This window comes from Rahnella sp. CFA14(1/10) (assembly GCF_004195095.1).
Classification (GTDB): domain Bacteria; phylum Pseudomonadota; class Gammaproteobacteria; order Enterobacterales; family Enterobacteriaceae; genus Rahnella; species Rahnella perminowiae.
Map to the genome: position 1 here is coordinate 169,337 of NZ_SEWS01000009.1, position 57,671 is coordinate 227,007.

General features: G+C 49.8%; 51 protein-coding genes and 1 other annotated feature (1 of these 52 cut by a window edge). Of the genes, 19 read left to right on the forward strand and 32 right to left on the reverse strand.

The genetic code is table 11. The features are described 5' to 3' along the window. Positions 1–312 precede the first annotated feature (312 nt). The 7 genes from cheW to EVX52_RS18675 form a co-directional block, all read right to left on the reverse strand. A complete protein-coding gene (gene cheW, locus EVX52_RS18645; RefSeq protein WP_129952698.1) occupies positions 313–810 on the reverse strand; it encodes a chemotaxis protein CheW in 498 nt (165 codons plus the stop codon). Between the two features lie 83 nt (positions 811–893). After that, the gene (gene cheA, locus EVX52_RS18650) at positions 894–2,927 is read right to left on the reverse strand and encodes a chemotaxis protein CheA (protein WP_129952697.1); all 2,034 of its coding nucleotides are present in this window, start codon (positions 2,925–2,927) and stop codon (positions 894–896) included. Positions 2,928–2,957: 30 nt separating this feature from the next. Further along, positions 2,958–4,061, reverse strand: coding sequence for a flagellar motor protein MotB (gene motB / locus EVX52_RS18655; protein ID WP_129952696.1), 1,104 nt, complete (start codon positions 4,059–4,061; stop codon positions 2,958–2,960). Continuing rightward, positions 4,058–4,948, reverse strand: a complete 891-nt coding sequence (gene motA / locus EVX52_RS18660) for a flagellar motor stator protein MotA (RefSeq protein WP_047609299.1) — start codon at positions 4,946–4,948, stop codon at positions 4,058–4,060. The genes motB and motA overlap by 4 nt, the downstream gene beginning before the upstream one ends. A 175-nt stretch (positions 4,949–5,123) precedes the next feature. Then, positions 5,124–5,732 (reverse strand): flagellar transcriptional regulator FlhC, encoded by a 609-nt coding sequence (flhC, locus tag EVX52_RS18665; RefSeq protein ID WP_101078668.1) that lies wholly within the window; start codon positions 5,730–5,732, stop codon positions 5,124–5,126. A 2-nt stretch (positions 5,733–5,734) separates the two neighbouring features. Beyond that, the gene (gene flhD / locus EVX52_RS18670; protein ID WP_129952695.1) at positions 5,735–6,079 is read right to left on the reverse strand and encodes a flagellar transcriptional regulator FlhD; all 345 of its coding nucleotides are present in this window, start codon (positions 6,077–6,079) and stop codon (positions 5,735–5,737) included. 1,263 nt (positions 6,080–7,342) lie between these two features. Next, positions 7,343–8,167, reverse strand: coding sequence for an SDR family oxidoreductase (locus EVX52_RS18675; RefSeq protein WP_129991876.1), 825 nt, complete (start codon positions 8,165–8,167; stop codon positions 7,343–7,345). Between the two features lie 329 nt (positions 8,168–8,496). Then, positions 8,497–8,618 (forward strand) — a sequence feature (His leader region). A gap of 73 nt (positions 8,619–8,691) precedes the next feature. Here EVX52_RS18675 and hisG point away from each other — a divergent pair. The 8 genes from hisG to hisIE are packed head-to-tail and all read left to right on the forward strand — an operon-like array spanning position 8,692 to position 15,845. After that, positions 8,692–9,591 carry an ATP phosphoribosyltransferase gene (gene hisG, locus EVX52_RS18680; RefSeq protein WP_129952693.1) on the forward strand — a complete coding sequence of 300 codons (900 nt, stop codon included), beginning with the start codon at positions 8,692–8,694 and terminating at the stop codon, positions 9,589–9,591. 3 nt (positions 9,592–9,594) lie between these two features. Beyond that, a complete protein-coding gene (gene hisD / locus EVX52_RS18685; RefSeq protein ID WP_129952692.1) occupies positions 9,595–10,917 on the forward strand; it encodes a histidinol dehydrogenase in 1,323 nt (440 codons plus the stop codon). Next, a complete protein-coding gene (hisC, locus tag EVX52_RS18690; RefSeq protein WP_129991877.1) occupies positions 10,907–12,040 on the forward strand; it encodes a histidinol-phosphate transaminase in 1,134 nt (377 codons plus the stop codon). The genes hisD and hisC overlap by 11 nt, the downstream gene beginning before the upstream one ends. 14 nt (positions 12,041–12,054) lie before the next feature. After that, positions 12,055–13,119, forward strand: coding sequence for a bifunctional histidinol-phosphatase/imidazoleglycerol-phosphate dehydratase HisB (gene hisB / locus EVX52_RS18695; protein WP_370278358.1), 1,065 nt, complete (start codon positions 12,055–12,057; stop codon positions 13,117–13,119). Then, positions 13,119–13,709, forward strand: a complete 591-nt coding sequence (gene hisH / locus EVX52_RS18700; protein ID WP_129952689.1) for an imidazole glycerol phosphate synthase subunit HisH — start codon at positions 13,119–13,121, stop codon at positions 13,707–13,709. Before hisB ends, hisH begins: the two co-directional genes overlap by 1 nt. 5 nt (positions 13,710–13,714) lie before the next feature. Further along, positions 13,715–14,452, forward strand: a complete 738-nt coding sequence (hisA, locus tag EVX52_RS18705; RefSeq protein ID WP_129952688.1) for a 1-(5-phosphoribosyl)-5-[(5-phosphoribosylamino)methylideneamino]imidazole-4-carboxamide isomerase — start codon at positions 13,715–13,717, stop codon at positions 14,450–14,452. Beyond that, positions 14,434–15,207, forward strand: a complete 774-nt coding sequence (hisF, locus tag EVX52_RS18710; RefSeq protein ID WP_015696901.1) for an imidazole glycerol phosphate synthase subunit HisF — start codon at positions 14,434–14,436, stop codon at positions 15,205–15,207. Before hisA ends, hisF begins: the two co-directional genes overlap by 19 nt. Before the next feature lie 23 nt (positions 15,208–15,230). Beyond that, complete coding sequence (gene hisIE, locus EVX52_RS18715) at positions 15,231–15,845, forward strand: bifunctional phosphoribosyl-AMP cyclohydrolase/phosphoribosyl-ATP diphosphatase HisIE (RefSeq protein ID WP_037038944.1); 615 nt, start codon at positions 15,231–15,233, stop codon at positions 15,843–15,845. A 117-nt stretch (positions 15,846–15,962) separates the two neighbouring features. Here the strand turns inward: hisIE and gndA are convergent, their stop codons facing one another. From gndA to galU, 12 genes are all read right to left on the reverse strand, one after another. Next, on the reverse strand, positions 15,963–17,372 hold the full coding sequence (gene gndA / locus EVX52_RS18720) for an NADP-dependent phosphogluconate dehydrogenase (RefSeq protein WP_129952686.1): 1,410 nt from the start codon (positions 17,370–17,372) through the stop codon (positions 15,963–15,965). 263 nt (positions 17,373–17,635) lie between these two features. Next, positions 17,636–18,880 carry a polysaccharide pyruvyl transferase family protein gene (locus EVX52_RS18725; protein WP_129952685.1) on the reverse strand — a complete coding sequence of 415 codons (1,245 nt, stop codon included), beginning with the start codon at positions 18,878–18,880 and terminating at the stop codon, positions 17,636–17,638. A gap of 19 nt (positions 18,881–18,899) precedes the next feature. Continuing rightward, a complete protein-coding gene (locus EVX52_RS18730; protein WP_129952684.1) occupies positions 18,900–20,042 on the reverse strand; it encodes a glycosyltransferase family 4 protein in 1,143 nt (380 codons plus the stop codon). A gap of 13 nt (positions 20,043–20,055) precedes the next feature. Beyond that, positions 20,056–20,949 (reverse strand): glycosyltransferase, encoded by an 894-nt coding sequence (locus tag EVX52_RS18735; RefSeq protein WP_129952683.1) that lies wholly within the window; start codon positions 20,947–20,949, stop codon positions 20,056–20,058. Beyond that, positions 20,946–22,100 (reverse strand): UDP-galactopyranose mutase, encoded by a 1,155-nt coding sequence (gene glf, locus EVX52_RS18740; protein WP_129952682.1) that lies wholly within the window; start codon positions 22,098–22,100, stop codon positions 20,946–20,948. The genes EVX52_RS18735 and glf overlap by 4 nt, the downstream gene beginning before the upstream one ends. A gap of 13 nt (positions 22,101–22,113) precedes the next feature. Then, a complete protein-coding gene (locus EVX52_RS18745) occupies positions 22,114–24,006 on the reverse strand; it encodes a DUF4422 domain-containing protein (protein WP_129952681.1) in 1,893 nt (630 codons plus the stop codon). Between the two features lie 34 nt (positions 24,007–24,040). After that, positions 24,041–24,781: an ABC transporter ATP-binding protein gene (locus EVX52_RS18750; RefSeq protein ID WP_129952680.1), complete on the reverse strand. Its 741-nt coding sequence runs from the start codon at positions 24,779–24,781 to the stop codon at positions 24,041–24,043. Further along, complete coding sequence (locus EVX52_RS18755; RefSeq protein ID WP_129952679.1) at positions 24,781–25,548, reverse strand: ABC transporter permease; 768 nt, start codon at positions 25,546–25,548, stop codon at positions 24,781–24,783. Before EVX52_RS18755 ends, EVX52_RS18750 begins: the two co-directional genes overlap by 1 nt. A gap of 105 nt (positions 25,549–25,653) precedes the next feature. Beyond that, positions 25,654–26,580, reverse strand: a complete 927-nt coding sequence (locus tag EVX52_RS18760; RefSeq protein WP_129952678.1) for an NAD-dependent epimerase/dehydratase family protein — start codon at positions 26,578–26,580, stop codon at positions 25,654–25,656. Positions 26,581–26,985: 405 nt separating this feature from the next. Then, a complete protein-coding gene (gene rfbA / locus EVX52_RS18765; protein ID WP_129952677.1) occupies positions 26,986–27,855 on the reverse strand; it encodes a glucose-1-phosphate thymidylyltransferase RfbA in 870 nt (289 codons plus the stop codon). 20 nt (positions 27,856–27,875) lie between these two features. Further along, a complete protein-coding gene (gene rfbB / locus EVX52_RS18770) occupies positions 27,876–28,943 on the reverse strand; it encodes a dTDP-glucose 4,6-dehydratase (RefSeq protein WP_129952795.1) in 1,068 nt (355 codons plus the stop codon). A gap of 472 nt (positions 28,944–29,415) precedes the next feature. Continuing rightward, on the reverse strand, positions 29,416–30,303 hold the full coding sequence (gene galU, locus EVX52_RS18775) for a UTP--glucose-1-phosphate uridylyltransferase GalU (RefSeq protein ID WP_129952676.1): 888 nt from the start codon (positions 30,301–30,303) through the stop codon (positions 29,416–29,418). 461 nt (positions 30,304–30,764) lie between these two features. On the opposite strand from galU, the gene EVX52_RS18780 reads away from it, so the two are divergent. Then, the gene (locus EVX52_RS18780) at positions 30,765–32,354 is read left to right on the forward strand and encodes a TerC family protein (RefSeq protein WP_129952675.1); all 1,590 of its coding nucleotides are present in this window, start codon (positions 30,765–30,767) and stop codon (positions 32,352–32,354) included. 78 nt (positions 32,355–32,432) lie between these two features. Here EVX52_RS18780 and asmA read toward each other — a convergent pair whose 3' ends face one another. The 4 genes from asmA to apbC form a co-directional block, all read right to left on the reverse strand. Continuing rightward, entirely contained in the window at positions 32,433–34,283 is a 1,851-nt protein-coding gene (gene asmA, locus EVX52_RS18785; RefSeq protein ID WP_129991879.1) for an outer membrane assembly protein AsmA, read from the reverse strand. Positions 34,284–34,326: 43 nt separating this feature from the next. After that, a complete protein-coding gene (gene dcd / locus EVX52_RS18790; protein WP_120133513.1) occupies positions 34,327–34,908 on the reverse strand; it encodes a dCTP deaminase in 582 nt (193 codons plus the stop codon). 37 nt (positions 34,909–34,945) lie between these two features. Further along, a complete protein-coding gene (gene udk, locus EVX52_RS18795) occupies positions 34,946–35,587 on the reverse strand; it encodes a uridine kinase (RefSeq protein WP_013575064.1) in 642 nt (213 codons plus the stop codon). Between the two features lie 146 nt (positions 35,588–35,733). Continuing rightward, positions 35,734–36,846: an iron-sulfur cluster carrier protein ApbC gene (gene apbC / locus EVX52_RS18800; protein ID WP_129952673.1), complete on the reverse strand. Its 1,113-nt coding sequence runs from the start codon at positions 36,844–36,846 to the stop codon at positions 35,734–35,736. A gap of 109 nt (positions 36,847–36,955) precedes the next feature. Here apbC and metG point away from each other — a divergent pair, with 109 nt between their 5' ends. Then, positions 36,956–39,028, forward strand: a complete 2,073-nt coding sequence (gene metG / locus EVX52_RS18805; protein WP_255466766.1) for a methionine--tRNA ligase — start codon at positions 36,956–36,958, stop codon at positions 39,026–39,028. A gap of 42 nt (positions 39,029–39,070) precedes the next feature. Here metG and EVX52_RS18810 read toward each other — a convergent pair whose 3' ends face one another. After that, positions 39,071–39,343, reverse strand: coding sequence for a DUF1127 domain-containing protein (locus EVX52_RS18810; RefSeq protein WP_129952671.1), 273 nt, complete (start codon positions 39,341–39,343; stop codon positions 39,071–39,073). Between the two features lie 168 nt (positions 39,344–39,511). Between EVX52_RS18810 and EVX52_RS18815 the strand changes: the two genes are divergently transcribed. Next, positions 39,512–40,930 (forward strand): PLP-dependent aminotransferase family protein, encoded by a 1,419-nt coding sequence (locus tag EVX52_RS18815; protein ID WP_129952670.1) that lies wholly within the window; start codon positions 39,512–39,514, stop codon positions 40,928–40,930. A gap of 24 nt (positions 40,931–40,954) precedes the next feature. Continuing rightward, positions 40,955–41,845 carry a LysR substrate-binding domain-containing protein gene (locus EVX52_RS18820; RefSeq protein ID WP_129991880.1) on the forward strand — a complete coding sequence of 297 codons (891 nt, stop codon included), beginning with the start codon at positions 40,955–40,957 and terminating at the stop codon, positions 41,843–41,845. 60 nt (positions 41,846–41,905) lie between these two features. Here the strand turns inward: EVX52_RS18820 and EVX52_RS18825 are convergent, their stop codons facing one another. Beyond that, on the reverse strand, positions 41,906–42,181 hold the full coding sequence (locus EVX52_RS18825) for a hypothetical protein (protein WP_015696885.1): 276 nt from the start codon (positions 42,179–42,181) through the stop codon (positions 41,906–41,908). A gap of 217 nt (positions 42,182–42,398) precedes the next feature. Between EVX52_RS18825 and EVX52_RS18830 the strand changes: the two genes are divergently transcribed. From EVX52_RS18830 to EVX52_RS18850, 5 genes are read left to right on the forward strand one after another with little or no spacing between them, the layout of a single operon-like run. Further along, positions 42,399–43,982, forward strand: coding sequence for an ABC transporter substrate-binding protein (locus EVX52_RS18830; protein ID WP_129952668.1), 1,584 nt, complete (start codon positions 42,399–42,401; stop codon positions 43,980–43,982). Next, entirely contained in the window at positions 43,982–44,929 is a 948-nt protein-coding gene (locus EVX52_RS18835; protein ID WP_129952794.1) for an ABC transporter permease, read from the forward strand. The genes EVX52_RS18830 and EVX52_RS18835 overlap by 1 nt, the downstream gene beginning before the upstream one ends. 11 nt (positions 44,930–44,940) lie before the next feature. After that, positions 44,941–45,768, forward strand: coding sequence for an ABC transporter permease (locus tag EVX52_RS18840; protein WP_129952667.1), 828 nt, complete (start codon positions 44,941–44,943; stop codon positions 45,766–45,768). Next, entirely contained in the window at positions 45,765–47,408 is a 1,644-nt protein-coding gene (locus EVX52_RS18845) for an ABC transporter ATP-binding protein (protein ID WP_129952666.1), read from the forward strand. Before EVX52_RS18840 ends, EVX52_RS18845 begins: the two co-directional genes overlap by 4 nt. After that, on the forward strand, positions 47,405–49,432 hold the full coding sequence (locus EVX52_RS18850; RefSeq protein ID WP_129952665.1) for a CocE/NonD family hydrolase: 2,028 nt from the start codon (positions 47,405–47,407) through the stop codon (positions 49,430–49,432). Before EVX52_RS18845 ends, EVX52_RS18850 begins: the two co-directional genes overlap by 4 nt. Before the next feature lie 102 nt (positions 49,433–49,534). Here the strand turns inward: EVX52_RS18850 and EVX52_RS18855 are convergent, their stop codons facing one another. Beyond that, positions 49,535–49,981, reverse strand: a complete 447-nt coding sequence (locus EVX52_RS18855; protein ID WP_129991881.1) for a helix-turn-helix domain-containing protein — start codon at positions 49,979–49,981, stop codon at positions 49,535–49,537. 112 nt (positions 49,982–50,093) lie between these two features. On the opposite strand from EVX52_RS18855, the gene EVX52_RS18860 reads away from it, so the two are divergent. Both EVX52_RS18860 and EVX52_RS18865 read left to right on the forward strand, forming a co-directional pair. Further along, positions 50,094–50,888, forward strand: coding sequence for an SDR family oxidoreductase (locus tag EVX52_RS18860; protein ID WP_129991882.1), 795 nt, complete (start codon positions 50,094–50,096; stop codon positions 50,886–50,888). Between the two features lie 92 nt (positions 50,889–50,980). Further along, positions 50,981–51,670 carry a fumarylacetoacetate hydrolase family protein gene (locus tag EVX52_RS18865; RefSeq protein WP_129952662.1) on the forward strand — a complete coding sequence of 230 codons (690 nt, stop codon included), beginning with the start codon at positions 50,981–50,983 and terminating at the stop codon, positions 51,668–51,670. Positions 51,671–51,690: 20 nt separating this feature from the next. Here the strand turns inward: EVX52_RS18865 and EVX52_RS18870 are convergent, their stop codons facing one another. The 6 genes from EVX52_RS18870 to EVX52_RS18895 form a co-directional block, all read right to left on the reverse strand. Further along, a complete protein-coding gene (locus tag EVX52_RS18870; protein ID WP_129952661.1) occupies positions 51,691–52,497 on the reverse strand; it encodes a hypothetical protein in 807 nt (268 codons plus the stop codon). Next, positions 52,497–52,694 carry a hypothetical protein gene (locus EVX52_RS18875; RefSeq protein WP_129952660.1) on the reverse strand — a complete coding sequence of 66 codons (198 nt, stop codon included), beginning with the start codon at positions 52,692–52,694 and terminating at the stop codon, positions 52,497–52,499. The genes EVX52_RS18870 and EVX52_RS18875 overlap by 1 nt, the downstream gene beginning before the upstream one ends. 137 nt (positions 52,695–52,831) lie before the next feature. Continuing rightward, the gene (ansP, locus tag EVX52_RS18880; RefSeq protein ID WP_129952659.1) at positions 52,832–54,313 is read right to left on the reverse strand and encodes an L-asparagine permease; all 1,482 of its coding nucleotides are present in this window, start codon (positions 54,311–54,313) and stop codon (positions 52,832–52,834) included. 239 nt (positions 54,314–54,552) lie between these two features. Beyond that, positions 54,553–55,392 carry a transcriptional antiterminator BglG gene (bglG, locus tag EVX52_RS18885; RefSeq protein WP_129952658.1) on the reverse strand — a complete coding sequence of 280 codons (840 nt, stop codon included), beginning with the start codon at positions 55,390–55,392 and terminating at the stop codon, positions 54,553–54,555. Positions 55,393–55,516: 124 nt separating this feature from the next. Then, on the reverse strand, positions 55,517–56,752 hold the full coding sequence (locus EVX52_RS18890; RefSeq protein WP_238485985.1) for a carbohydrate porin: 1,236 nt from the start codon (positions 56,750–56,752) through the stop codon (positions 55,517–55,519). Between the two features lie 293 nt (positions 56,753–57,045). Next, positions 57,046–57,671, reverse strand: the final stretch of a protein-coding gene (locus EVX52_RS18895; RefSeq protein ID WP_129991883.1) for a glycoside hydrolase family 1 protein. The gene runs 772 nt beyond the window's last position; 626 of the gene's 1,398 nt are visible here — the last part of the coding sequence; its start codon lies off the right edge, out of view; its stop codon occupies positions 57,046–57,048.

The window sequence follows — 57,671 nt, forward strand, 5'->3', positions numbered from 1 at the left end:
CAGGGGAAGGAGCAAGACAACACCCTTCCGCATTTGATTTTGCGAGAGTATCAGAACGGGGTTTTTATTCGGTCGGGACTGGCGTGCTCAAAAATCTTGCTGAACGGAGCGGCCTGAAGACCGGGGGCTTCAGGACCGGGAGAAGGCATCGCAACGCGACAAGATTTTGCACCACACACAGAAGCCGCGAAACATGTCCGTCGTACCTGCGACAGCGCGCAGTGAAAAAACGCAGGATTGTTAAGGGGCGCGTTTACGCCCCTTAACCCGGTGTAGGCCGGCGCCCACGACCTTGATCTTAACAAACGAAAATCAAATTTTCGTCACACTATCAACGAGTGCCATTTCTTCACTGCTCAGCAGTTTCTCGATATCCACCAGGATCAGCATACGGTCCCCGAGCGAACCCAACCCGGTCAGGTACTCAGTCGACATGGTCACGGCGAATTCCGGTGCCGGGCGGATCTGCTCCTGGCTCAGCGACAGGACATCTGACACGCCGTCAACCACGATCCCGACAACGCGGTTTTCGAAGTTCAGTACGATCACCACGGTGTTTTCATTATAAATCACGTCTTCCTGAGCGAATTTGACGCGCAGGTCGAGGATCGGCACGATAACACCGCGCAGGTTAGTGACACCTTTAATAAAGGCCGGGGTGTTAGCAATACGGGTTACCTGATCGTATCCGCGGATTTCCTGCACTTTGAGGATATCGATGCCATATTCTTCATCGCCTAAAGTAAAGATCAGAAATTCCTGACCTACTGTTTCGCCCGCAATTTTCGCCACGGTTGCAAGTCCTGCCATGTTGTTCACCTTTGCTTTTATCTTTAAATCGGCCTGAGTTTTTCACAACCGGCGGCGTTGATAGTCGCCGGGAGCTTTGCTTGTTATGCGGCGGTGGCGCCTGTTGCTAACTTATCGCGGTTCAGCGACTGCAATGCCGACACGTCCACGATCAGCGCCACACTGCCGTCACCCAAAATGGTGGCGGCGGAAATACCCGGTACTTTGCGATAGTTGCTTTCCAGGTTTTTTACCACAACCTGATGCTGACCAATCAGTTGATCCACCAGCAATGCATAGCGACGTCCCGCACTCTGCAAAATCACCACAATGCCCTGTGTTGCCTCGGTTTTTGCCTCTTCAACATCAAAGACATTGTACAACTCAACCAGCGGCAGATATTCACCACGCACCTGCAGAACACGTTCACCACCAGCCAGCGGATGCAGATCTTCTGACAGCGGTTGCAACGATTCCATCACCGCGTTCAGTGGCAGAATGAAGACTTCTTTACCGACTTTTACTGACATGCCGTCAAGGATCGCCAGCGTCAGTGGCAACAGGATACGGATGGTGGTGCCTTTGCCCTGCTGAGAATGGATTTCAACGTGGCCCCCCATTTCCTGAATGTTTCGTTTCACCACGTCCATGCCCACGCCACGGCCCGAAACGTCAGTCACTTTTTCTGCGGTCGAGAAACCGGCGGCAAAAATCAGCATGCCGACTTCTTCATCGCTCATGTTGTCGCTGACGTTCATACCCTGCGATGCCGCTTTGGCCAGAATACGTTCACGGTTCAGACCGGCACCATCGTCGATCACTTCGATGCAGATATTACCGCCCTGGTGTTCAGCAGACAGAGTCAGGTTACCGGTGGGTTCTTTACCGTTGGCAAGACGCACTTCCGGTGTTTCCACACCGTGATCGAGACTGTTGCGCACCAGATGCGTCAACGGATCGATGATACGTTCGATCAGGCTCTTATCCAGTTCGGTCGAGCTGCCGAGCAGGGTCAGTTCAATTTGCTTATTCAGTTTGCTGGCGAGGTCACGTACCAGACGCGGGAATCGGCTGAACACGAATTCCATCGGCATCATACGAATCGACATCACCGATTCCTGCAAATCACGGGCGTTACGTTCGAGCTGACCCATGCTGTTGAGCAGGTCGCTGTGCACCACCGGATCCAATAAATCTGAACGCTGCGCCAGCATGGACTGGGTGATCACCAGTTCGCCCACCAGGTTGATCAGCTGGTCCACTTTTTCAACAGCAACACGGATGCTGGTGGATTCCGGAGCTTTAGGTGCACGGGCTTTAGCCGGTTCACTGTTCGGCACAGCCACCAGTACCGGAGCCTGACGGGCGACAACCGCCGGTGCGGCGGCAACTTCCGCTACAGCAGGCGCAGAAGCGGCTACCGCGACAGCAGGTGCAGAAGCCGGCGCGTGTGTGAAACTGATTTGTTCCGGTTCCAGCACAAAACACAGCACCGCAACAATGTCGTCTTCGGTCACTGTAGTGATCAGGGTGGCTTCCACACTGTCATCAGTCTGAACCGGATCTTTGATCTCCCCGAGATTGCCGAGTTCTTCCAGCATCACAGGAATTTCCTGAGTTTTCAGGCCGGAAAGGCGCACGCGTAAATCGCCCTTGCCCGCCGCGGCTACCGGCGCTGGCGCGGCAGTTTCTGCTGCTGCCAGTGCTTCAACCACGTGAAGATCTGGCGCAGGTTCACGCGCCTGTTGCGCTTCGAGGGCCAGTTGTCTCAGGGCTGCACAGATATATTCAAAGCTTTCTGCGTCAGGATCCCGGGAAGATTTATAGGCGTCGAGTTGCTCCTGCATAATGTCTTTTGTTTCCAGAAACAGGTTGATGATGTCAGTGCTCAGGCTCATTTCAGCGCGACGAGCACCGTCGAGCAGGTTTTCCAGTAAGTGAGTCGTTTCCTGTAAAACCGTAAATCCAAACGTCGCTGCACCGCCTTTGATTGAGTGCGCTGCGCGGAAAATCGCATTCAGTTGCTCAATGTCAGGCGCTTGCGGATCAAGCAACAACAGATGTTGTTCCATGTCCGCCAGCAACTCGTCTGCTTCATCAAAAAATGTCTGATAAAAATCAGTAATATCCATGCTCACGTGATCACCTCTGCTGTGAATCGCGGCTTGTTAATGTGTCGCAGGTGCCGTGCCCGCCGCGGCAGCCGGAGCTGCCGTCGCAGGTTGAGCGCCTGCCGATGGTGTCACTGGCGTCTGCGTCTCAATCCCGGGTATTGATGGTGCTTTCTCTGGTGTTGCCGGTGCCGGGCTTGCCTGTGGCGCTAACGCCGGGGCTGCCGGTGCCGGACTCATTTGTGGTGCTAATGCCGGCACTGTTCGTGTGCCTTGTACTTGTCTTTGCAGCTCGCCAGCGTCACTGATCGTGATCGCCTCGCCCTCACTGTTTTCCCGTTCAATCGCCTCTTCAGCATGTTTGTTCAGGACCAAAATGCTGATACGACGGTTGATAGCATCACCTGCCGGATGATTTTTCAGCTGCATGGAAGACCCCATGCCCATCACCCGCAGGACTTTTCCTTCACTGAGGCCGCCTGTTACCATCTCGCGACGTGAAGCATTGGCGCGATCAGTCGACAGTTCCCAGTTGCTGTAGCCGCGTTCGCCCGTGGCATACGGCATATCATCGGTATGGCCCGCCAGGCTAATTTTATTCGGAAAATCATCCAGCACTGGCGCAATCGCCCTGAGGATATCGCGCATGTACGGCTCAACAATCGCGCTGCCAAGCTGGAACATCGGGCGGTTTTTGCTATCAATAATCTGAATACGCAAGCCCTGCTCGGTCAGATTAATCATCAGGTGTGGACGTAAATCTTTTAGCCGCGGATCCGACGCCAGCATATCTTCCAGCTTTTGCTGCAACCGCTGTAAATCATCCGATTCACGCTTACTTTCACCCTGCGACTGATCCATTTTATGCACTTCACCGTCCTGTACGGTCGGGTCTTCGCCGCCGCCCGGGATCGGGCTGGTTGCGTCGCTGCTGCGTGGCCCGCCGGTGATCGCCACCGCAAGAGGTGTACGGAAGTATTCGGCAATTTGCACCAGTTCTTTAGGGCTGGAGATGGAAATCAGCCACATCACCAGGAAGAAAGCCATCATCGCTGTCATAAAGTCAGCGTAAGCAATCTTCCACGAACCGCCGTGATGCCCTCCGCCGTGCTTATTCTTTTTCTTACGTACAACAACGATTGGATGGCTTTGATGCTTCATACTTTTTCTTCTTCAGTTTGTTTCTGACCCGGCGACTTGACCTGGCGAACGTGCTCCTCCAGTTCAATAAAGGAAGGTCGCTCTGAGGTGTACAACGTTTTACGGCCAAATTCGACGGCAATTTGCGGCGCATAACCGTTAATGCTCGACAGTAATGTCACCTTAATGCACTGCATCATTTTGGCGTTTTCAGCACTCTTCTGGCGTAACACGCTGGCCAGCGGAGAAATAAAACCGTACGCCAGCAGAATACCGAGGAAGGTCCCGACCATGGCATGAGCAATCAGCGCCCCGAGTTCCGCAGCCGGACGGTCTGCCGCCGCCAGAGTATGTACGATCCCCATGACCGCAGCGACGATACCGAATGCCGGAAGTGAGTCACCGACCAGCGCCAGGCTGTTCGCCGGCACTTCACTCTCGTGCTCGTAAGTTTCGATTTCCTCGTCCATCAGCGCTTCGATTTCAAAAGCGTTCATGTTGCCACTGACCATAAGTCGCAGATAGTCAGTCAGATATTCGACTAAATGTTTATCGGCAAGGATGCGCGGATAATTAGCAAAAATGTCACTTTCGGCCGGATTGTCGATGTCATTTTCCAGCGACAGCATCCCCTGTTGACGTGATTTGGCTAATACCCGGTAAAGCAGCGCCATCAAATCCATATACAACGCTTTGTTGTATTTCGATGCGCGGAACAGCTGAGGCAGCGCACGCATTGTGGATTTGATCGCTTTACCGTTATTACCGACGAAGAAGGCACCGATACCGGCACCGCCAATGATGAGCAATTCTGCGGGTTGGTATAACGCGCCCAGTTCACCGCCGACGAGCATGAAACCGCCGAACACTGAGCCCAACACCACGATGTAACCTATTATCACTAGCACGATGAATCCTTAATTCGATGTGGTTTTAGGGCGAGGTAAAGCGCGCGCCATGTGTCTGGCCCATTTTTGCCACAGAACTTGCAAAAAAGAGGTCAAAGAATGACTGAGATGTCAGGGGGGAATTGATGAGCGGTGGTAGCCACCGCTCAGAACGACTTACTGCTACCCAACTCTCTCAAACTGCGCGCTTGACCTGTTCGTCCAGCTCTTGAGATGTTATATCGGCAACCTGCGGGGAAAGTTTACGTTTTTTTACTGCTCGGGACGGGGGCTGGCAAAGACTGCAAACAAACCCGTGGCGGGGCTGGTGTGCATGGGTAATAAATGAGCCTTCACAGCAGTTACACGCTGAAAGCTGCAACATACCGCTGTCGACAAAACGTACTAATGTCCAGGCACGTGTCAGCGCGAGGATCGGCGCTTCACCAGGCTGCTCAGGACACTGTTCCAGATATAAACGGTAAGCCTTGATCACGGCTTCCACGCCATTACAGTGGCCGCTCTTTAGCAGGAAAGAGTAAGCGTTGTAAAACATGGAAGAATGGATATTTTGTTCCCAGGTCATGAACCAGTCAGTAGAGAACGGCAGCATGCCTTTCGGGGGAGGACTTCCTCGTAATTCTTTGTACAGTTTTATCAGCCGGCCGCGACTTAATTGCGTTTCGCTTTCCAGCATCTGCAATCTGGCACCCAGCGTAATCAGTTCCATCGCCAGCTGAATGTCCCGCGCTTCCTGAACAATGCTTTTTTCTGCCGGTTTGGTTGACGCATCTTTACCAGACATAGCTACGCCCTTTTCTTCATCGCGCCGCTGTCTTTCGCAGCCAGACCTTTCAGCAGGTGGCTGGACAACAAGATACCGGTATGAATTTGTTGTAAGTCATCCACACGCGAATCCTGGGTCAAGCGTTCAATTGTCTTACTGTCATCAAAGCGGAACTGACATAAAAGCTGGTTCGTTTCAGCTAACTTCACCATCTGAGGCAGCGTCAGCTGTCTCAGGGTGTCTGCCATTACGTCGTCGATCCCCAGGCGAAACATCGCTGAGGCCTTTTCGTCGTTAATCAAACGCTGTGCCAACAGTAAATATGACAGGTTGATATCATATATGTGCTTAAGCAATTCGGACATTCTGTTCTACCCCGTAACCGATGCCGTTTTTTTAAGACGGCGGATTGATAGACATATTCCATGCAGCAAGAGTTTTACCCGGCGTGACAGGAGTATTTTTTACTATCAAAACAATTGGATCATTGGCTGATTAATAAATCTCACGATGACAATTAGATTTACCCCGCGGTATTTACTTCACCGCCAATACAATGTTGTTCCTGATGTAAACTAAATTAATTGTGACAATTGGGCTGCTAAGTAATCGAAAAACACTTTAGTTTTGGTGTACTGGCAGAGTCCGTTGCTGTGATGGCGCCTCATTCTGTGAAACGCTTTTACATACATTATTAGGAATAATCTTACTACGACGCAACTCTAACCCCGTTTCCTTTATACATACAATCTTACCGTGGACGAATTTTGAATAAAGTGTGATGTAGATCACACTTTTAAAATTTATTTTGTTCCTGAAAGTGCAATTTATCGTAAAAATTTGCGCAGTTTTAAGCCAAAAGTAAAAAAGCGTCTAAAAAGCTGTCTTCAAACTGTCTTTTTTAGCCTTTTTTAGATCAATTTGTACAAAGGCCATACAAAGCCAAATCATCAGCACAGACAGGGGGAATTAACAGTTCATGCAGATATTTATGCTGCGAATTTCAAATAGCATGATCATTGTGCTTAAGGTGCCCAACCCAGGCAGTGCAAGGCTTTACGGGGAGTTGTCCTAAAGGATTGTGAAGGAAATACGCGTTAACTGTTCTTAAATCGTGAGCAACCATGCAGCTTTAAAAATAAAAAGACAAGGATTGTAAGAATTTATGATCGGGCATGCGGAAACATCCGGCAACGGGAGCGGATTGATAAGAAGAAGTGATGAAACGGCCATGCTTTGCCGTACTTACCTATCGGCAAATGTTCAGGAAAACTTTAATGATTGTGCTTAAAAAAGTGATTTATACCGCGCAATGGCAAACAAAAAGTTCATGAATAGGAATTTTATTACTAAATCAGCATCTGCCGCCAGTTTTACTGCCCGGGGGATGATTTAAACGCATTTTTAACAGGGAGGTCAGCGGAGATAAGACAACCGGCTTCAAAAATCATCTGCGATTAAACCGGCTAATTAAGCAGAGAGATTAAAATAGGCGAGCCCATGATGAATAATAGTCTCTTTCACAATGAGAAAGCTGTTTTCTGAACGTAAATGCAGCGGATACTTTAAAAACCTGCCGAAATTTCCGACAGGTCATAACGTTGTATTATTTAAATCGCGTCTGATGATTAAAAAGGCATGATTCGCGGATCAGGATGCTGATATTCAAATCCCAGTTCTTTGCAGATCCGTTCGCCATCGACGATTTTGCCCTTCTCTGCTGAAGCAGGTTCAGCAAATGTTGGCGGCTCCAGCCCCATCTGTCTGGCAAGCGCCGGATAAAACTCAGCTTTGGCCGGATGCACAGCCGCGCACAGGTTAAATGTATGGCCCCCTTTGGGCAGGCTGAGTAGCAATGTAATTGCCGAAATGACATCATCCTGATGTACCAGGTTAACACCCTGCTGGCCGCCTTTGACCTGCGTCTTTCCGGCCATGAAACGACTGGGATGACGATCGCCACCCACCAGACCGGCCAGACGCAGCACATCAACCGATGTGTTAGGCAAACCATGGAGCCAGTTTTCAAGTTCTTTAAGCACCTTTCCGCTGGCCGTGACCGGCTCAAGCGCAGATCCCTCGCGCACCACACCGTCTCCTTCACCGTATACAGACGTCGAGCTGGTGAAAATAATGCGTTTCACGTTATGCGCCAGCGCGCTGTCAGTTAACAGCTGTACCGCCTGGAAGTACAGTTCGCTGCCCTCCATTGTCCGGCGTGCAGGCAAGGTGATGATCAGCGCATCGACATTCAGCAACTGATCGAGATCTTCCGCTGCACATTCCATCTGCGGCGTAAACACCAGCGGGAAACATTCGATCCCCACCGCTCTTGCGGCATCTACTCCATCCGGCGTGGTTTTACTGCCCACGACTTCATAGCCTTTAGAAGCCAGTGCCATCGCCAGTGGCATTCCCAGCCAGCCCAGTCCGATAATCGAAACCTTCTTCATACTTTGCTCCATTGTTTCATTGGCATCGGGCCTCACAACACCCTTTGCTGATACCGCTTCCTTTATATTAGCAAACATCGCCTTTTCTCCGTTCAGCCAGCGTAAGGTTTTCTCTGTGTCTGTTAACGAATTATTCATTTATCCGATGAAACACCCGACGTGGATAAGAAAAACTCATCATCGGAAAAAAAGGTTGCGCTGTTGCCGCCCGATCGTTTAGTTTTATTGGCAGCGAATGCAGTCTGTGTTGCGAATGTTTCAAATCTGAATCACGCCGCACAGCAATGAACATACTGAGAGACTGACATGATAAACGTTCTGATTAACCACCATCATCACCATCACCCTGACTAGTCTTTCAGGCGATTGGTGCTGGGAGACTGTTTAGATCTTCCAGTGGCGCAGAACGCAGAGATAGCCCCCGGAAGATTTCTTCCGGGGGCTTTTTTTTGGCCTGACGGATTGAAGTTAACGCCTTTAAACAAATGATTTTTACGATAAATAATTAAGAAACTGAGGTCATCATGCTGGATAAAACACGTTTACGGATAGCAATGCAAAAGTCAGGTCGCCTGAGCGATGAATCACGCGAACTGCTGGCCCGCTGCGGGATCAAAATCAACCTGCAGGAACAGCGTCTGATCGCCTTCGCAGAAAACATGCCGATCGACATTTTGCGTGTACGTGATGACGATATCCCGGGGCTGGTGATGGATGGCGTGGTGGATCTGGGCATTATTGGTGAAAACGTACTGGAAGAAGAGTTGCTGAGCCGCCGCGCTCAGGGCGAAGACCCGCGCTATTTCACCTTGCGTCGTCTGGATTTTGGCGGTTGCCGTCTTTCCCTGGCCACCCCGCTGGACACGGATTACACCGGTCCGCAAAGCCTGCAAAACGCCCGTATCGCCACTTCTTATCCGCACCTGCTTAAACAATACCTCGACAAGAAAGGCGTTGATTTCAAATCCTGTCTGCTGAACGGCTCTGTAGAAGTTGCGCCACGCGCTGGTTTGTCAGATGCGATTTGTGACCTGGTATCCACAGGTGCGACGCTCGAAGCTAACGGCCTGCGTGAAGTGGAAGTGATTTACCGCTCCAAAGCCTGTCTTATCCAGCGCGACGGCGACATGCCACAAGAAAAACAGCTGCTGATCGACAAAATGATGACCCGTATTCAGGGCGTTATTCAGGCCCGCGAATCCAAATACATTATGTTGCACGCGCCAAGTGAGCGTCTGGACGAAATCGTTGCATTGTTACCGGGTGCTGAACGTCCGACTATTCTGCCACTGGCAGGCGACCAGCAACGCGTGGCCATGCACATGGTCAGCAGCGAAACGCTGTTCTGGGAAACGATGGAAAAACTGAAAGCGCTGGGCGCCAGTTCCATTCTGGTTCTGCCAATCGAAAAAATGATGGAGTAAGCCATGAAGCCTGACGCGTTTACTACCCCGATTGACTGGCAGCAATGCGACGAGCTACAGCGTCGCGAGCTGCTGACACGCCCGGCAATGTCGGCGTCTGACCGTATTACCGAATCTGTCAGCGAAATCCTGCGCCGCGTGCGCAGTGAAGGTGACAGTGCGCTGCGCGAGTTTTGCGCCCGCTTTGATAAAACTGAAGTCCAGGAATTGCGTGTCACCGCACAGCAAATCGAGGCAGCCGCAACGCGTTTAGACGATGATGTAAAACAGGCGATGGCGCATGCCGTGCGTAACATTGACACGTTCCATCAGGCGCAAAAGCTGGCCGTTGTGGATATCGAAACACAGCCGGGGGTGCGCTGTCAGCAACTGACGCGCCCTATTCAGTCTGTCGGGCTGTATATCCCCGGCGGGTCTGCGCCGCTGGTATCGACCGTATTAATGTTAGCGACACCGGCGCGGATTGCCGGATGCCAGAAAGTGGTTCTGTGTTCTCCGCCGCCGATTGCCGATGAAATTTTATATGCCGCGCAGCTTTGCGGCGTGGAAGAGGTGTATCAGCTGGGCGGTGCGCAGGCCATTGCCGCGCTGGCGTTCGGTACCGAAACCGTGCCACGTGTGGCGAAAATCTTCGGGCCGGGCAATGCCTACGTCACCGAAGCCAAGCGTCAGGTTAGTCAGAGCCTGGACGGCGCGGCAATCGATATGCCAGCCGGGCCTTCAGAAGTGCTGGTGATTGCCGACAGTGGCGCAACACCTGATTTTGTCGCCTCTGATTTACTTTCCCAGGCAGAACACGGCCCGGACTCACAGGTAATTTTGCTGACGCCGGATTTGAAAATGGCGCAGGCGGTCGGCGAAGCCGTTGAACGTCAGTTGCAGACATTATCCCGCAGCGAGATTGCCCGTCAGGCACTGGCAAGCAGCCGGCTGATTGTGGCGAAAGACATCGCGCAGTGTATTGAAATCAGCAATGCATACGGTCCGGAGCACTTGATTTTGCAAACCCGTGAGCCGGAGCAACTGGTCGACAGTATCACCAGCGCCGGTTCAGTATTCCTCGGTGACTGGTCACCGGAATCAGCGGGCGATTATGCCTCCGGCACCAACCACGTCTTGCCGACTTACGGTTACACGGCCACCTGTTCCAGCCTCGGTCTGGCAGATTTCCAGAAACGCATGACCGTTCAGCAGTTAACGCCTGAAGGTTTGCTGGGACTGGCGAATACCATTGAAACCCTGGCGCAGGCTGAACAGCTTACCGCACATAAAAATGCCGTGACTTTGCGTGTGAAGGCTTTGAAGGAGCAACGCGATGAGCAATGAAAATAACCTCAGCGTTCAGGCGCTGGCACGAAAAAATGTCCGGGAACTGACACCGTATCAGTCTGCCCGCCGTCTGGGCGGCAACGGGGATGTCTGGCTTAACGCTAACGAATACGCCATCGCGCCACAGTTCGAACTGACGCAGCAAACCCTTAACCGTTATCCGGAATGTCAGCCTGCGGTGGTCATCAATCGCTACGCCGCTTACGCCGGTGTGGATCCGGAACAGGTGCTGGTCAGCCGCGGCGCAGATGAAGGCATCGAACTGTTGATCCGTGCATTCTGTGAACCGGGTAAAGACGCTATTCTTTATTGCCCGCCGACTTACGGGATGTACAGCGTCAGTGCCGAGACAATAGGCGTGGAAGGCCGGACCGTGGCCGCAAAAGCCGACTGGTCTTTGGATCTTCCGACGATTGAAGCCGCACTGGAGGGCGTGAAACTGGTTTACGTGTGCAGCCCGAATAACCCGACCGGCAATATCATCGACCCGGATGAGATCCGGGCCGTGCTGGACATGACCCGCGGGCGCGCCATTGTGGCGGTCGATGAGGCGTATATCGAATTCTGCCCGCAGGCGACAGTTTCCGGCTGGTTACAGGAATATCCGCATCTGGCCATTTTGCGCACGCTGTCCAAAGCGTTTGCCCTTGCCGGTCTGCGCTGCGGCTTTACACTCGCCAACAGCGACCTGATTGGCTTATTAATGAAAGTGATCGCGCCATATCCTTTATCTACGCCGGTGGCCGATATTGCCGCACAGGCCCTGAGCCCGGAAGGACTGGCGTTAATGCGCCAGCGTGTCACTGAAATAACAGAAAACCGTACATGGTTGCTGGAAGAACTGAAAAAATGTGTCTGTGTAGAAGAGGTTTTTGCCAGTGACACTAACTACGTGCTTGCACGCTTCTCCGCTTCAAGCGCCGTATTTAAAAACCTCTGGGATCAGGGCATTATCCTGCGTGACCAGAACAAGCAACCGGGACTTTCCGGCTGCCTGCGTATTACTATCGGTACACGGACAGAGCTGCAACGCGTGATTACTGCCCTGCAACTGTTACCGGCGGCCACCGCCACGACCTTCAATAAAAATCAAAATAGCCCCCGCAAGGAGCACATGTGAGCCAGAGTCCGTTATTGCAAAAAACACTGTTTATCGACCGCGACGGTACCCTGATTTCCGAACCACCTGAAGATTTTCAGGTCGACCGTCTGGACAAACTGGCCCTCGAACCGGGTGTCATTCCGGCGTTATTAGCGCTGCAAAATGCCGGCTTTAAGCTGGTGATGATCACCAATCAGGACGGTCTGGGCACGGCCAGTTTCCCACAGGAAACGTTCGCCCCGCCACACAACCTGATGATGCAGATACTGACTTCTCAGGGCATCGTTTTCGATGACGTGTTGATTTGTCCGCATCTGCCCGCCGATCACTGTGATTGCCGTAAACCGAAAACTAAACTGGTGGCGGGTTATCTGGAAAGCGGTGTACTGGACACGGCAAACAGCTATGTGATTGGTGATCGTGACACGGATATCCAGCTGGCCGCCAATATGGGCATCACCGGGCTGCGTTATCAGCGTGATACGCTGAACTGGGCCAGTATTACCGAACAGCTGACCAAACGTGACCGTCATGCAAAAGTAAACCGCGTGACCCGCGAAACGGCAATTGAAGTGGATGTCTGGCTCGATCGCGAAGGCGAAAGCAAAATCCGCACAGGTGTCGGCTTCTTTGACCATATGCTGGATCAGATTGCCACCCACGGCGGTTTTCGCATGAACATCGAAGTGAAAGGTGATTTGTATATCGACGATCACCACACGGTGGAAGACACCGCGCTGGCGCTGGGCGAAGCCCTGAACAAAGCGCTGGGCGATAAACGCGGTATCGGCCGTTTTGGGTTTGTGCTGCCGATGGATGAATGTCTGGCCCGCTGTGCACTGGATATCTCCGGGCGTCCGCACCTTGAATACAAAGCTGAATTTAACTATCAGCGCGTCGGTGACCTGAGCACGGAAATGGTCGAACACTTCTTCCGTTCACTGTCTTATGCGATGGCCTGTACCCTGCACCTGCGAACCAAAGGTAAGAACGATCACCACCGTGTTGAGAGCCTGTTTAAAGCCTTTGGCCGCACACTGCGCCAGGCAATTCGTGTCGATGGCAACACCCTGCCGAGTTCGAAAGGAGTGCTGTGATGAATGTCGTTATCCTTGATACCGGCTGCGCCAATCTCTCCTCCGTGAAATATGCGGTTCAGCGCCTGGGCTATGAGCCTGTGGTGAGTCGCTCCCCGGAGATTGTGTTGCAGGCTGACAAATTATTTTTACCGGGCGTTGGCACGGCACAGGCCGCCATGGAACAGCTCGAACAACGTGAGCTGATCGGGCTTATCAAAGCCTGCACTCAACCGGTACTGGGTATTTGCCTGGGCATGCAACTGCTGGCCTCTTCCAGTGAAGAGAATGGCGGTATTGATACGCTGGGTATTATCGACACCCCCGTGCAACGCATGCCTGATTTCGGTTTGCCGCTGCCGCATATGGGCTGGAATCAGGTCACAGCCAATGCCGACAGCCATTTATTCCGCGGCATTGATGAAAATGCCTACTTCTATTTCGTCCACGGATTTGCGATGCCGGTATGCGAAAATACGGTTGCCCAGACACTTTACGGTGCGCCCTTCAGTGCTGCTGTACAAAAAGATAATTTCTTTGGCGTGCAGTTTCATCCCGAGCGTTCCGGTGCCGCAGGCGCACGGTTGCTGAAAAACTTTCTGGAGATGTAAACAGCATGATTATTCCCGCTTTGGATTTGATCGAAGGCAGTGTGGTGCGTTTGCATCAGGGCGATTACGGGCAGCAACGTGACTACGGTAATGATCCGTTACTGCGCTTACAGGATTATCAGCAGCAAGGCGCACAGGTTCTGCATCTGGTCGATTTAACCGGCGCAAAAGATCCGGCAGCACGTCAGATCCCTTTGCTGACTCAATTACTGGCTGGCGTTTGTGTACCGGTGCAGGTGGGAGGGGGTATCCGTAACGCGCAGGATGTCGAAGCCCTGCTCAAAGCTGGCGCAACCCGCGTGGTGGTAGGTTCAACTGCGGTTAAAGATCCGGCGACCGTACAGGGCTGGTTCAGCCGTTTCGGCGCGGATGCGCTGGTGCTGGCACTGGATGTCCGCATTGATGCCGAAGGCACCAAAAATGTGGCCATCAGCGGCTGGCAGGAAAATTCTAATATCACGCTGGAACAGGTCGTCGGGCAATACCTGCCGTTCGGCCTGAAACATGTGCTGTGCACCGATATTTCCCGTGACGGCACGCTGGCGGGTTCCAATGTGGAACTTTATCGTGAAGTGACCGCACGTTATCCGCAGGTAGCGTTTCAGGCTTCCGGCGGCATCGGTTCGCTGGATGATATCGCAGCATTGCGTGACAGCGGCGTGGAAGGCGTGATTGTCGGGCGTGCATTGCTCGACGGTAAATTTAATGTGACGGAGGCAATTTCATGCTGGCAAAACGGATAATCCCCTGCCTCGACGTTAAAGACGGTCAGGTCGTCAAAGGCGTACAGTTCCGCAACCACGAAATCATCGGCGATATTGTGCCACTCGCGCAACGTTATGCGCAGGAAGGTGCGGACGAACTGGTATTCTACGACATCACCGCCTCAAGCGATGGTCGTGTTGTGGATAAAAGCTGGGTATCGCGCGTGGCGGAAGTCATCGACATCCCCTTCTGTGTGGCGGGCGGTATTAAGAGCCTGGAAGATGCCAGCCAGATTTTGCAGTTCGGCGCGGATAAAATTTCCATAAACTCCCCTGCACTGGCGGATCCGACGCTGATCACCCGCCTTGCCGACCGGTATGGTGTACAGTGTATCGTCGTGGGTATTGATACATGGCACGATGCAGAGACGGGAACCTATCAGGTTCATCAGTTTACCGGCGACGAAGCGCGCACCAAAATCACCACCTGGCAGACCATCGACTGGGTCAAGGAAGTGCAGGAACGCGGCGCAGGTGAGATCGTGCTGAACATGATGAATCAGGATGGCGTGCGCAATGGGTATGATCTCGCGCAACTGAAGATGATCCGCGAAGTGTGCCATGTTCCGCTGATCGCTTCAGGTGGTGCGGGCACTATGCCACACTTCCTCGATGCCTTCCGCGAAGCACAGGTCGACGGCGCACTGGCCGCCTCCGTGTTCCACAAACAAATTATTAATATTGGCGAGCTGAAAAGCTACTTAGCCGAAAATGGCGTGGAGATCCGCTTGTGAGTAATCAGGATGTAAAAACCGGTCTGCTGACCGGTGAACAGATTAGCCAGCTCGACTGGGAAAAAGTGGATAACCTGATGCCAGCCATCATCCAGCACGCAGTGTCGGGTGAAGTGCTGATGCTCGGATATATGAATCAGGAAGCGCTGAGTGTTACGCAATCTTCCGGCAAAGTGACGTTTTATTCACGCACCAAAGAGCGCCTGTGGACCAAAGGCGAAACGTCAGAAAACTACCTGAACGTCGTCAGCATCACCCCTGATTGCGATAACGACACGCTGTTGGTGTTGGTCAATCCAGTTGGCCCGACCTGCCATAAAGGCAATAACAGTTGCTTCCACCCTGCTGAAACCGACTGGGCGTTTTTGTATCAGCTGGAAGAACTTCTGGCATCGCGTAAAACGGCTGATCCGGAAAGCTCGTATACCGCCAAGCTTTACGCCAGCGGCACTAAACGCATCGCACAAAAAGTGGGTGAAGAAGGCGTGGAAACTGCGCTGGCCGCCACCGTCAATGACCGCTTTGAACTGAAAAATGAAGCCTCGGATCTGATTTATCACCTGCTGGTCTTGCTGCAGGATCAGGATCTGAACCTGAGTGCAGTCATTGAGAATCTGCGTCAGCGCCATAAGAAATAACGTCGACGTTCAAAATTAAAGATTCAGACGTAAAAAAGCCGCCTTTGCTGATGCATTGGCGGCTTTTTAGTACTGACGTTACAACACCGGCACGTTTAACACATGCAGGTCAGGCAATTAATCCAACCATTCAGTATGGAATACGCCGTCTTTATCGGTACGTTTGTAAGTATGCGCACCGAAGTAGTCACGCTGTGCCTGGATCAGGTTAGCAGGCAGTACCGCTGAACGGTAGCTGTCGTAGTAGTTGATCGCAGCAGAGAATGTAGGCGTCGGGATACCGTTCTGAACGGCATAAGACACGACATCACGCAGCGCTTGCTGATATTCATCAGCGATATTTTTGAAGTACGGTGCCAGCAACAGGTTAGCGATAGAGGCATTTTCAGCATACGCATCGGTAATTTTCTGCAGGAACTGTGCGCGGATGATACAACCAGCACGGAAGATCTTGGCGATCTCACCGTAGTTCAGATCCCAGTTGTTCTCGTCTGACGCAGCTTTGAGCTGTGAGAAACCTTGCGCATAAGAAACAAGCTTGCCCAGATACAGAGCGCGACGCACTTTCTCGATGAACTCAGCTTTATCACCGGAGAAGGCTTTCACCGCCGGGCCGGACAATACTTTAGAAGCCGCAACACGCTGGTCTTTCAGGGAAGACAGGTAACGGGCAAACACGGACTCCGTGATCAGGGTCAGTGGCTCGCCCAGATCCAGTGAGCTTTGGCTGGTCCATTTACCGGTACCTTTGTTTGCTGCTTCGTCCAGAATCACATCAACCAGATATTTACCGTCTTCGTCTTTCTTGGTGAAGATATCTTTGGTGATGTCGATCAGGTAGCTGCTCAGCTCGCCTTTGTTCCAGTCAGCGAAGGTGGTAGCCAGCTCTTCATTGCTCAGATTCAGCGACTGTTTCAAAAGGGAATAGGCTTCGGCGATCAACTGCATGTCACCATATTCGATACCGTTATGAACCATCTTGACGTAGTGACCCGCACCGTCTGCACCGATGTAAGCTACGCAGGCATCGCCATCTTCAGCACGCGCTGCAATCTTCTCAAGAATAGGTGCAACCAGCGCGTAGGCTTCTTTCTGACCGCCAGGCATGATAGACGGGCCTTTCAGTGCCCCCTCTTCGCCACCGGAAACACCGGTACCGATGAAGTTGAAACCTTGCTCGGATAATTCGCGGTTACGACGAATGGTGTCTTTGTAATAGGTGTTACCGCCATCGATCAGGATGTCGCCTTTATCCAGATGCGGAGTCAGGGATGCGATGGTTTTATCAGTTGCTTCACCGGCTTTCACCATCAGCAAGATACGACGAGGTTTTTCCAGCGAGTCAACAAACTCTTCGACGGTGTAGTGCGGAACCAGATTTTTACCCGGATTTTCAGCGATGACTTCATCAGTCTTGTCGCCTGAGCGGTTAAAAATGGAAACGGAATAACCACGGCTTTCAATGTTAAGCGCGAGGTTACGGCCCATGACCGCCATACCGACAACGCCGATCTGTTGTTTGGACATTAGCAACTCCTGTCTGAAATAGTTGATCGCCCAGTTTTTAGTCTAAACCCCTGTAAACAGTGAGTTTAACTGCACTGAGCCATACAAATGAACACAAGCATTGTACATGAGAATGGCGAAGGGTGAACCTATTGCAGCCATAACAATATTCTGATCGCACATGCCAGCCCTTGTCTGCTTCGCCTTCTCAGAGGCCGGGTTTACTTTACCGGTAACATCTCAGGAATGCAGGTAAAAAAGAGCTTTTACAGGCAATCAAGAGCTCAGATGCTTATCGCCGCTGAGTCCTGCTCATCAGAGGATGCATACAGCCTGTCCGCCAGCATTTTTTTCTCACGATTAACGCGTCCGAAATCAATCAGGAACGCAGGACCGTGATTTTCAAAAAAAGAGTCAAGATTTAACGATTCTTCCCCCAGCTTTAAAAAAGACCAGTCAGTCACATACTTCAGACTATCGAATTTATTTTTATAATATTCCGACCAATAAAAGGACGTGCCTGACAATCCAACACTGGAAACGATAAGTTGAAAATGGAACCGGGTAGACAGGAAGAAATCTTTCATGGAAAACTGCAAGCCATGTTTCCAAATCGTTTCAAAAAAGACCATTTCTATGCTGGGGAACTTTTGTTTAAGTCTCTTATAGAAATAGCCATCGGAGCCAGGTCTGAACTCATAAAAACGTATCAATGAATCTGGAAACTTTTGAATAAAAGCACCTATTGCCGCTTCAACCTGCTCCATAAAACGTATTTCATTTTCGTCACCTTCAGAAAATTCATTATGAAGGCATAACCGGAGTACAGGATTGTCTCTTTCGACTAAACTCACAACGTCAGAGAATGGAAAACAAAAATAATCATCACCAATAAATGAGATTTTGCCTGGAAGGTATTTTTCTAAAACGTGATAACTGGCATGGTCTCTGACATCAAAGCAGAAATAATCTTTAATAAATTGAGAAAGATAGGCAGCTTTCTCATCCGACAGCGGCTGCAAACCCAGACCTGTTGCATAGGTTAAGGCATTATGCTTTTTACCAAAATATGAGACCAGTTCGATCAACCGAAGATTAGCCGCCCACAATTCATTAATATATCCTCCGCCCAATAAATGAATGCTGTCAGTCTCTTCAAAAATTTCACTCATTAAGCGTTCACGCATTGGCAGAAGAAAAGTATCAGAAAATTTGGTTTCGATACTCCCCTCTTCTCCAAGCGCCTGAGCCAGTTGCCATAAATAATTGACGCATTTAACGTCCTGATACAATGTTGCGGCCACTAAGGGATCCACGGCATCGAGATAGATTGTTGCCTGAGGGTATCGCAGTTTAATGTGATTAATCCACCCCCGGGTGAGCATATCATCACCATAATTAGGCATACCCGATGCGGAAATAAGATAGAATGTTTTTGGCGGAAGTAGGTTATGAACGGGTGTAGTTATTGGCAGAGGTTCAATAGCATCTACTTTTTTATTTTTGGAAAACAGACCAAAAGAAATCATATTAAAATCCTTGTGCATATCATTCAGCTTTATTCTTCAATAAATAACCATAAAGATTAACGGTATCTTTTGTAATTATTGTAGAACAAAATTTCCCTTCTATCAGTTTTCGCCCATTCTCCCCCATTCTGCCTCTCACATCCGCATTTATGACTAAATGCTTTAAACACCCGGCCAGAGCGTTAATATCGCCTTTGTCAATAATAAATCCGTTTACATCGTTTTCAATCAGACTGCTGCAACCACCGACATTATATGAAATTATAGCGCGTCCGACAGAACTTGCCTCCAAAAGAATACGCGGTATTCCTTCAGGATAAACAGAGGGAAGTGCAACAATATTAGCGTCTTTAATCAACTCTTTCATATCGTCACATTTCCCAAGCCAGTTTATCTCTCCTTTGTTATGCGCCTCTTCAAGAAAACCAAGGGGGATAGCATCAGGATCATTGGGCGTGGGTATTCCGGCAACATTGAGAGTGAATTCAACGCCCTCGAGATGGAGGCTATTTTTTACATTAATAAGGTCAGTAAGTCCTTTGCTCCATAATAATCTGCTTGCAAATAAAACCACCGGAATTTCCCTTAAAGGTTCCTTTGAGTAGGGAAAGTCAATGATATTTATACCTGCACCATCTATAACTACCGTTCTGTCTTCATCTACTTTCAATGAATGTAGAATACAACGCCTGTCACTTTGATGCTCAAAGGTCAGCAAAGATTTTTTATTCGAAAAGATAAAATTATAAAGAGGTATGATGAGCCGTTTCAGGAGAGAAAATTTAAGCTTCTTCTCTGTAAATACCCGGCCAAGCCCGACAAAGCTTATGACAATATTTTTCGAAAAAATCTTTGCATACAACCCGCCAATCAAACATGGCTTAATAGTTATGCAATGTAAAACATCAGCATTGATGGATTTTATCAATTTTGTTGTATTTACTAATTCACAAGCAAATTTTAATGGGTTAACGGACTGAGCAGAAATTGATGAGTTATGACAAATAAACCCCATCTTAGTAAGTTTAGTCACTAATGACTGATCGACAAAATTAGTTATAATATGAATTTGATAGCCAACTTCTTGTGCATATGAAGCTCGCTCAAGCCAGTGCAAATCGAAATACCAATCAGAATTTATAAAGTAACATATTTTTCTCATCTCTCATTTACCATCAATGGCGCTTACCAGACCTAAAGAAGACACCATCAATTACGCCTCTTATGATATATTTAAGATAAAGATATTTATTATCTTGTTTAGATACATTTAAAAAAGCTTTTATAATTCGCAACACTATTCCGACTACCGAATATGGCCCGTTGGATTTGAAAAATTTTTTAGCAAGGATAAGGTTACGAATAAGATAATAAACCTTCCAAACAGGGGTGATTGAGTCCCCGGTAATACTAATATCATGTGTGAAGATTAATTTTGGTACATAGAGAAACTTATGGCCATTAAGAACCAGATGATGAGAAAAATAAACATCATCATAATACAAGAAAAGATCATCGTGTATATATTGCGATGCAGAACTCAAAACATCAGCACGAATTACCGTACCTACAAAAGAAAGAGTTACACATGGCTCAACTCTCTCATTATCAGGGATATAGTCTTTTGCATTGAGAAAATATTTAATATTGTCTAACAACGTTTTTGGTAATTTGACAAACGGCATATTCATTTTGCAATTAATGCCATGAGTATCAATGACCCGACAACTTAGCGCCGATGTGTCATCAAGCATGATCTCGCCAAAATTATGAAGCAAATCAGGAGCCGGATAGGCATCGTCGTCATACATAAACACCCATTCGGTGTTTATATGAGCACCAATATACTCAGCCCCTGCTCTAAAACCACCGGCACCGCCGGTGTTTTTAGTCAAAGATAAAACGGTCAACCGGGGTTCTTCAATACTTGCAAGCCAGGAAGCCGTGTCATCCGTTGAACAGTTATTGACTATAACAATATTGTCGAAAGGCAGCATCGAAGTGGATAGCCAACATTTTTTCAACTTATCAAGCCGATTAAAAGTGACAATTAATGCTGTCGTATTCATCTAACATCAACCGTGAATACAGGCATAGCATCTGATTCATTGATACATTTCAGATATACTTCGGCAGTTTTCAGGGCTTCCGCAATCGTAACATCCATATCCAGATATCGATAAGTCCCTAAGCGACCAACAAAAGTAATATTTTTTTCCGCTTTAGCAAGGGTTAAATATTTGTCCAGCAGAGCCATTTCACCAACCTGGCGGATTGGATAATAAGGGATATCCTCTGGCTCACAACTGCGACTGTATTCCTTATAACAAACCGATCCTTCATGCGACTCCCAAGGGGAGAAATATTTATGCTCGGTTATGCGGGTATAAGGAACATTTTGTTCACAGTAGTTCATCACCGCACATCCTTGATAATCGCCGTTAAAGGTGAATTTCTCAAAATCTAATGTGCGATAACCTAACCGGCCAAATTGATATTGATAGAATGCGTCTAAAGGACCACTATAAAAAACATGATCATAACTGGCCCTTTCATCGAAATTAAATTCGGTTCCTAGCTCCACAGTTATGTTCGGATGCTCAGCCATATTCTTAACCATCTCGGTATACCCGTCTTTGGGCATTCCCTGGTATTTATGGTTAAAATAATTATCATCGTAATTAAATCGTATCGGTAATCTTTTTAAGATCGATGCCGGAAGCTCTGCCGGAGACATTCCCCATTGTTTAATGGTATAGCCTTTGAAAAAAGCTTCATACAACTCTTTCCCAACGAACCTTAATGCCTGTTCTTCGAAGGTTTGAGGATCTGTTATAGAGCTATCTCCCTTTTCCTCAATCAATGCGCGCGCTTCGTTTGGAGAACATGTTTTGCCAAAAAACTGGTTTATGGTATGGAGATTGATAGGTAATGAATACACCTTACCATTATATGTTGCTTTAACCCGGTTGACATAGGGCATCATCACGGAATATTTCTGAATAAATTCCCATACGGATTGGTTATCTGTATGAAATATATGAGGTCCGTAGGTATGCACCATGACCTGAGTATCCTCATCACGAGCATCAAAGCAATTTCCTGCAATATGAGGTCTTTTATCAATAATTCGAACTTTATGACCTTGTTCAGCAAGTTGTCGCCCGATAACGACGCCAGAAAAACCAGCACCTACAATGAGAATATTTTTCTTAGTCATAATTTATACCTTATTAACCTATAACGACACGACGAAATTTATAATAACATTTTGCAATCACAGATCTTCGCTTTGAACCCGCAGGGGCAAAGCGATTAACGTACGGCATTAATTTATTTTTAATTCTTGTTTGTAATAACACCGGTTGCAACGCGATGGCCGTCGACTGGCCAGGATTTTCAGCTTCAATCAGGCGGTCATAGACTTCTTTTTCCCAAGGCGTACCTTGAATATTTTTTATGAAATTGTCATAAAAGTCGACTTTATCTGTATTCCAGGGTTTATTTTCACCCGCAAAGTGAATCATTTTAGGATTACGTCGTGCGCTAAGAAATCTCATATACGTAGAGAACTTCAGGTTAGGATAAAATACGTCTGTATGACCATTACCATGGTAAACATTCCATTCCATGGGCAAGAAGTGAACACGGCCATAAAAGACTTTGTTCATTATATCCTGGTCAAGGAACCAGTAGCTTTGCCCTTTCATGGCTGCCATCAATTTTTCGAAAATACTCTCTTTGTTCATTTGATCGATATTGAAGACAATGATTCCTCCCTGGAAATAATTATCAGTATCGGCCATTCCCAGTCTGGTTTTAAGATATTCCTCTGCCGTCTGGACACCCGCGTCTGAACGCGCAATATTACCAAATTTAACAAACCCCTCCATGACAATATCTTGTACGGCAGCAACCAGATTATCACCTAACGGTGTTTCGATGAGTTCAGCGAGATCACTCTCAACTACTGTGTCGGTATCAATGAAAAGTACTTTTTCAAAGTCTGTAAACAGTTTTGGGATGAAAAGCCTGGAATAAGTAGCAGCCGTAAAAGGTGGTCTGATATAAGCATCTTTAATTTCCTTAAATGCATTTATATCGAAATAGCGGACGTTCATATTAGCAGTATGCGTCACCAGATTTTTGACACGTTCTTTATTACGCTGGCTGAGTCCATTATCAAGTATGACAATGTCATAGTTATGATTTGAACTTGAATTCTGAACAATGGAATTAACTAGCGCACCAAGACTCATCGCATAGTTATCATCTGAGCAAATAACTATAGGGATATTTCTCTCACTATAATATGGGCCCAACTTGCCATTAAATGTTTCATTCTTAATAAATGTTCTTTGTACTTCTTTAATACGAAGATTTTCACTTTCTAATTTGAAAATTATAAAGATATTGAACAAACGCTCAGAAATATGTCCGATGACTCTTTTTTCTTGGGCAGAGTAATTTTCGAATGCGATTTCATCTTCAAGTTCATCTAATATACCAAAAAGCCAGGCTGAATACTCGTCGAACAATGGCTTCTTCATGACATACATATTAGTATAATAACCATCAACTGCTGTATTAAAGTGTTTAACAGCTGAAGAATACTCAGGGTGTTGTCTTAGAAGGACATCAATGGCTGTCTGATAATCTTTTATATGTAAGTGTTCTGAAACTTTATAATGGTGATAATTATTATTGCTACCCGCTGATTTTACTGACCATTTGCATGGAACGATGAGGTCTGTGTTTTCTAATAATTTTAATATCTGTTTCTCATTTAAACCAAACTCATCTTGATACCCGGCATTGATTTCATCACAATTCACCATTCCCCAGTTATCTTCTGGCTTTTGTTGATCATCAGAAAAATTAAAATGTCTGCGATAATGCATAAAACCAACATAATCTGTAGGTATTGCATTTTTCCATACCCAATAATGGGCTGTAAGTTCACAGTAGAACGGGTTTTTATATGATATATTATCGCCAGTATCATCACCGTCGCAACAAATAACATTAAGTGAATTGGCTTTTCCTACATGTATAGGCTTTATCACCGATGAATCGAGAAACGCACTCGGTTTATGGTGACAAGTATAGATTGATACAGTTTTCATCCTTTATTCCATCACAATAATTAAATATATAATATCAGGCCATTACTGCCTGATAAGCAGCAATGACATCAGCAGAGTTACCCATTTGCCTAAGCTTATGATCTTCAATCCATATAACGCGATCACATACCTTGGATACATCTGCCAGGTTGTGACTAACAAAAAGAATGGTTACACCTTTAGCTTTAAAGTCATTAATCGTTGCCAGGCATTTTCTTTGGAATGAAATATCCCCCACAGCGAGAACTTCATCGATTATGAGTATATCAGGATCAACTTGCGTGATTACTGAAAAACCTAATTTTGCCAGCATACCGCTTGAGTAAACACGAATAGGTTCATCGATAAAATCGCCTAATTCTGAGAACTCAATAATTTTGTCCATTCGCTGCTTAAGCTCTTTTCGACGCAATCCAAGCAGTGTTGCATTCAGGCGGATATTTTCACGTCCGGTTAATTCAGGATGAAAACCACCGCCTAATTCTAACATTGAGGCGACTCTGCCCGTGACACTGACCGTCCCGGATGAGGGTTTCATCACACCTGCAACCAGTCCCAGTGAGGTACTCTTACCTGCGCCATTACGGCCAATCAGTGCAACTGATTCGCCTTTCTCAATGACAAAATTAATATCTTCGATGGCCAGATAACTTCTGCCACTAAGCAGACTTAGCGCTCTGCGAGGATTAAATATTAATTCTTTTATACCTGAGCCTATATGATGATAAAGGGGGTATCTTTTAGTTACATTCTTGAACTCAATGACAACGCTCATTATAGAATCTCTGCAAAACGATATTTTAATTTATTAAAAATACTACTGCCGATTATAAGCATCACTATTCCATAGCCGTACAGAGTGGCTATATCAGTATAATTAACCGTATTATTCATAAATAAATCACGCCAACTGATAATCATATTAGCCAAAGGATTGTAGTCAATAAGCCAGCGGTATTTTTGGGGTATCATATCTGAAGAGTATAATATTGGCGTGCAATAAAAGAGTAACATAATACCAAGCGTTATGAAACGTTCCAGATCACGGAAAAACAAATTGAGTGTAGATAAAGTTAGCGCCACACCCAGCATAAGAATAATCTGCGCGAAACCGATCAGCGGAATTCCCCAGATCCAATCCCAGGACGGGCGCATATCATAAACGTAAAGAAAAATAATAATAACAGGAATGGTACAAATGAAATGTAAGCATTCCATTAGTACATTACTCATGGGGATTACAGAACGCGGAAAAACAGTCTTCTTTATTATCTGTGCATTAGCCAAAAAAGAAAATAATGAATTAGACGTTGAACTTGCAAACCATTGCCATGGGAAAAGCCCGGTAATAATAAAAACGGTATAGTTGGGTATTTGAACTCTCATTATTAACTTAAAGATAAAGTAATATATCATGGCAAACAACAGGGGATTAGCAATCGACCATAAGTAGCCAAAGAAACTACTTTTGTATCTTACCTTTAGCTCTTTTTCAGTAATTACTGTCGCTAAATCAAACAAATAACCTAAACTGTACTTCATACACTTCTCTATATAGATTAATTCTTATTGAAAACCATTTCACTTACAACAAATTTCATTTTCTTGATAGTGAAATTCCAATGGTAATTTCGACTTTTAATCGAATTAAGCTTTTTCTTTATCTGTGACGGAGAGAACATATTTATACATATCATGCATCCCGGCCTCAACAGATATAAAACTCGACTTATTGATGGCTTTTTTTAATTTATTTATATCTAAAATATTGTAAGGAACATCCCCTGACTTTCTCTCGTGATAATTTATTTCAATTTTATTTTTTGCTATTATCTGAGCATATTTCAGAATATCTTCAATACTTGTTCCTATACCGGAACCTACATTATAAATTTCATTCCAGTTTTGACAGTGCATCAACTTATCGACTACTTCGCAAAAATCATCTATATGGATATAATCTTTACACGTGCTGGTGTTCCCATAGATATCCATAGATTGACCAATAATGGCATTTCTTAATGCAACACCAATAATTCTCTCAATTTTCTGATATTTACCGTAAACATTTGCCGGGCGTAAGATAAGGAATTTAAATTCCGGATCCAGTCTTGAAGCGAACTCCAGGTAATGCTCACATGATTCTTTCATCCAGCCGTAGAAACTGACAGGGGATATATCATGCGTTTCTTTAATCGGGGCATCGGCTACGCCATAAATAGAACCACCCGAGGATATATAGATAAGTTTTTTAACAGCGTGCGTTTTCATAACGCTTATCAGGTCAATAAATGCAGAGAGATTAGTGGCTAATACCTCTTGTGATGATCCTAATTTGTCCATTGCTGTAAAACTTGTTAATGAATGTACAACCATATCTATTTTATAATCAGTAAATATTTCATTTAATATGGTTGTATTTTTGCAGTCACCACATATATTAATCAGATTTGGATGACTGATCTGTGATGGAGAACGGCTAAAGTTAATAACTTTAAAATCTCTCTCACAAAAGTATTCGCTCAAATTAGTACCAATAAAACCTGAGCCGCCTACAATTAAAATTGTTTTCATATATTACTCGTTTGAAATTTAGTTACTCAACTAATCAAATTTTATTGCTTATCAATTATCGCCTAATCATGCTTCGATCTAAAAAATATTCATATCTGCGAGTATGGTGATAAAAATGTCATCGTAGTTTCAGGGTAAAAATTTATACCCTTTACGCACGCTACCGCCCTTGGCTCAACAGCTACCAATGCACTGGACAATATTTTTTATTTTAACATTTACCTAAAAAATCATTCATTATGGTTTCTTATGTAAATGTTAAGCGACACTGCGGACTATATAAACAGCGTGGAGTGAAACTCTGTCTCAACTTGAATTTCAGTCCAAATTACTGGCAGTCTTTTTAAACAAAGAGTTAGGAGTTACGCTTAAATTGAGAATAACTCCTAATAAAAAACTGACGACTCAGTCCTCGATTAAAAGATTAGCAAGGTACTGACCATACGGGGTTTTACTCATGGATTTTGCTTGCGATTCAACCTGGTCTCGTGTTATCCATCCTTTCCGGTAGGCAATTTCTTCCAGACACGCAACTTTCAATCCCTGACGTTTTTCGATGGTATGGATGAACTGAGAAGCTTCGATCAGGCTATCGTGAGTCCCGGTATCTAACCATGCAAAGCCGCGACCGAGTAATTCCACTTTTAGTTTGCCGTTCTTCAGATACATCTCATTTAATGTGGTAATTTCCAGTTCGCCGCGTTCTGAAGGTTTGACCTGTTTAGCCATTTCAACGATATCGTTATCATAAAAATAAAGCCCGGTTACCGCCCATTGTGATTTAGGTTTAGCTGGTTTTTCTTCGATAGATAACGCGTTGAAATCCTTATCAAATTGAACAACACCGAAACGCTCTGGATCTAAAACCTGATAACCAAAAACAGTTGCACCGCTTTCTCTTGCAGCAACATCTTCTAATTTCTTGCCGAAACCCTGTCCGAAATAGATATTATCACCTAATACCAATGCGCACCTTTCACCATCAATGAAATCCTCACCGATAATGAATGCCTGCGCCAAGCCGTCTGGTGAGGGCTGTTCTGCATATTCTAACTTGATGCCAAACTGAGAACCATCACCCAGTAATCGCTTAAATGAAGGCAGATCTTCCGGTGTGGAGATGAGCAAAATTTCATTAATGCCTGCCAGCATCAGTACGGATAACGGATAATAAATCATCGGCTTATCATAAACAGGCAGTAACTGTTTAGATACCCCTAGAGTGATTGGGTGAAGCCTTGTACCTGAACCACCAGCCAGAACAATACCTTTCATTAACTCACAACCTCTTCTATTTAGTCTTTCAAACCTAACCGCTCACCTGCATAAGATCCATCCTGAACACGTTTCCACCACGTTTCGTTTTCAAGATACCATTTCACTGTTTTCAAAATTCCACTTTCGAAAGTCTCAACAGGTTTCCAGCCAAGTTCACGTTCAATTTTACTGGCATCGATAGCATAACGCATGTCATGACCCGGGCGGTCTTTGACAAAGGTGATCAACTGCTTGAAATGAGTTATCCCTGCAGGCTTATTAGGTAACAATTGGTCAAGGATCTCGCAAATGGTCGTGACGACATCGATATTTTTGCGTTCATTGTGCCCGCCAATGTTATACGTCTCTCCAATAACACCTTGCGTAACAACCCGATAAAGCGCCCGTGCATGATCTTCGACATATAACCAGTCACGGATTTGAGCACCGTCACCGTAAACAGGAAGAGGTTTACCCGCGAGTGCATTAAGAATAACGAGCGGGATCAGTTTCTCAGGAAAATGAAATGGTCCGTAGTTATTTGAGCAATTTGTTACCAGGGTCGGGAGACCATAGGTGCGGTTCCATGCACGGACAAGATGATCACTTGCTGCTTTTGATGCTGAGTACGGGCTGCTTGGCGCATAGGCCGTGGTCTCTGTGAAAAGCTCATCCGTTCCATGCAGATCACCATAAACTTCATCGGTAGAAATATGATGAAACCGGAACAGACTTTTCTTCTCATCATCTAATCCCGCCCAATAGTGTCGGGAGGCTTCTAAGAGAGTGTAAGTACCGATGATATTGGTATCAATGAAAGCTGAAGGCCCGTCAATTGAGCGATCGACATGGCTTTCTGCAGCCAGATGCATAACAGCATCTGGCTTAAACTCAGCAAAGATGTCATCAAGAGAAGAACGATCACAAATGTTCGTAAGAGAAAAACGGTAGCGAGGGTCATTTTCGACGAGCTTCAGGGACTCTAAATTGCCTGCATACGTCAGACTATCAACCACGAGCACATTGTCGTTTGTTTCAGAAATGATGTGACGTACTACCGCAGAACCGATGAAACCCGCGCCGCCAGTTATCAGTATATTCATTATAAAAGGTCTCACGTGATTAATTTTACACTTGCACCAGCAATTTTTGCATGACCAATCTGAAGGTCTTCGTGCTTTCACAATAAAATGTTAAATTTTATGGAAATCGTAATAAAGGCCAGGCTTCCACTAAACATTTAATACTGTGTAAATAGCCATAAGAGCCGACATTCAACTCCCTATAATATCATACGCTTTAGGGTATAAACCTCTAAGTTTAGCCTTCCGCCTGACTTACCCGAGCAATGACTCATTTTTTAATCAAAATTAATACCGCCCGTGATCTAAAAATCACCGTAAGGGCGACTTTATCTTTTGAAAATCCAACGTAACTTTGGTAATCAATTAATATAAGGGGTCAGATATGAGGACTACAGCGGATTAGTCTCACTTTCGTGCACTGAGACAGGTCTGGTAGCTTTCTCTTAACAAAAAAAAAGCACCGAATTAATCGGTGCTTTTATAAGCCTGTTAACTATTTTTCGGTAAACTCTTTCAACCATGTGTTGAACGCTTCGCCCTGCGTGTTGTGGCGAATACCGTACTCAACAAACGCCTTCATATAACCGAGTTTATCACCACAGTCATGTGAACGGCCGGTCATTGAGAAGGCTTCAACAGTATGTTTTTTCATCAGCATGGCGATAGCATCCGTCAGCTGGATTTCATTACCTGCACCGTACGGGGTAACTGCCAGCAGTGGCCAGATAGCTTCCGACAGCACATAGCGCCCCACCACCGCGAGGTTTGATGGCGCGTCTTTCAGATCAGGTTTTTCAACGATGGCCGTCATCGGCGCACTTTCGCCCGGCTCTACTTCTACGCCATTGCAGTTGACAATACCGTACTTGGAAACGTCTTTTTCCGGGACTTCTTCAACCATGACCTGGCTGTTACCTGTTTCCTGGAAACGGCGAAGCATCGCAGCAAGGTTGTCTTTACGCAGATCACTGGTGGAATCATCCATCAGCACGTCCGGCAGAATAACCGCGAAAGGAGAATTACCAATCAGAGGTTTTGCACACAAAACCGCATGTCCGAGGCCTTTTGATTGCCCCTGACGTACGTTCATGATTGTCACGCCTTTAGGGCAGATAGACTGCACTTCTTCCAGAAGCTGACGTTTTACACGAGATTCAAGCATGCTTTCCAGTTCGAAAGAGGTATCGAAGTGGTTTTCGATCGCGTTTTTCGAAGAGTGCGTGACCAGAATGATTTCTTTGATGCCCGCCGCAGCACATTCATTAACGATGTACTGGATCAAAGGCTTATCGACGATAGGCAGCATTTCTTTTGGGATAGCTTTCGTCGCTGGCAACATACGTGTGCCCAGACCGGCAACAGGGATAACAGCTTTTAACATTGTAAAGGATACTCCTTGAAACCTATGGTATGTAAATTCAGTCAGTCAGCATCCAAACGCGTCAGGGATTTCTCTGAACTGAAATAGTTAAATTGATTTAAATTTCCAATCCGTTAATTCTTTCACAAGTATAGTCTCTGTTATTTGGTTTAGGGAGACCATACTCATGATTTTAGGACTCAAACACGATTATGTTAATTCGATTACAATACCAGTAAGCCGCACCAAACGGTAAGCTAAACACTTATTTTTAGGAATGTTGTACCTGTTCGGCGATTTAGTAATCATATCTTGCTGCTTTCCAAAACAGTCCTGCCGACTTTTTTCTCACCTCTTATTCTTCATCCCTCCTGATCCTTACAGACTGGCCTAGCTCCCTGTTTTAAATTTGAAATTTATGGCACTGACGCCCATTATTCAACGTGCGACAGCCGTCGTGTAACCAAAGGTGAAAACGCAATATGGAATGGATCGCCGATCCCTCGATTTGGGCCGGGCTTGCAACCCTGGTAGTTCTCGAAATTGTCCTGGGGATAGACAATCTCATTTTCATTGCCATCCTGGCCGATAAACTTCCGCGTCATCAACGTGATAAAGCTCGCATTACGGGCCTTTTACTGGCGCTCATCATGCGGCTTCTGCTGCTGGCTTCAATATCCTGGTTATCTACACTGACCCGCCCTCTTCTCAGCGTGCTCGGACATCCTTTCAGCGCCCGCGATATGATTATGCTCGCGGGGGGTATATTCCTGTTGTTCAAGGCAACAATGGAGCTTAATGAGCGGCTCGAAGGCAAAGATGAGGAACAAAGCCATCAGCAACGTGGCGCTAAATTCTGGCCGGTCGTGGCTCAAATTGTGGTACTGGATGCGGTTTTTTCACTCGACTCGGTGATTACCGCCGTCGGAATGGTTGAACATCTGGCGGTCATGATGGCGGCGGTGTGTATTGCTATTGGCCTGATGCTGTTAGCCAGTAAGCCACTGACACGTTTCGTCAATGCGCACCCGACTATCGTCATCTTATGTCTCAGCTTCCTGCTGATGATCGGCTTCAGCCTGGTTGCCGAAGGTTTTGGCTATGTTATTCCGAAAGGCTATTTGTATGCCGCGATCGGTTTCTCCGTGATCATTGAAGGGCTGAACCAGCTCGCACAGTTTAACCGCAAACGCTTTTTATCCTCACGGCGCTCGCTGCGTGAACGTACCGCAGAAACCGTACTGCGCGTCTTGCGTGGTAAACATGAAGAAGCTGAACTTGATACACACTCTTCGAACATGATTGCTGACAGCGCTGATGATGAGGATGCGATTTTTAACCAGCAGGAACGTCACATGATTGAACGTGTGCTGGGGCTGGGTCAGCGCACCGTCAGCAGCGTGATGACCTCTCGTCATGATGTTGATAATCTTGAACTTAATGACCCGGTTGACGTGCTGACACTGCAAATCGCTGCTAACCAGCACACCCGTATGCTGGTTACCGAAGACAGTTCGACCGATGAACCGCTGGGCGTTGTACACGTGGTTGATCTGCTCAGGCAACAGTTACTGCAAAATGAACTGGATCTTAAGGCACTGATCCGCCAGCCCCTGATCTTCCCGGAGCAACTTTCTCTGCTGATGGCCCTCGAACAATTCCGCAAGGCAAAAACACATTTTGCTTTCGTCGTCGATGAATTCGGTTCTGTCGAAGGGATCGTGACCCTGACGGATGTGATGGAAACTATTGCCGGTAACCTGCCTGAGTCTGACGAAACGCCTGATGCACGACATGATATCCGGCAGCAGCAGGACGGAAGCTGGATAGCCAACGGCTACATGTCGCTTGACGATCTGGTGATGTATATCTCCCTGCCGGTGGATGAAAAAAGGGAATATCACACGCTGGCTGGCTTGCTGATGGAATATACCCAAAGCATCCCGCAGGTGGGCGCACAGATACACATTAATGGCTATCTGTTTGAACCTTTAGAAGTCAGTAGTCACCGCATTCTAAAAGTAAAGATTACGCCGCCTGAAACCGCCTCGGAAGACGATTATGAAGTCTGAAACCCCTACCCTATAAAAACGGGGTGCCGGCACAGGCACCCCGTTTTTTTATACTCAGAATACGCTTAGAGGAAGAGATTATTTGTTTAAAAATTTCTCAACATCGCCTTTTTCTTTACTGTCCTTGCGTTTATCGGCCCAGTTTTGAATGGCGCTGCGAGCGCTTTGTTCAAGCGTACGCCTCAGTATCTGATCCACCTGTAACTGATATCCCATCTGAGCCCAGGGTCCGTAAACCCGCAACGGGATATCTGTCGTTTTCAGGGTATTGATCAAATTGCTGTCACCTTTCCAGCCACCGGTAACACGAATCAGCAAGTTCATATCCACCTTTTGATTCGACATATCGATTGTTCCGTCACCTTTCCCGGACACCATGGGCGACTGGCCTTCAAGGTTACTCAGGGTCAGTGTCCCTCCGGCCAGATGTCCCTGTGCTTTCAGCGTATCGATCTGACTATAGTGTTCATACTTTTCCAGCCCCTGAACATTACTGGTATTACGGCTGACTGCCTGTTGGATAAGCTGCTGAATATTAAGGCCATTCAGACGCGCATTATCCATTGAAAGTTGCCCGTCGCCTTGCCAGCGGCGTGCGAAATCGGCGGCCGATAGCCCCTCTCCGCTCACATCGCCCTGCATCGAGAAGCTGCCGGTCAGGACTTTCGGTAACCCGTAAGCCGCCAGAAAATCGCCCAGTTCAATGCTATTCACATCCGGTGTCAGATGAACATGAATTTTATTCCCTGTGACATCCACAGTGCCAGGCAGAGAAAAGTGCCCGGCCCCCATGTTGCCGCTTAATGCCGGCAAAGAAATCTTGCCCTGCTGATTGACCGCATTCAGTGCAAGGTTCTGGATTTTCATCCCGCGATAGGTGAGATCCGCCACCTTCAGCGCCAGCGTGGCATTGAAGGTTTGCAAATTATTCAGTCCGTTGGGTTGTTCATCCACATCACGGGCAATAACGGGGGCGGAGGTAACAGACTGCGCCGTTTGCGATGCGGGCTCATCAGTCTTAGGCTGCCAGCCTGTCAGTGCATCAAGATCAAGTTTATTGGCGTTTAAATTCAGTTGGTAATCCGCCCGTTCACCCAGCTTCGCGGTGGCCGTACCGGAAATCTGATTATCATTGGCGGTCAGCGCCAGCTGATTCAGCGTCACCAAATTATTATCCCGCTGGTAGCTGGCCTGCATCGAGCCGTTTCCCTGAAGACCTTTCACCGGAATATCGGCACCGCTGAGCTGATAAGTGAATTTGCTGATGTTGGCAGAGACAGCCTGCGGATAGTGCTGCATATCCAGTTCAGCCTTCATCGTGAAAGACAGATCGCGCTGATCGCGGTTTATGCGGCTTGAAAGCTGGATGGTAGCCTGACGGTTGTCATTCTTTTCCATTTCCAGATTGATATCGCGCACGTTGATCTGCTCGTCATCACCACGCTGCCAGATGAGTAAACTGTCAGCCACACTGATTTTATCGAGATCAAATTTCCAGCCTGCTTCCAGTTCAGAGGCCGCTGGGGCAACAGGCGTTGGCGTAGAAGGTGCCACCGGCGCATCAGGCTGATTTTCTTCCGTTTCCGGTGTTAAACGAATAACAGCGTTTTTCAGCAGAACCTGCTTCACCGCAAGCTGATGAGAAAGAAGAGGCCAGAGTTTGACATCCAGCCGCATATTTTCCGCACTGACCACCGGGACTTTAGCACCCGGTGCGGTCACAGATGTCTGACCGGCAATGATGCTAAGCTGCGGCCAGACATGCCACCGCAGTGAACCGTTGATGGCCAGCTGATAGCCGCTTTTCATCTCGACCCTTTCCACCATGTACTGGCGGAAATCGTTCGGGTTAATCAGGAATACCAGCGAAGTCATGCCGGCAATGATAACCACCAGTAAGATCACCAGTGTTGTCAGTAGTCTTCTCATGCCTTCCTCACGTTTTTATCCGTAAAACGGATGAAAAACAGAATCAGTCTTTATCAATACGACTGGCAATAGCGCTTTGCTGGTCGCGGTATTTCGCGTCCTGACGACTATTGTACGGCCTTGCAGCAGAACCCGATAACGGCTCAAAACTCAGCGCGCCAATCAACATTCCCGGGCGAAGCGCCAGCGGGAGCTTACCTGAATTATAGAACTCCAGAACGATACGTCCCTTCCAGCCCGGATCAATACGGTGTGCGGTTACGTGCACCATCAGCCCGAGACGCGCCAGTGAGGAGCGTCCGTCCAGCCAGCCCACCAGATCGTCAGGAATAGTGACCGACTCATAGGTCACTGCCAGCGCCAGTTCGCCAGGGTGCAGGAAGAATGCTTCACCTTCCGGCAAAACAATCTCATCACTCATCACTTTATCGAGCGCAGCACTGACTTCGTCTTTCGGGCCACTCAGATCGATATAACCCGCGTTATGCCCGAGGAAAACGCGAAATCCGTTTCCCAGACGCACATCTACCGTTGCACCGTTAATCCGTTCAACCGGCGGACGGGGTGAAATGCCTAATTTGCCGCTGTCCAGCCAGGCTTCTATATCTCGGTCGCAAAGTCTCATCGTATCTCCGGTGTGGTGTTAACGGATTGTTCCGCGATTAATTGAAGAACTGGCTGATTTTAGCCTTGAGGATATCAATCGCAATCCGGTTTTTGCCGCCGCGCGGCACAATGATGTCTGCGTATTGTTTTGAAGGCTCGATAAATTGCAGGAACATTGGACGTACCGTTTTCTGATACTGCGCCATCACGGAATCCATTGAACGACCACGTTCGTTGACGTCACGTTTCATGCGGCGCATCAGGCATATATCCAGCGGGGTATCGACGAAGATGGAGAAATTCATTTCGTCACGTAAACGCGCGTCGGTCAGGAGCAGGATCCCTTCCAGAATAATCACTTTCTTCGGTTTAAGAGTGACGGTCTCTGGCAGACGGGTATGCTCAATGAAGCTGTAGCTCGGTAATTCAATTGCCTGACCAGACTTCATAGCCTGTAAATGCTGGAACAGTAAATTGTGGTCCATCGCACTTGGATGGTCGTAGTTGGTTTTGACCCGCTCTTCCATGGTCATGTGACTCTGGTCTTTATAGTAGCAATCTTCCGGGATGACCCCGATATGCTCATCACCGACCTGATCACGAAGTTCACGGTATAACGTACTGGCGATGAGGCTTTTTCCCGAAGCAGATGCGCCAGCGATACCCACGATGACACACTGATGGAATTTGTCAGACATAAAATTAAAGACCTGATTTGGAAGTTGGAAGGCAAGCACAGACATGTGCTTTGAACGCGCCAATTATAAGTACAACACACTGCCCGATGCCAGCGTTAAGGCGGTGTAATCGCTGACATCAGGCAATAATTCGCAGAGTTGGGGGATTAAACGGCTCTGAAGGCAATTTCTGTCGGGATGGCGTCGCCTTTCCAGAACAGTTGTGACGCAATTTTTGCCGCCAGTTCGCGGTAAATCACTGTGAATTCGCTTTCCGGATTAGAAACCACTGTCGGCTCGCCACGATCTAAATCCTCACGCAGTGAAATATGCAGCGGCAATTGCGCCAGCAATTCGCAGCGGTATTTCTCGGCCAGACGTTGCGCGCCACCGGTACCGAAAATCGGTTCGTGGTGCCCGCAGTTGCTGCACACATGCATGCTCATGTTCTCAACAATGCCCAGCACCGGCACATGGACTTTCTCAAACATCACGATGCCCTTCATCGCATCAAGCAGCGCAATATCCTGCGGCGTCGTGACCACTAAGGCGGCGGTCACCGGAATATTTTGCGACAGCGTAAGCTGAATATCACCGGTACCCGGTGGCAGGTCGATGACCAGATAATCCAGATCTGGCCACAGCGTATCCTGCAGCATCTGCATCAGCGCTTTGCTGGCCATCGGCCCGCGCCACACCATGGCGTTTTCATCTGTCACCAGATAGCCAATCGAGTTGGTCGCCAGGCCGTGCGCCATAATCGGCGACATGTGCACGCCATCCGGCGAGGTCGGGCGTTCTTCTTCAGTACCCAGCATATTCGGGACAGAAGGCCCATAAATATCCGCATCCAGAATACCGACTTTGGCACCTTCCGCCGCCAGCGCCAGCGCCAGGTTAACCGCCGTGGTAGACTTCCCTACCCCACCTTTGCCTGAACTGACTGCCAGAATATTGCGAACACCCTTGATACCCGGCTGTTCGTTTGCCCGTTTGATGGTGGCAATGTCATGGCGCAGATTCCACTGAATCGCAGATGCCCCCGTCACCCGCAACAATTCGCTGCTGGTTTCTTCCTTTAACGCATCAAAACCGCTGTTCCAGGCGAACGGCAGGGTCAGATCAATATGTAAAACTTCATCCATTAACACGCAGTGATGCAACGCTTTCATCGCGGGCAAATCTTTTTGCAGTGTGGAATGGCGGAAGGTGGCCAGTACGCCGGTCACGAGTGCGCGCAGCCCTGCGGGTGTGGTCTGCTGTGGGGATTGAGATGTCATCCCGGCTCCTTGAAAGGGGTTATCAGACGAGGTATCTGCCTTAAGCATAACAGAACACACGCAAGGAGATCCCCCCGTTTGTTTACGCGGGGCGGCGCTTTCGGTTAACATCAATGCCCCTGATTTCAACTACAGAAAGCAAGCTCTTACTATGGCTCAAGTCGCGAAAAAAATTTTGGTAACCTGTGCACTTCCGTACGCCAACGGATCCATCCATCTCGGTCACATGCTCGAGCACATCCAGGCTGACGTCTGGGTTCGTTACCAGCGAATGCGCGGCAATGAAGTGCATTTCATCTGTGCGGACGATGCACACGGCACTCCGATCATGCTGAAAGCACAGCAACTCGGGATCAGGCCGGAAGAGATGATTGCCGAAATGAGCCAGGAGCATCAGAAAGATTTCGCCGGCTTCGGCATCAGTTACGACAACTATCACTCCACCCACAGTGATGAAAACCGTGTGCTGTCAGAGCTGATTTACGGTCGTCTGAAAGAAAACGGTTTTATCAAGAATCGCACTATTTCTCAGTTGTACGATCCGGAGAAAGGCATGTTCCTGCCTGACCGTTTCGTTAAAGGTACCTGCCCGAAATGTAAATCGCCTGACCAGTATGGCGATAACTGCGAAGTATGTGGCGCCACCTACAGCCCGACTGAACTGATCGAGCCGAAATCTGTGGTGTCGGGCGCGACGCCGGTGCTGCGTGATTCCGAACATTATTTCTTTGATTTGCCTGAGTTCAGCGCGATGTTGCAAGCCTGGACCCGTTCCGGCGCACTGCAGGAACAAGTGGCGAACAAAATGCAGGAATGGTTTGAACATGGTTTGCAGCAATGGGACATCTCCCGCGATGCCCCGTATTTCGGTTTTGAAATTCCGGATGCCCCGGGCAAATATTTCTACGTCTGGCTGGACGCGCCCATCGGCTATATGGGCTCATTCAAAAACCTGTGTGACCGCCGCAGCGATCTGAATTTCGACGAGTTCTGGAAAAAAGACTCCACGACTGAACTGTACCATTTCATCGGTAAAGACATCGTTTACTTCCACAGCCTGTTCTGGCCGGCAATGCTGGAAGGCAGCGGTTTCCGCAAGCCGACTAATCTGTTCGTGCACGGCTATGTCACCGTCAACGGTGCGAAAATGTCCAAGTCCCGTGGCACGTTCATCAAAGCCAGCACGTATCTTAACCATCTGGATGCAGACTGCCTGCGTTACTACTACGCGGCAAAACTGTCTTCACGCATCGACGATATTGACCTGAATCTGGAAGATTTCGTGCAGCGTGTTAACGCCGATATCGTCAATAAAGTCGTCAATCTGGCGTCACGTAATGCCGGTTTTATTGCCAAACGTTTTGACGGCAAACTGGCTGATAAGCTGGCCGATGAAGCGTTGTACAAAACCTTCACCGACGCCGCGGAAAGCATCGCTCAGGCTTATGACAGCCGTGAGTCAGGTCGCGCCATCCGTGAAATCATGGCACTTGCTGATCTGGCCAACCGTTATGTCGACGAACAGGCTCCGTGGGTGGTGGCGAAACAGGAAGGCCGTGACGCCGACCTGCAGGCCATCTGCTCAATGGGAATTAACCTGTTCCGTGTACTGATGACCTATCTGAAGCCGGTTCTGCCTGCATTGTCAGAGCGCACAGAAGCTTTCCTGAATACCCGGCTTGACTGGGACGCGATTGCCCAGCCGCTGCTGTCGCATCAGGTGAATCCGTTCAAAGCGCTGTTCAGCCGTATCGAAATGGATAAAGTGACCGCGATGGTTGATGCCTCAAAAGAGGATATCGCTGCAGCCAAAACTCCGGCAACCGGACCGCTGGCCGATGATCCGATTCAGGAAACCATTACGTTTGATGATTTTGCCAAAGTGGATATGCGTATCGCGCTGATCGTAAGCGCTGATTTCGTCGAAGGTTCAGACAAACTGCTGCGTCTGAAGCTGGATCTGGGCGGCGAAACGCGTCAGATTTTCTCCGGTATCCGTTCTGCCTATCCTGATCCGAAAGCACTGGAAGGTCGTCTGACCATCATGGTCGCGAACCTCGCACCGCGTAAAATGCGCTTCGGCATCTCTGAAGGGATGGTGATGGCGGCGGGACCTGGCGGAAAAGACATCTTCCTGCTCAGCCCGGATTCCGGCGCACAGCCGGGTATGCAGGTGAAGTAAAACTCATGACCGCTCCTCCCCTTCGCAGGGGAGGGCGCAAAATCACTTCGGCCAGTTCGGCCAGATGGCTTTAGGATATTCTTTGTCAATATCCGATTTCGCCAGACCAATATCCTTCAGCTGATCCGCGTTCAGTGAATGCAAAATCTTGCGGCTGACGCGCCGCTCATTCCAGTCGTGCACGACGGCAAATAACTGTTTTACCCATCCGGCTTTTTTCTGCGGCATCTGTACTGCCCGCTCAGGTGTTGCGATCTCTGCACAGACACGCGTGTCACATCCGGCAAACTGCCGATCTTCAATGATTTTTTTCATATTCTGCTCCCGTTGACGACCTGACATCAGGATCTAACAAACGGTGAAAACATTACAGATTCAGTTTTTTTGTATTTCGACCATACAGATCTGGATCTGATGACAGATTAAGCGTTAGATTGTGTCCATCTGTACTGCTTTCTTTGCGCAGGCGTTGAGGAAAAGAAAATGAACCGTTACGAAAATCTGGCAAATGTCTTGAGTGACCGTATTGAACAGGGCCTGTATCCGGCGGGGATCCGCCTGCCTTCGGTGCGGGTGTTAAGCAGTGAACATGGCGTCAGCGTCAGTACGGTTCAGCAGGCCTACCGGGTGCTGGAAGAAAAACAGCTGGTGGAAGCGCGGCCCAAATCCGGCTACTTCGTGAAAGATGCGCGTCTGCAGGCAGCATTGCCGGCGGTTTGCCGCCCGACACAACGTCCTGTGGATATTTCCCAGTGGGATCAGGTGCTTGAATTGATCACTTCGCCGCATCGTCCCGGTGTGGTTCAACTCGGGCGGGGCTCGCCGGACGTCACGGCAGCCACGCTCAGGCCACTCAGCCGTCTGATGGGCCGGGCCGGACAGCATCAGAATCTCAATGCATTTCATTACGACAGCATTTACGGCTCGGAAGAATTGCGCGAACAAATCGCCCGCCTGATGATTGACAGCGGCAGCCACATGGATGCCAGCAATATTCTGATCACCACCGGTTGCCATGAAGCCCTGTCTATCGCTATCCGTTCGGTCTGCGAACAAGGTGATATTGTGGCGGTGGATTCGCCGAGTTTTCACGGAGCCATGCAAACCCTGAAAGGTTTCGGCATGAAAGCGCTGGAAATCCCGACAGACCCGGTGACTGGCATCAGCCTCGAAGCGCTGGAAATGGCACTCGAGCAGTGGCCGGTCAAGGCCATACAACTGACGCCAAACTGCAATAATCCGCTCGGTTACAACATGCCAGATGACCGGAAAAAAAGTCTGCTGCGACTGGCACAACGCTACGATATCGCCATTATCGAAGACGATGTTTATGGTGAACTGGCGTATCAGTATCCGCGCCCTGCTACCATCACTTCTTTCGATGAAGATGGCCGCGTATTGCTGTGCAGCTCGTTTTCAAAAACGCTGGCGCCCGGTTTACGGGTCGGCTGGATCGCGCCGGGTCGCTACCATGACCGCGCATTGCACATGAAATACATCACTACCGGCGCGTCGGCGACGCTGCCACAAATCGCAATCGCCGATTTCATCAGACAGGGACATTACCTGCAGCATATGCGCCGGATGCGTAATCAGTACCAGCGCAATCTGTGCATCATGACCGACTGGGTGATGAAGTATTTTCCGTGTGGTACGCGTGTCAGCCGTCCGCAGGGCGGTTTTTTGTTGTGGATTGAACTCGATGAACGCGTGGATACACAGCGCCTGAACCGGCTGCTCGAAGAACATCTCGTGCAAATTGCCATCGGTTCGATATTCTCTGCTTCAGGCAAATACCGTAATTGCCTGCGCATCAATTATGCCCAGCCCCTGACTGCAAAAACTGAACGCGCCATCCAGCAGGTCGGTCTGACGATTTCGCTGATGCTGGAAAACAGCTAAACGCCCATGCGGGGAGACTTTACCGTGCAGATAGAACCGTTACCGCCACTGAACACGCTGGTGGCTTTTGAATGCGTGGCGCGTTATTGCAGTTTTTCCCGGGCAGCCGATGAGCTGAATCTTACTCAAAGTGCCATCAGCCGCCAGATCATCCAGCTGGAGGAAATGCTCGGATGTAAGCTTTTCCAGCGCGCTCAGCGTAAAACGACCCTGACGCCACGCGGTGAAACCTATGCGCATCAGGTGCGTAAATTACTGGGCGATATTTCGCAATCCACGGCGGAAGTCATGGGCTGGAATGGTTTACCGCAGGTCACACTGGCCTGTACCAGCGCCATGAGCGGCCTGTGGTTGTCGTCCCGCCTGTCGTTATTGCGCCAGCTTTTGCCCGATTTGCAAATCCGCATGAAAATTTCCGACAGCTTTTCAGACCTTAAGTCATCAGAATTTGATCTGGCTATCTTCTATCTGTGGGAGCCGCCGCCCGGATACCACGTTCAGGCGTTGTTTGACGAAGTATGTTATCCGATGTGCTCACCGCAATTTCTGGCTCGTCTTCCGCCGGAGGCCAGCGCCGCCGATCTTCTGGAACAAACCCTGCTGATTCAGGATGATCCACAGCGTGAATGGACAGGCTGGCGCGACTGGTTTGCCTCACAGGGTGTCAGCTTCGTGACGCCGCGCAGAACGTGGCGCGCCAATAATTATCCGTTCCTGGTGCAATCGGCAGTGCTGGGCGACGGGATATTGCTCGGCTGGGAAGGACTGGTGCAGGATTATATCAATAACGGCCAGCTTGTCGCCGCGCATCCCGGCAAACTGGCGGCGGCAGGAAAATGCTACATGCTGACGCCGCAGGATCGGTTCCTAAAACCCATGGTACACAAAGTTATTAACTGGCTGAAACAGCCTTAAATAGTTTGCTTCCTCCCCTGCGAAGGGGAGATGGAGATTAATAAGAATCTTATATGTTAATTATATATCCGTCGGCGGGATTTTATTCCTTTCAAGGTATCTGCGTTTTCTCGCCGAATTCATGCCAATTAATGTAAATAATAGCCAGCATGACTGTGAAATACAGGATGCAAGGTTAAAATCATGACTTAATGAATACAGACCAAACACACCGCCGATTATATTAAGATAGGCGTAACTGTTAGCATCAACCGCTAGCCTGCGCATTTGAACCAGCGCATAAGCCAGAAGATAGCAAAACACGCCAATTAAGCCGACAACCGTATGCAGTTCCACCGGTCACTTCCCTTTTCAGACGTTGGTAGATCAGAAAAATAAAGCTTTTCAGGGTGTTCTGCCGCGCATTTTTCGCATACCCTCATGATAAATTCTCATGCAAGTTCAACAGGGGGTTTTGATATAAATCATCAAGGCAAACCATTGCGCCCATTGATCCACCCGGGATATTTCACCTGCACCTAAAAAATTCCAGCACGTACTATGGAGAAAATTAATGAAAGATAATAATTCCCCTTTGACGAAATTAATGCAGGATGCACAACTTAGCCGTCGCGGCTTTATTACCAGCGCTTCCGCTGTGGGTATTACGAGTGCCATGGGCTTTTCACCGTTCTCTGCTTTTGCTGCTGAACCGAAAAAAGGCGGCATATTAAAACTGGGTATGTCAGGGGGAAATACCAGTGATACGCTGGACCCGACATTATTTAGCGACTGGGTCCCGCTAAATCAGGCATATATGCTGATGAACGGCCTGATTGAAATTGACGAAAATAACAAAGCCACACCTGAATTATTCTCCGCGTGGGAGGCCAAACCCGGTGCTGCTGAATGGGTGTTTACCCTGCGCGAGGGCGTGACTTTCCATAACGGTAAGACGCTGGATGCCGATGACATTCTTTACTCCATCAACCTGCATCGCGGCGACAAATCCAAAAGCGCGATCAAGTCCCAGCTGGCCCCGATCACCGGTCTGACTAAACAGGGCGATAAGCAGATCCTGATCACGCTTGAAAGCGGCAACGCCGACCTGCCCTATCTGCTGGCGGATTACCATCTGGTGGTGGTACCGGCAGGCTTCACCGACTGGTCTCACCCGATTGGTACCGGTGGTTTTATCTTTGATCAGTACGAACCGGGTGTACGATCGCTGTTTAAACGCAACCCGAATTACTGGAAACCGGATCGCGCCTTTGTCGATGCCGTGGAAGTGCTGGTCATCAACGACCCGACCGCCCGCACCAACGCCCTGATTTCCGGTCAGGTTCACGCCATTAACCGCGTTGATTTCAAAACCGTCGACTTCCTTAAACGCAGCCCGGCACTGAACATTATTCGTTCTTCCGGCGGCCAGCATTTCACCTTCCTGATGGACTGCAGCGTTGCGCCGTATAACAACAACGATGTGCGCATGGCAATTAAACACGGCATAGACCGTCAGAAAATCCTCGACACCGTGCTGCGTGGCTACGGCTCGCTGGGCAATGACCACCCGATCCCTAAGACCGATCGCTTCTTCAATCACAGTCTGGAACAGCGCGTTTACGATCCGGACAAATCGAAGTTCTATCTGAAAAAAGCCGGTCTGACGGATCTTAAAATCGAACTGTCCTCCTCTGACGCCGCTTTTGCCGGTGCGCTCGACGCCGCCGCTTTGTTCCAGGGGCAGGCACAGAAAGGCGGTATTCAGGTCAACATTAAACGCCAGCCCGCCGACAGCTACTGGGACGATGTATGGATGAAAGCACCGTTCAGCATGGGTTACTGGGGCGGGCGTCCGACCGCTGACCAGATGTTCTCCACCGCCTATCAGTCGACGGCGAAATGGAATGACACCCACTGGAAAGATGAGAAGTTTGACGCCTTGCTGTTGCAGGCCCGTTCACTGCTCGATGAGGGCAAACGGGCCGAAATTTATGGCGAGCTGCAAAGTATCGTGCGCGATAACGGTGGCGCGATGATCCCGCTGTTCGGCGATTATCTTGATGCGGCCAGCAAAAAAGTCGGCGGTATCAAACCCCACCCGATGTTCAACTTCATGGGTGGTCGTCTGGCCGAGCGCGTCTGGCTGGAGGCATGATGAAGAAAAGGATTTTACAGCGGATCCTGTCAGGCATTGTCACGCTGTGGCTGGTTTCTGTGCTGATTTTTATCGGCACGGAAATGCTGCCCGGCGACGTCGCGACGGCCATTTTAGGCCAGAGTGCCACGCCTGAAACCGTGGCCGCGTTGCGTCTGCAACTCGGGCTGGATGAGCCGTCAGTGCTACGTTATCTGCACTGGCTGGCGGGCATTATGCATGGTGACTTAGGACAGTCGCTGGCGAACGGGCGTGCCATCAGCGATGAATTACTGCCACGTCTGGCAAACACCCTGTTCCTTGCCGGATATGCGGCGGTGATCGCGATACCGCTTGCCGTCGGTTTAGGCATCGCATCCGCCATCTGGCGCGGTTCCGTTTTTGACCGGCTGGCGAATACCCTGACGCTAATCAGTATTTCGGTGCCGGAATTTTTTGTGGGCTACATTCTGGTCATCGCTTTCGCTATCCGGCTGACATGGTTCCCGAGTCTGGCAATGGTGGACAGCAGTTCCTCGTTCATCGACCGTCTTTACGTCTGTACGCTGCCGATGGTTACCCTGACGCTGGTCGTGCTGGCGCATATGCTGCGCATGACGCGTGCATCAGTCACCGCAGTGATGGCCAGCCCGTACATTGAAAGCGCGGTGCTGAAAGGCATTCCGCGATGGCGGATTGTGGTATCTCACGCCCTGCCCAACGCCCTTGCGCCAATCATTAATGTCGTCGCGTTCAATCTGGCGTATCTGGTGGTGGGTGTCATCCTGGTGGAAGTGGTGTTTGTCTATCCGGGCATCGGGCAATACATGGTGGATGCGGTCACCAAACGCGACCTGCCGGTGGTTCAGGCCTGCGGCCTGCTGTTTGGCGGCACCTATATTTTTCTCAACACCACCGCCGATTTACTGGCGATCTGGTGCAATCCACGCCTGCGCCATGCGCGCTGAAGAGGGAACGCATGAACCGATATTTCATTAACATCCCGCTGTCGGCCTGGATTGGTATTGTGATCATTGCGGTGAACCTGCTGGCCGCTATTTTTGCGCCGTGGCTCGCGCCGCACAGCGAAACTGAACAGGTCGGTGACATTTGGTTGCTGCCCTCCGCCGCCACGCCATTTGGCACCGACAGTCTCGGTCGCGACATGCTGTCACGCATCCTGTTTGGTGCCCGCACCACCATTGCTATCGCGCTGACTATCACCTTCAGTTCTTTCATCATCGGCATCGTCACCGGCTTTACGGCGGCGATTTACGGTAAATGGGTGGATATGGTGCTGTCGCGCATCGTCGATACCGTGATGTCGATTCCGGTGCTGATTTTTGCGCTGATCGTATTGTCCGTGATGGGCACCTCTGTTCCCGTGCTGGTGCTGACCATCGCCCTGCTTGATGCCACCCGTGTGTTTCGTCTGGCACGGCTGGTAGCACAGGCAATTGTCTGTCAGGAATATGTTGAAGCGGCGCGTTTGCGTGGCGAGGGGCTGCGCTGGGTGCTGTTCCGGGAAATCCTGCCTAACGCCCTGCCGCCGCTGCTGGCGGAGTTTGGCATGCGCTTCTGCTTTACCTTCCTGTTTATCGCGGGCTTAAGCTTCTTAGGGCTGGGCATTCAGCCGCCGTATGCCGACTGGGGCAGCATGGTACGTGACAATGCTCAGGCGATTAACTTTGGTCAGTTCGCCCCGCTATATCCGGCGGCAGCGATTGCCTTGCTGACGATTGGCGTCAATCTGGTGGTCGACTGGCTGCTGGCACGTAACAGCCTGCCGCATGGAGACGAAGCATGACACGCACGATTTTAGAAATGCGCGGCCTGCGCATCGAGACCCTCGACGGTTCGCCGCTGGTGCAGGATATCTGCCTGAAACTGGCAGCCGGCGAAGTGCTCGGCCTGATTGGCGAATCCGGCGCAGGGAAATCGACCATCGGACTGGCGGCGCTCGGCTATGCACGTCAGGGTTGCCGGATTGCCGGTGGCGAAGTCTTGCTGGACGGCACGGATATCGTTTCTCAGCCTTCGCATATCAAACGTCAATGGCGCGGCAAGCGCGTGGCGTATGTGGCGCAAAGCGCAGCAGCCTCGTTTAATCCGGCGCTGACCATCGAAAAACAGGTCTGCGAAGGCCCGATCCGCCACGGTCTGATGAGCCAGGAAGAGAGCCGCCAGTGGGCGATTTCGCTGTTCCGCTCGCTGGATTTACCGGACCCTGAAAACATTGGCAAACGTTACCCGCATCAGTTGTCCGGTGGCCAGCTTCAGCGTGCAATGGCCGCCATGGCCATGTCCTGTAAGCCTGATTTACTGATTATGGACGAGCCGACTACCGCACTGGACGTCACCACGCAGATTGAAGTGTTGGTGATGCTGCGCAAACTGGTGCGCGAGTTCAACACGGCGGCGCTGTATATCACGCACGACCTGGCCGTTGTCGCCCAGCTTGCTGACCGGATTATGGTGCTGCGGCACGGCAAAGAAGTGGAAACTGGCAGCACGCAGACCATTCTGGAAAATCCGCAGCAGGAATATACCCGCAGACTGGTGGCGGAACGCGAACACGCCCTGACACCACTGACCGGCGGCCATGAAACCGCCGGTCAGCCGTTGCTGACGATGCGCAAACTGAGCACCGGCTACAACGGTAAGCAGGTAGTGCATGACGTCAGCCTGCAACTGCCGCGCGGCAAAACGCTGGCGATTATCGGCGAATCCGGCAGCGGAAAAAGTACGCTGGCACGGGCGCTGGTGGGTTTACTGACGGATACCGAAGGCTCGGTGGATTTCGACGGCATTTCGCTTTCACATCATTTCCATCAGCGCGATAAAGAAACGCTGCGCCGCATGCAGATGATTTATCAGTTGCCTGACGTGGCGCTGAATCCGCGCCAGACACTGCTGGATATCATCGGCCGCCCGCTGACATTCTATTTCGGCATGAACAAAAAGCAGGTGCGTGAGCGTGTGGAAGAATTACTGCGACTCACCGAACTGCCGGTCAAACTGATCGACCGTCGCCCCGGCGAGCTTTCCGGCGGGCAGAAACAGCGCGTCTGCATCGCCCGTGCGTTGGCTGCGCAGCCGGAACTGATTATCTGTGATGAGGCGACGTCAGCGCTCGATCCGCTGGTGGCGGAAGAAGTACTGAATCTGTTGCGCCGCTTACAGGAACAACTCGGGCTGTCGTACCTGTTTATCACCCACGATTTAGGTACGGTGAAACGTATCGCCCATCAGGTGGCCGTGATGTATCAGGGTCAGGTGGTCGCCAGCGGCGATACTGACGTGGTCTTCAGCGCGCCAATGCACAGCTATACCGAAAAACTGCTGACCTCCGTACCGGAAATGCGCACCAGCTGGCTGGATGACGTTCTCGTCCAGCGTGGCACGGCGCTACCTGCGGCAGCGATTTCCCCGACAGGAGTCTTATGAACACCAAACGCATCGTGACTGAATTCCCGCACGCCGTCACCGTGACTGAACATCTGTGGATCCCGCTCCGTGATGGCACGCGTCTCGCTGCGCGCCTGTGGCTGCCGGACGACGCTGAACAGCAGCCGGTTCCTGCGATCCTCGAATACATCCCTTACCGCAAACGCGACGGGACCCGCACCCGCGACGAACCGATGCACGGTTTCTTCGCCGGCAACGGCTACGCAGTCGTACGTGTGGATATGCGCGGCAGCGGCGAATCCGACGGATTGCTGGCCGATGAATACCTGCTTCAGGAGCAGGACGACGCACTGGAAGTCATTGAGTGGATCGCTGCACAACGCTGGTGCAGCGGCAATGTGGGCATGATGGGCAAATCCTGGGGGGGCTTTAACGGTCTGCAGGTCGCTGCCCGCCGCCCTGCCGCCCTGAAAGCCATCATCACTGTCTGCTCCACCGACGACCGTTACCGCGACGATATTCACTACAAAGGCGGCTGTCTGCTCAACGACAATCTCTGGTGGGGCGGCATTATGCTGGCGTATCAGAGCCGCCCGTCGGATCCGGCGCTGGTCGGTGAAAGCTGGTACAAAGACTGGCTGAACCGTCTGGAAAATATGCCGTTCTTCCCGGCATTATGGATGGAACATCCGCTGCGCGATGAATACTGGCAGCACGGTTCCGTATGCGAAGACTGGCCGGCGATCCAGTGTCCGGTCATGGCCATCGGCGGCTGGGCCGACGCCTACAGTAACGCCGTGTTCCGCCTGATGGATAATCTGAAAGTGCCACGCCGCGCCATTCTCGGCCCGTGGGCACATATTTATCCGCAGGACGGCACACCGGAGCCGGCAATTGGTTTCTTACAGGAAGCCGTGCGCTGGTGGGATCACTGGCTGAAAGGTGAAGACAATGGCGCGATGGAAGGCCCGATGATCCAAACCTGGTTGCAGGACAGTCAGCCGCCATCGGCGATGCGTCCGGTCAGCCGTGGCGAATGGGTGGGATTTGATCGCGGCACCGCCAGCAATATCAGTCACAGCCCGCGATGGCTGACACGCGGCCAGCTCAATACCCAACCGGACGTTGATGCCGGGGTGCTCAATATCTGTTCGCCGCAAAACCATGGCCTGATGGCCGGTGAATGGATGGGCGCAGGCGTGCCCGGCGAAATGCCGCCGGATCAGCGTGTCGATGACGGTATGGCGGAAATCTTTGACGGCGAACCGCTGGCTGAGCCGCTGACCATTTTCGGCTTCCCGGAATTTACCGTCGAACTGAGCAGCGATAAACCGGCCGCCATGTTGTATGTCCGGCTTTCTGACGTCGCGCCGGACGGTTCGGTAAACCGTGTCACGCACGGGTGGCTGAATTTGTCGCATCTGCACGGCCATGACCAATCTGTGCCCCTTATTCCCGGCCAGAAAGTCAAAGTGCCTGTACAACTGGACGGTATCGCACACCGTTTTGCCACCGGCCACCGGATGCGGCTCTCGCTGGCCACCACCTTCTGGCCGATGATCTGGCCGATGCCTGAAGCCGCGACGCTGACGTTAGATTTGCACAGCGCGCAACTCAGCCTGCCGGTGTGCGGGCAACCGGTGTCGGTTGATGGCCCGATCAGGGAACCACAAAGCGCACCGCTGACGCCGCAAACTGTACTGTCCCCCGGCCGCGTTGACCGTAACATCACTTACGATTTCCTCACGGACAGCTGGACCAGCGTCACGCATGGCGTGGGGGGCGTATTCGGCGAAGGCGTTTACCGCTTTGATGATATCGACACCACCGTCGACCACAGTCTGCGTCGTGAACTGACGGTCAGTAACAGCGATCCGCTTTCCGCCCGTTATCTGCTCACACAGACCATGAAAATGGGACGTGAAGGCTGGTGGATGGAGGCGGAAATTACGCTTGAACTGCGCAGCGACCTGACGCATTTCATCGTCAGCGGTGATATGGTCGTCAGCCTCAATGGTGAGGAAGAGTTTACGAAATACTGGCATGAGAGGATTGCGCGGTAAACTTGCTCCTCCCTTTCTCAGGCGCGGGAGCCGATCGCGTCATTGCGGGTTTCGCTTTTAGCTCCTCCCCTTCACAGGGGAGGAGCTGATCGAATTCAAATTTTAAATCTCAGGAATAATCGCCGTAATATCCCGGCTCTCAAGTACCCGCCCGTCCTGCGCGTGGATTTCCAGCTTACGCAGCGGCTGGCGGCTTTCGATATCCACCAGTTGCGTACAGGCTTCGCCTTCTTCAAACAAATATTCACTTCCCCACTGCCCCAGCGCGACCAGCACCGGTTGCAGCGCCCGCCCTTTTTCGGTCAGTACGTAATCCTGATACGCCGAGCCGTCGGCAGCGGGTTCAATCTTTAAAATGCCTTCTGCCACCAGCGCCTTAAGCCGGGTGCTGAGAATGTTTTTCGCCGCCCCCAGACTGCGCTGGAATTCGCTGAATCGCGAGATGCCGTACATCGCGTCGCGGACAATCAGCAATGTCCACCAGTCGCCGATTAAATCCAGCGCACGGCCAGCCGGACAAGGCGTGTTTTCCAGACGGGTTCGTTTCATGGCACTTCCTGCTTAATGCGTTTAAGAAAATCTGGTTGCATTATAAAACCACCGGTGCTAAAAATCATCTGGTTTTATTATTAAACCAATTACTCAACACCGAGGTTATACCATGTCAGATACAACTCGCTCTCAGCCCCTGGCCTTAATCACCGGCGCATCCACCGGCATTGGCGCAACCTATGCCGATCGCCTGGCGAAACGTGGTTACGATTTAATCCTCGTTGCCCGTGACGTTCAACGCCTGAACGCGCTGTCGGACCGCCTGCAACAGGAAACCGGCGTCAGCGTCACTGTGCTGCCTGCCGATTTAACCCGCAGCGAAGATTTAACCCGCGTTGAGGAATTTATCCGCGCTACACCGCAGATTTCGCTGCTGGTGAATAATGCCGGCGCTTCGCTGAAAGCCGGTTTTGAAAACAGCGACGCCAATGCCATCGAAAATCTGATCGCCCTGAACGTTACCTCCGTCGCACGTCTTTCCCGCGTGGCCTTCGACGGCCTGATCAGCCACAAAGACGGGGCAATTATCAATATTGCATCTGTCATGGCGCTGGCACCGGAATTGCAGTCTGCGGTGTATTCCGCCACCAAAGCCTTTGTACTGACCTTCAGCCAGACGCTGCAATTTGAAATGGCCGGACGCGGTCTGTACGTTCAGGCGGTGCTGCCTGCCGCAACGCGTACAGAAATCTGGGAACGTTCTGGCAAAAATATCGATGAAGTCCCGGGCGTGATGGAAGTGGGTGAACTGGTGGATGCCGCCTTACTGGGCTTTGACCGCAAAGAAAAAATCACCATTCCACCACTACAGGACGAAAAACAGTGGAACGATTTTGATGCCCTGCGCGGTGCGATGGTGCCAAACTTCCTGCAGGCTCATGCCGCACCGCGTTACAAAGCCTGACAGTGAGACATTGACCAGTAACATAAATTTACTGGTCAATGTGGATTCGCTTTGCAAATATGTTAATTCGATAACTTTGTGAAGTGAATGCGATGACTGAATATGTAATTGCTGCACCTGAAGTTCCGTCTCTCGCCGTCGAAGGCCAGAGCGCCCGTTTCCCGTTGCGCCGCGTGTATTGCGTTGGGCGCAACTATTCCGAGCACGCCCGCGAAATGGGCCATGATCCTGATCGCGAACCCCCTTTCTTCTTTGGCAAACCGGCTGATGCCGTGGTTCCCGCCAGCGGCAATGTGCCCTATCCGACCCTGACCGAAGACCTGCACTATGAAGTGGAGCTGGTCGTCGCGATGGCAAAAGGCGGTAAAAATATTGCCGCTGAAGACGCACTGTCACACGTCTGGGGTTACACCGTGGGTGTGGATTTGACCCGTCGCGATATTCAGGCACAGGCCAAGAAACTGGGACGTCCGTGGGATTTCGCCAAAGGGTTTGATGCTTCCGCACCGGCGAATCCGCTGCTGCCGGTGAGTGAGACAGGTCATCCGGCGGCCGGTAAAATCTGGCTCGACGTGAACGGTGAGAAACGTCAGCGCGGTGATTTGAGCGACCAGATCTGGCAGGTGGCGGACGTTATCAGCTATCTGTCTCAGGCGGTGGAACTCAAACCTGGTGATCTGATCTATACCGGTACACCAGCCGGTGTGGGACCGGTCGTGCGCGGTGACGTGATCACCGGCGGCATCGAAGGTCTGAGTGATTTCAGCTTCACTATCGTGTAATACCTGCGGGACGCCTTATTTCAGGCGTCCTTCTCGCCAATTTTCCGGGCCATTTCTTCCTCAATCAGCGGAATAAGTTTCTTAAACGCGCAGGCGCTTGAGGGATCAAACAGCGACAGGGTTTCTATCTGGCTCAGTAAAATCACCTTTCGAAATTTCAATACACTCACCGGTTCTGACACAGGTGTGATGCCATGTTCCTGATAATAGCGGGCATAATTGTGCTCGACGCGCAGCTCCAGCGTATCTTTATCGCGATAGCCGCTGACCATCGGGATCACCACAACGTTGTCTGATGAACTCGTTTCACATTTTGCGGTATGTACCATGCCGATATATACGCGCCGCGACTGTAACGTGATAAACACCATATCGCCCTCTTCCATACACTGATACAACAGCCCTTCCACGCCGTTGGCGCGGGTGAGTTGTTTGTACAGTTGTTTGCGTCCGGCAGTATTGAGGCGTAAGCCCGGCGACCAGGTGGTGCGCACCAGGCACAGCATCACGGAAACGGCAAGCATAATCACCACCGGTGCCTGAATGCCTAAAAAGCTCCAGTTGATGAAATCACGATGGTAGTGCACATCCTGTTGCTGATGCGCCAAAGCAGGCAGCCAGTTGATGACGTCAGAAATCCCCCACAGCACCAGATACACCAGCGCGATGACCAGCACCCCCTGCAGGACAAAAATACAGCCATACAGAGCCACCAAAAAATAGACGTCCCAGCCGAAGGTGCGTTTAAGTTTGAAACGCGATGAAATGTCGCGGGTGGTGTACCAGTAGCCGCAGACCATTAAGACCATGAAAACCGCTGTCGCCATTACAGTACGCTCATACGTTTGACGTGACGGGCAAAGTCTTTCTGCATCTCCTGATTAGCCAGGTTGACTGACGCCGTACCGTTTTCATCAATCAGAATACGCTCACCTTCTTCCAGCGTGTTATCCCTGTCTGCGGTACTTAGCAGCCCGAGGAATTTTTCCGGGCTGGAGAATATGTGTAAAAAAATCTTCAACATTTGCTCCCCTCTCATCATAAAAGAATAAGCCTAGTCAAAGGAGAGAGGCGCTATGGCTGTTTCGGATTTTTTTACCGGGCACGAATGAAAAAGGGCCACCTTCACGGCAGCCCTTTGCTGAAAATCTGCGAAACGAATTATTTCGCGTTAAGACTTGCCTGATGCGCTTCTTCCTGCTCAGCCTGTTCGGCATGCACTTCAGCCGCACGTTTACGCAGACCAATCCACCCCAGGACCAGCAGGAGGATCAGCACCGGGATGGTCGCCACCGTGTAGGTGCCGTTCGGGTAGTCAAATGCCATCAGGATCAGCACGCCCGCCAGGAACGCCAGCGTCAGCCATGAGGTTACCGGTGCCCACGGCATCTTGAAAGACACGTCTTTTGCACGGCCTTCTTTGATGGCAGTACGCAGTTTCATCTGACAGACAATGATGAAAGCCCATGAACTGAGGATGCCGAGTGAGGCGACGTTCAGGACGATCTCAAACACCTGTGAAGGTACGTAGTAGTTGAGAATAACACCAACAATGTAGATGCCGACAGTCACCAGAATACCGGCGTACGGCACCTGCTGCGCACTCATCTTAGACATGAATTTCGGTGCTGAGCCGCCCATCGACAGGGAACGCAGAATACGACCGGTGGAATACAGTCCGGAGTTCAGGCTCGAAAGCGCCGCCGTCAGCACCACGATATTCATGATAGTACCGATGTAAGGCACGCCCAGCTTACTAAAGAAGGTAACAAACGGACTTTGCCCCGCCTGATACGCATTCCATGGCAGCAGCAGAACCAGCAGCACCACGGAGCCGACGTAGAACAAGGCAATACGCCAGATAACGCTGTTAATGGCTTTCGGCAGCACTTTCTCAGGATCTTTAGTTTCGCCCGCTGCGGTACCGACCAGTTCGATGGCTGCGAATGCAAAGACCACGCCCTGCACCAGAACCAGCGCCGGCAACAGCCCGTGCGGGAAAATACCGCCGTTGTCGGTGATCAGATGCAGGCCGGTGGCGTTACCGTCCAGTTGTTTGCCGGTGCCGAGGAACACCACACCAACCACCAGGAAGATAGCGATCGCGGCCACTTTGATCAGCGCAAACCAGAATTCCATCTCAGCAAACCATTTCACGCCAATCATGTTCATGGTGGCGACAATCGCCAGTGCGCCCAACGCAAACATCCATTGCGGAACATCACCGAAGGTTCCCCAGTAGTGCATGTACAGAGCCACTGCGGTGATGTCGACAATGCCGGTCATCGCCCAGTTCAGGAAGTACATCCAGCCTGCTACATAAGAAGCTTTTTCACCCAGAAACTCACGGGCATAGGATACGAAGCTGCCGCTGGTCGGACGGTGTAAAACCAGTTCGCCCAGTGCACGCAAGATAAAGAATGAAAAAATACCACACACCGCATACACGATAGCGAGTGCCGGGCCTGCCATCTGTAAACGCGCCCCCGCGCCGAGAAACAGACCGGTACCGATAGAACCACCAATGGCAATCATCTGAACCTGACGGTTGCCCATACTCTTGTGATAACCGTGATCGTGGGAATCCAGCCAGCGCCGTTTAGCCGCGTGCTTCGCCTCTGCCGTTTTCTTATGAGACTTCATTATGAGTTGTTCTCCAAAATAACCTTCACCTGACGCCGGGTGCTGCAAGCAAACGATTGCAAGCCTCGCCGTTTATGGGGTTTACCCACTGTAGTTTTTTTAGCCGGAACTGTTTTGGTGCAATAACGGCGAAGGATGCTACCTGTTCTCACTAACCGTGGCAAAAAAAACCGTCATAAAAAATTGTGAACAGTCATATTTCGCGATGCAAATTTTGCGTCTGCGTGCGGTCAGGACAATTATTTCGGCAGACTCTCTTTTCTCACCCGTTCGATATTAATGGAGAGATACATAATTTCTTCCGTGGTCAGTTCGCGCTGATATTGCGCGGCCAGATAATCGGCGATTTTTTCCGCGCACAACCACGCCTGCGGATAATTCTCTTTCACCGCCACATGCAGGGTCATGTCGTCGTCGGCCACCACCGTGCGGCTGAGCATGCGCTGGGCGAAGAATTTAAGATGGGTGACGAAACGCTGGTAGCTCAGTGCTTCTTCGTCATATTCGATACGCAGCTGGTATTTCACCAGATTGAGGATTTCCTGCATCACACGGGTGATCTGCGCCACTTCCGGCATTTCACCGTTAAGTTGTGCGTTGACCAGATGCAGGGCAATAAAGCCCGCTTCATCCACTGGCAGCCGTACGCCGAGACGGGTGTCGATGATCTCCAGCGCTTCCAGCCCGAGGGCATATTCTTTCGGGTAGAGACGGCGGGTTTCCCATAATAAGGCATTACTGATAGGCACTCCCTTCTTCTGCCGTTCAATGGCAAAATTGCAATGGTCGGTGAGTGCGATATACAGGTTTTCCTGGAGTTTCCCCAGCCGCCCGCGAGCCAGTGAAATAATCTGATCGCAGGTCGTCATCACTTCCATCGGAATATGCGACAACAGCTCCGTCAGATGTGCGACCAGTTCGTCATTCTGCAGGGCGAAGACTTTCTCGATTTTGCTGTCATCCAGTTCATCCCCGGCTTTCTTCATAAACGCCAGCCCGCGTCCCATAACGACCTGTTCGCGCTGCTGTTCGTTGACGACAACCACCACATTATTATTGAGTATTTTGGCGATTTTCATTGTGACTCCCTGAAAAGAAAAACCCAATCGTCCGTACGGATGATCAGGTTTTGTCTGCCGCAGTCTGCGGATCTGCCTGTTAATTTTACCAGATCCGATCCGCAGTCAGGCGTAAATTTTGTACTCAGAACGTGACGATGGCCTTAAGTCCGGTCACCCAGGCATCCTGCGTTTCCTTCACCCCGCCCGGCCGGTACCAGTATTGCAAATCCGGTTGCAAAACCAGCCATGAACGCACTTTGATCTGATAATACAGATCGGCGTTGACGGAATGGCCTGACAGCGGCGTATACAGCGGATTGCCGTAATCATCGACCTGATAAAGAGTATTCAGGTTTTCCTGATTCTGACGGTAATGGTTACTCATCTGAATATGTGTCACACCCAGGCCCAGCCAGTCTTCCGGACGCGCATCAAACAGCCCGCGATAGCGCAGGGAAGCCGCCTGCGTGTAATGAATGGTATTACTGCGCTGGTCGCCTACTCCCAGGCTGTATGACACGCTCATGCCACGGTTCGGATCATCACCGCGCTGTGTGATCTGCTGGTTGAAGCCGGTATACATAAACCAGGTGCTGCTGTGTTTGCGGTAACCTTGCGGATCCGTTGCGCCGACACTTTGCGTTTTCCCCTGCGACAAATCGGTTTGCGGCGAATTGGTATACAGCAGGCCGAAGTTATAAATACCCGGCAAACCATTCACCTTGGTTTTCAGTTCCGCTTCCATCGGCAGCAGGATACCGCGGGCGCCTTTCAGGGAACCGCTCCAGGCGTATTTACGATCCGACGCGTCCGGGTTCTGTTCCATGATGCCGGTTTTCAGCGTCAGTTCCGATGTCAGTTTGTACTGAACCGTGGTGCCCCAGTAATGTTTATTCCAGTTGTACCAGGTCATCGAGTTGGCGGATTTACCGCCGCACTGGCTCAGCAACTGAAAATCACAGGGGATTATCTGGTCGAAGTCCTGATTTTTGTTCATCATGCCGATGCGCCAGTGCAGTTTGCGATCATCGAAACTACGGCCAAAGGTCAGCCAGCCCAGACGGGTTATGGACTGTCCGCCCCAACTCTCCTGCGCAAGGTCGTTAAATCCGACACGCGGATCCTGTGTACGTTCTGTGGTCAGATTATCGTTGTGGTTACGGTTAACAATGTTCCCTTCGATGGCCGCGTCGGGAATGCCGGTGTACATTTCCAGATCCTGCGTAAAAGTCAGCGAGAACTGATCGATATACGCCAGATGTTTATCATGGTTGTAACCGCCACCAGCGTTGTAAGAGGATTCACTCAGATAACCGAGCTGATAATGGAAACCGTGGTCTTCGATGATCGGACGGATACCCAGCATATCGCCGAACATGCCCTCGCCCGGCGCTTCAAAACCAAGCACGGTACCGTTCCAGTTACCGGCGGCCTGGGCAGAATGACTATGTAGTGCAGAGAAACACAATACCCAAAATCCATATTTCAGCAGGTGCTTTATTTTATAATTTTCTTTATATTCAGGTGTCGGAGAAGTCAGAGAAAGCGTCATCATTATATTTCCGTCTGATTATTTTAAATGATCATTATTGTTATTTTTAATACAGAGCGAACAGGCGGCTTATAATTTATAAGCCGCAGGGTTATCTATTATTAATGGCAAAAGTCAGATCAGGATTTTAAAGATGCGCCGTTTGAACTAATCACTTCCTGATACCAGAAGAAGCTTTTCTTACGGCGGCGCTCCAGCGTGCCATTACCCTGATCATCACGGTCAACATAGATATAACCGTAGCGTTTGGAGAATTCCGCTTTCGAGGCACTGACCAGATCAATCGGCCCCCAGCTGGTATAGCCCATGACTTCCACGCCATCTTCAATGGCTTCACGCACCTGAACCAGGTGGTCATTGATGTACTGAATGCGGTAATCATCATGAATGCTGCCGTCAGCTTCAACTTTATCGCGCGCGCCCAAACCGTTCTCGACAATAAATAACGGTTTCTGATAACGGTCATAAAGCTCGTTCATTAAGAAGCGCAAACCCTCCGGGTCAATCTGCCATCCCCATTCGGAACTTTGCAGATGCGGGTTCGGCACCATATTTAATATATTGGCACGCGCTTTAATATTTTGCTCTTCATCGGTGGTGACACAACCGGTCATGTAATAACTGAATGAGATAAAATCAACGGTTTCTTTTAACGCCGCTTTATCTTCCGCCGTAATAGTAATGTCCATGCCACGATCTTTAAAGAAACGCTGCATATAAGCCGGATAGGCACCCCTTACCTGAA

Bases quoted from the DNA above. Each gene is read 5' to 3' on its own strand.
- apbC (WP_129952673.1), bottom strand. From the start codon at position 36,846: ATGACATCTCAATCCCCACAGCAGACCACACCCGCAGGGCTGCGCGCA.
- rfbA (WP_129952677.1), bottom strand. From the start codon at position 27,855: ATGAAAGGTATTGTTCTGGCTGGTGGTTCAGGTACAAGGCTTCACCCA.
- EVX52_RS18735 (WP_129952683.1), bottom strand. From the start codon at position 20,949: ATGAATACGACAGCATTAATTGTCACTTTTAATCGGCTTGATAAGTTG.
- hisF (WP_015696901.1), top strand. From the start codon at position 14,434: ATGCTGGCAAAACGGATAATCCCCTGCCTCGACGTTAAAGACGGTCAG.
- EVX52_RS18810 (WP_129952671.1), bottom strand. From the start codon at position 39,343: ATGAAAAAAATCATTGAAGATCGGCAGTTTGCCGGATGTGACACGCGT.
- udk (WP_013575064.1), bottom strand. From the start codon at position 35,587: ATGTCTGACAAATTCCATCAGTGTGTCATCGTGGGTATCGCTGGCGCA.
- hisG (WP_129952693.1), top strand. From the start codon at position 8,692: ATGCTGGATAAAACACGTTTACGGATAGCAATGCAAAAGTCAGGTCGC.
- ansP (WP_129952659.1), bottom strand. From the start codon at position 54,313: ATGAAGTCTCATAAGAAAACGGCAGAGGCGAAGCACGCGGCTAAACGG.
- gndA (WP_129952686.1), bottom strand. From the start codon at position 17,372: ATGTCCAAACAACAGATCGGCGTTGTCGGTATGGCGGTCATGGGCCGT.
- EVX52_RS18890 (WP_238485985.1), bottom strand. From the start codon at position 56,752: ATGTTCGGCGATATGCTGGGTATCCGTCCGATCATCGAAGACCACGGT.
- EVX52_RS18730 (WP_129952684.1), bottom strand. From the start codon at position 20,042: ATGAGAAAAATATGTTACTTTATAAATTCTGATTGGTATTTCGATTTG.
- hisA (WP_129952688.1), top strand. From the start codon at position 13,715: ATGATTATTCCCGCTTTGGATTTGATCGAAGGCAGTGTGGTGCGTTTG.
- asmA (WP_129991879.1), bottom strand. From the start codon at position 34,283: ATGAGAAGACTACTGACAACACTGGTGATCTTACTGGTGGTTATCATT.
- dcd (WP_120133513.1), bottom strand. From the start codon at position 34,908: ATGAGACTTTGCGACCGAGATATAGAAGCCTGGCTGGACAGCGGCAAA.
- EVX52_RS18675 (WP_129991876.1), bottom strand. From the start codon at position 8,167: ATGAAGAAGGTTTCGATTATCGGACTGGGCTGGCTGGGAATGCCACTG.
- hisD (WP_129952692.1), top strand. From the start codon at position 9,595: ATGAAGCCTGACGCGTTTACTACCCCGATTGACTGGCAGCAATGCGAC.
- EVX52_RS18875 (WP_129952660.1), bottom strand. From the start codon at position 52,694: ATGTTGAAGATTTTTTTACACATATTCTCCAGCCCGGAAAAATTCCTC.
- hisC (WP_129991877.1), top strand. From the start codon at position 10,907: ATGAGCAATGAAAATAACCTCAGCGTTCAGGCGCTGGCACGAAAAAAT.
- EVX52_RS18725 (WP_129952685.1), bottom strand. From the start codon at position 18,880: ATGATTTCTTTTGGTCTGTTTTCCAAAAATAAAAAAGTAGATGCTATT.
- galU (WP_129952676.1), bottom strand. From the start codon at position 30,303: ATGTTAAAAGCTGTTATCCCTGTTGCCGGTCTGGGCACACGTATGTTG.
- EVX52_RS18815 (WP_129952670.1), top strand. From the start codon at position 39,512: ATGAACCGTTACGAAAATCTGGCAAATGTCTTGAGTGACCGTATTGAA.
- EVX52_RS18760 (WP_129952678.1), bottom strand. From the start codon at position 26,580: ATGAAAACAATTTTAATTGTAGGCGGCTCAGGTTTTATTGGTACTAAT.
- glf (WP_129952682.1), bottom strand. From the start codon at position 22,100: ATGACTAAGAAAAATATTCTCATTGTAGGTGCTGGTTTTTCTGGCGTC.
- EVX52_RS18860 (WP_129991882.1), top strand. From the start codon at position 50,094: ATGTCAGATACAACTCGCTCTCAGCCCCTGGCCTTAATCACCGGCGCA.
- EVX52_RS18870 (WP_129952661.1), bottom strand. From the start codon at position 52,497: ATGGCGACAGCGGTTTTCATGGTCTTAATGGTCTGCGGCTACTGGTAC.
- motB (WP_129952696.1), bottom strand. From the start codon at position 4,061: ATGAAGCATCAAAGCCATCCAATCGTTGTTGTACGTAAGAAAAAGAAT.
- flhD (WP_129952695.1), bottom strand. From the start codon at position 6,079: ATGTCCGAATTGCTTAAGCACATATATGATATCAACCTGTCATATTTA.
- EVX52_RS18855 (WP_129991881.1), bottom strand. From the start codon at position 49,981: ATGAAACGAACCCGTCTGGAAAACACGCCTTGTCCGGCTGGCCGTGCG.
- EVX52_RS18845 (WP_129952666.1), top strand. From the start codon at position 45,765: ATGACACGCACGATTTTAGAAATGCGCGGCCTGCGCATCGAGACCCTC.
- EVX52_RS18750 (WP_129952680.1), bottom strand. From the start codon at position 24,781: ATGAGCGTTGTCATTGAGTTCAAGAATGTAACTAAAAGATACCCCCTT.
- cheW (WP_129952698.1), bottom strand. From the start codon at position 810: ATGGCAGGACTTGCAACCGTGGCGAAAATTGCGGGCGAAACAGTAGGT.
- EVX52_RS18745 (WP_129952681.1), bottom strand. From the start codon at position 24,006: ATGAAAACTGTATCAATCTATACTTGTCACCATAAACCGAGTGCGTTT.
- EVX52_RS18835 (WP_129952794.1), top strand. From the start codon at position 43,982: ATGAAGAAAAGGATTTTACAGCGGATCCTGTCAGGCATTGTCACGCTG.
- flhC (WP_101078668.1), bottom strand. From the start codon at position 5,732: ATGTCTGGTAAAGATGCGTCAACCAAACCGGCAGAAAAAAGCATTGTT.
- EVX52_RS18850 (WP_129952665.1), top strand. From the start codon at position 47,405: ATGAACACCAAACGCATCGTGACTGAATTCCCGCACGCCGTCACCGTG.
- EVX52_RS18755 (WP_129952679.1), bottom strand. From the start codon at position 25,548: ATGAAGTACAGTTTAGGTTATTTGTTTGATTTAGCGACAGTAATTACT.
- EVX52_RS18840 (WP_129952667.1), top strand. From the start codon at position 44,941: ATGAACCGATATTTCATTAACATCCCGCTGTCGGCCTGGATTGGTATT.
- EVX52_RS18830 (WP_129952668.1), top strand. From the start codon at position 42,399: ATGAAAGATAATAATTCCCCTTTGACGAAATTAATGCAGGATGCACAA.
- bglG (WP_129952658.1), bottom strand. From the start codon at position 55,392: ATGAAAATCGCCAAAATACTCAATAATAATGTGGTGGTTGTCGTCAAC.
- EVX52_RS18865 (WP_129952662.1), top strand. From the start codon at position 50,981: ATGACTGAATATGTAATTGCTGCACCTGAAGTTCCGTCTCTCGCCGTC.
- hisH (WP_129952689.1), top strand. From the start codon at position 13,119: ATGAATGTCGTTATCCTTGATACCGGCTGCGCCAATCTCTCCTCCGTG.
- EVX52_RS18780 (WP_129952675.1), top strand. From the start codon at position 30,765: ATGGAATGGATCGCCGATCCCTCGATTTGGGCCGGGCTTGCAACCCTG.